The sequence below is a fragment of the Acinetobacter sp. ANC 4169 genome (assembly GCF_002135355.1).
In the GTDB taxonomy this organism is placed as follows: Bacteria; Pseudomonadota; Gammaproteobacteria; order Pseudomonadales; family Moraxellaceae; genus Acinetobacter.
The window spans coordinates 1-43289 of record NZ_NEGE01000021.1 but is presented as its reverse complement, the minus strand read 5'-3'; the positions used below and the strand labels follow the sequence as shown (position 1 = coordinate 43289).

The following is a 43289-nucleotide window of genomic DNA, read 5'->3' as shown; positions in this document are numbered from 1 at the left end:
TGACGGAAAGCTTCTTTCATACATTGAAAGGTCATGTGGTACACGGGAGTGTGTTTACTACCCGAAAAGAAGCCAATGCTGTCTTGTTTGAATATATTGAGATTTACTACAATCGAATTAGACGGCATTCTGCAAATGGCTGGTTAAGTCCAGAAGCTTTTGAACAGAATTATTTTAAGAATTTAGAGGGACCGATTGTCCACGATACTGTCTAGGATCACCTCACCCCGAACCTCTCCCATAGGGAGAGGGAGAAAAGCATCGAAGCACATTATTCCCCATCAACATCTCTACCCCACTTACCTTCCTCATATACTTTAACCGTTCTTTCTCCCCTTTTAGCTGCTTTTTCAGCGCTGAAGTATCAGCATCCACCTGCTTATATAAATCTGTAATTTTTACTTTGCCTGTCCATGTTTTTCTATTCCAGCTCAGCAATTGAATAATTTCGTCTATTTGATCATCCAACTTTTGGCTTTGCATATCTAAAGCCAGTTGATAAAACTTCATCTGCTCGGCACTTAAACTTTTTGATGAGCCGCCCCGATTCTGCTCAATCTGGATTTGCAATTTCAGCAGATAAAATAAATCCTGCGCTGCATAGGCCTCATTCGCCCGTTGCAACAACTCAGTCTTTTCTACTTTTTTAGCTTCATCCGGTTCACGATCGGGGTGAATAGTGGCAGCAATTTTTAAGTACACTGTTTTCAACGACTGCTCAGCCAGCTTTGACGCTTGCTCCAGTTTTTCCTGCTGGCGTTTAAGCTTGGCTTGCTCGCGAACTTGGCTGTACTGCTCGGTATCCCATTCTTCAAAATCGTCAGAGGCCATCTGATCCGAAGCATCGTCATCAGCAAAGAACAGCTTTATATCCTCTACGCTTTGCTTTTTATTTTTTCTGGCTTGAGTGTATTCAATATGCTGTTGATAGTAATTATAAATGTCCTCAACGATCTGGGCTTGTTGCCCTGATAAAGATTGAGAATCCTTTAAGTAAGCCGCAAGATACTGGATTTTGACATCCAGCTGCGTCGCTTCTGCCTTGGAAAATTCTGCCTCATGCAAATGCTTCCATAGCTGTTCCAGTTGCTGAAACAGTACCGTATGTAGCTCATGATAAACAGGCATCAAAGTCTGACGGGTATATTGCTGAATCTGTTCCTGCGCCTGCTGCCACTGCTTCAGTTCAAGCTGCTGCTGTTCAATTTTATCAATCAGCCGGTTCAGCTTTCTCTGCTGCGGCGAAAGCTCGGCATCGGGTTGAACCGTGGTTTTTAAATTGAAAGACATGGCTCTAGTCAAAGCAAAAAGAAAATTATACCTGATTTGCGCGAAGTGATCCTTACATCCTGAACTCGATCAGCAGAAGCAATGCCATAGCGGGCTTACCAAAGTGAACCGTGCTGACTTGTGTGAAACTGCTCATTTTCCATTCTAAAGCCGTTTTTTATTTGCATTAACTAAGTCACTAAAATAATTGCAGTTCTTTACCGAACTATAAACATACCTTCTGCTCTACTGGTGCATATTATAAAAGAATGATCAATGAAGCAGAGATAAGGAATCATACACATGGATTGGGCCAGTATTTTCATACACGACACCAACTGGGAATTTGCCGCTGAAATTGTGGTGCGCTGTGTGTGTATGTTTATCATGATTATTCTGTTTTTACGTCTGACCGGTAAACGTGGTGTACGGCAGCTTTCGGTGTTTGAACTGGCCATTATTTTGTCCCTCGGCTCGATTGCCGGTGACCCGATGTTTACCGAAGACTTGCCCTTAATTCAGGCACTGCTGATCATGAGCGTCATCATCATGATGTACCGCCTGACCACCTGGCTGATGATGAAATACCAACCCTTTGAAGATTTACTGGAAGGCAAGTCGCTATACATTGTAGAAGATGGTGTATTGGTACTGGAGAAAATCAAGCGCGGGAAAATGTCACACGACGAGTTCTTTGCCGAAATGCGCCAGCAAGGCATTGAGCATCTGGGCCAGGTGAGTGCCGGGCTGCTCGAAAGCGATGGTAAATTTAGTATCCTGCTGTTTCGCCCTGAAGACATCCGTTACGGTTTACCGCTGTTTCCCAAGCAATATCAGAAAGTTACCCAGATAGAATCCAACACTCATTATGCCTGCATGTACTGTGGCTATGTCGATCATCCTGACCAGCCCGAGCAGTCCTGCCCACGCTGTGGCTGTTGCCGCTGGGCCAAGGCTATCAAGGAACAGATGCTCAGATAATCCGGAACGATCTTAGGTTTTTTATCTTTTATTCAAATTTAGCGAGTAGAACTTTAGTCGAAGCCGTAAAACTCATATTCCAGCTGGCATGTTTCCTGCTGTAGTTAAGGCTTTGTGTTATGAGGCTTTGGCCAAAAAAAACATTTATTTCATAGTCATTTATTGGTAACAAAACGGTAAAAAAATTTGCTTGAGCAATCCTTCAAAACTCGCTTAAGATGAAAACTGATGTACTTATATAGACAAAATAAAACATCTTTTGCATAAAAAAATAAGTGGCTTTCTGTGGGCAACTTGGCACTTGATGATAATGATATAAAAAGGAGTTTTATATATGACCCATAAACGCAGTATTACTTCCTTACTTTGTGCAAGCGCGCTCATGCTTGGCTTGAGTGCTTGTAGTGACAATAAAGCTCCAGCTACAAGTGAAAAAGCCGCTGGTACAAATGATGCAACCGCTTCAGGTACACTCGACAAGATTAAAAAATCAGGCACGATTGTGCTGGGATACCGCGATTCCTCTATTCCATTCTCCTATATTGCCGACAACCCGAATCAGCCGGTGGGCTATGCACACGATTTACAGTTAAAAGTTGTAGATGCCGTGAAGCAGAAACTGAATATGCCGGATTTAAAAATTCGTTATAATCTGGTGACCAGTCAAAACCGCATTCCTCTGGTGTCAAACGGTACGGTTGATCTGGAATGTGGTTCTACCACCAACAACAAAGAACGCCAGCAACAAGTCGATTTCTCGGTCGGTTTCTTTGAAGTGGGTTCTCGCCTGCTTACCGCTAAAGATTCCGGCATCAAAGATTTTGCCGACTTAAAAGGTAAAAAACTGGTGACCACGGCGGGTACCACTTCGGAGCGTTATATCCGTCAGCATCAGCAAGAATGGGGTATTGGTGAAATTATTTCTAGTAAAGACCATGCGGAATCTTTCCTGATGCTACAAAATGGTCGTGCCGCTGCATTTATGATGGATGACATCCTGCTGGCCGGTGAAAAATCCAAGGCGGCTGATCCGAATAAATGGGTAATTGTTGGAACTGCACCAATTCATGAAGTTTATGGCTGTATGCTGCGTAAAGGCGATACTGGCTTTAAACAGGTGGTAGATGATGCCATTAAGGCCACCTATAGCTCTGGTGAAATCAACAAGATGTATGAGAAATGGTTCCAGCAACCGATTCCACCAAAAAATATCAATCTGAACTTCCAGATGTCCGATCAGTTGAAGGCTTTAATCAGCAACCCGCATGATCGTGACCAATAAGCATTAGAACAACAACTTTATCCATCAGGCGAAAAAAAGGATTTTTTGCCTGATGCTACTCAGGAGTTACTATGAATTATAGTTGGAACTGGGGAGTCTTATTTCAGCCCACCGGAGTGGGCGACACGACATATTGGAACTGGATTGTGACCGGTCTCGGCTGGCTGCTGGTCATTGCCGTGGTGGCTTGGAGCATTGCCCTGATTTTGGGCAGTATTCTGGGCATCATGCGCACCTTGCCCAGTCCAACCGCACGCGGTATAGGCACTGCTTATGTGACGCTATTTCGTAATGTCCCTCTGCTCATTCAATTGTTTATCTGGTTCTATGTAGTTCCCAACTTTTTACCCACCCCCATCAAATTATGGTGGATGAATGATCTGGGTGCCAATACCACAGCACTGATTTCAGCCAGTGTCGGCTTGGGGCTATTTACCGCCGCACGGGTCTGTGAACAGGTGCGTACCGGCATCGAAGCTTTACCTGTCGGCCAAGTCAATGCCGGTTATGCCATGGGCTTTAGTACCGCTCAGCTTTACCGTTATGTGATTTTGCCACAATCTTTCCGGATGATTTTGCCTCCACTCAGTTCCGAGTTGACCAACTGTGTTAAAAATACCTCTATCGCTTCATTGGTGGGCGTGGCAGAAATTATTTCCCAGATGAAAACCATCAGTGAATACACCCAGAACACCATCGAAATTTATACCTATGTGACCATCATCTTTATTGTGATTAACTTCTGTTTAATTCAGGCAATGAATATGCTGGAAAAACGCTTACGTGTTCCCGGTCTGATTGCAGGAGATAAATAATGGAATGGCTCACTGCATTTTTAAATGACTTACAACTCTCTGCTCCAGCCTTGTGGCATGGTCTGAGCATTACCCTAAAAGTAGTCATCAGCGCCACGATTGGGGGCATTTTGATTGGTACCCTGCTGGCCTTGATGCGCCTGTCTTCCTTTAAGGTGCTGAATTTATTTGCGCAAGGCTATGTCAATCTGTTCCGTTCAATTCCCTTGTTATTGGTGCTGATGTGGTTCTATTTTGCGGTGCCGTTTATCTATACCGCAGTCACGGGGAATTACCTGACCATTGATACGGCACTGGTGTCGAGTATCGTGGCCTTTATGCTGTTTGAAGCGGCTTACTTTTCGGAAATTGTCCGGGCTGGAATTCAGTCCATTCCCAAAGGGCAAACCGCAGCCGCATATGCCTTAGGTATGAGCTATGGCCAGTCGATGCGGCTGATTATTTTGCCGCAAGCGTTCCGTAAAATGACGCCGCTACTGTTACAGCAAACCATTATCCTGTTTCAGGATTCAACCATGGTTTATGCCATTGGTTTGCTGGACTTTTTCAGAACAAATTACGTACGTGGCGACCTGATGTCGTTATTGACCCAATATATTTTATTTGCAGGTTTGGTGTACTTTACCGTGAGTATGATCGCGACCTATGCCGTTAAAAAATTACAAAGGAAGTTAACTGTATGACTGATGGTAAAGTGATGATTGACCTCCAGAATGTCAGCAAATGGTACAAAGATTTTCAGGTACTGACTGACTGCACCACCCAGATTCATCAAGGTGAAGTGGTGGTGGTCTGTGGGCCTTCCGGTTCGGGCAAGTCTACCCTGATCAAAACTGTGAACGGTCTGGAACCTTTCCAGCAAGGCAATATTATTGTTGATGGAATTTCCATCAAGGATCCAAAAACTGACCTGACCAGACTGCGCAGCCGTGTGGGTATGGTGTTCCAGCATTTTGAGCTGTTCCCGCATTTGAGCATTACCGAAAACCTGACCATTGCCCAGATTAAAGTGCTGGGTCGATCTGAAGCAGAAGCCAAGAAAAAAGGCTTGGCCTATCTGGATCGTGTTGGACTGAGTGCCCATGCCAGCAAGTTTCCGGCACAACTTTCAGGAGGACAGCAGCAACGTGTAGCCATTGCCCGTGCCTTGAGCATGGACCCGATTGCGATGCTGTTTGATGAACCGACTTCGGCACTGGATCCGGAAATGATCAATGAAGTGCTGGATGTGATGGTGGAGCTGGCCAAAGAAGGCATGACCATGATGTGCGTAACCCATGAGATGGGCTTCGCCCGTCAGGTGGCTAATCGGGTCATTTTTATGGACCAAGGTAAAATTGTCGAACACTGTACCAAAGATGAATTTTTTAATACCCAGCGTGGTGAACGTGCACAGCAGTTCCTGAATAAGATTTTGCATTAATCCTGCAAGATTTAATTATGAAAGATTAATAAAAAGCAGATCGGATGATCTGCTTTTTTGTTGGGTTACTCTAGAACCAAACGTGCATTGGTGGCCTGTACCGGGCGGTTATTCGGATGCTCCATTAAACTCGAAAAGGCCTGTATCTGCTGTTTTGATGCCTGCTGAATGTCTTTCAGTACAATCCAGCGCACCCCTTCAGAACAAGGTGGCGTGGTTAATGAACCATTAAAACGGTAATAGTCTAAAGGCTCAGGTAAGAATGCGGCAGCAATGTCTTGGTGTTTTAACTGAACAGCACCACCGGCTTTTTTCGGCAATTCTTGCCATAATTTTTTTAGTTTTTTGTTTTCCTGTCCCTGTTCAAACATCACCGCGACTACTGCCAACTCCCCTTGTGCATTGGCATGCACCAAATGCATTTCCATGGCATAGCTTTTCCCCTGAATGGTATTTTCACTTGGGCTATGTAAATGGAACTGTTTTAACTGAAAGCTTTGTTGATCCAGTGCTAGCGAACTTCCTTCATGAAAATTAACCTGTACCGTACGATTATTATTGATGATGGTTTCAGCCTTGGAACTGTAATTGAATTTTAAGGCTGGCAGTTCAGCAGCTATGGTTTGATCAATATTAATTGGTGATTGGTTCAAGCCCTCGCAGGCCTGATATTCTGGTTTGATCTTGCTCCACTGTGCAGCTGACTGTGCTGCATACCCCCAATCAAAAACTGTACCTTCGGCTGCGAAAGTAGAATGAATTCCGAACAGTGCCAGGCAAGTAACCATACTCCGTTTCATAGGCTAATCCTTAAAATACAATATAAAATGAGCACTTATCTTGTCGGCTTGCTATTTTGAGATCAAAACCAAAACTACCAATTGTTTAGGCTATTTGTATCTAGAATTGAGTGATTATTCATCAAAATTGGATGTTCAATATTTCCGTTCTTTATCTTCATTCCAAATTCTTTATCTCTGGCTAAAATCTGAATCCGATTTTTTTATGCACTATAATTGATGATAAAATCATCTAAACTTGCTTTATCAGCAGGCATTTTTACTGAATATTGTTTAAATTATTTTTTAACATCTTCGCTTAAGAATATTGCCACTATTCAGTGCCATAAAAGCTCAATAAAAGCCACTTCTTTTAAAACCTTAAATTCCCCTAAATTATCATATATTTATTTATAATTTATATTTAAAATTATTGCACCATTATGGCGCACAAAATATACTTTCAATAACTCTTTGCTTTATATCGAGTCTTATGAGTTTTTGAGGCGGTTTAATCAAAATTTCCCCGTTCCGAACATCTTCACGAAAATAATCACATGGTTATACTGAATTTCTTTTTGTGATTTTAAGCACTAAAATGGAGCCATGAAATGCAAAATATTGATTTACTCTTTCTCCTTCTTGGTGCGATTTTAGTTCTAGCCATGCATGCAGGTTTTGCATTTTTGGAACTGGGGACAGTACGTCATAAAAACCAGGTCAATGCATTGAGTAAAATCCTGACAGATTTCTCCATTTCTGCCATCGCCTATTTTTTTGTGGGCTATTACATTGCATATGGGCAACATTTTTTTCACATCGGTGCCACGCTAGCCGCAGATCATGGCTATAACCTGATGCGCTGTTTCTTCCTGCTTACTTTTGCAGCTGCCATTCCTGCCATTATTTCTGGCGGTATTGCTGAACGTGCCAAAATGCGTTCACAAGCCATTGCTACCTTATTGCTGGTTGCCTTGGTCTACCCGTTTTTTGAAGGAATTGCCTGGAATGGCAATTTGGGATTACAAGCATGGTTAGGCAAAACATTTGGTGCCAGTTTCCATGACTTTGCCGGTTCTGTGGTTGTACATGCCATGGGCGGCTGGATTGCGCTGGTCGCGGTGATTTTACTTGGCGCACGTTATGGACGTTATAAAAAAGATGGTCGTGTAAGTGCACATCCGCCTTCTTCCATTCCTTTTCTTGCCCTCGGCTCCTGGATTTTAATTGTCGGCTGGTTTGGTTTTAACGTGATGAGTGCACAACGTCTGGATGTGATTTCCGGACTGGTGGCCATTAACTCACTCATGGCCATGGTTGGCGGTACCATTTCAGCCAATATCATGGGTAAAAATGACCCGGGCTTCTTGCACAACGGTCCTTTAGCCGGTCTGGTAGCGATCTGTGCAGGTTCGGATGTGGTTCACCCGGTAGGTGCACTGATTATTGGTGCCATTGCCGGTATCATTTTTGTCAAACTTTTCACCTATACCCAAAACAAACTTAAAGTAGATGATGTACTTGGTGTATGGCCTTTACACGGCGTGTGCGGCACTTTCGGTGGCTTGGCTGTGGGGATTTTTGGACAACAATGGTTAGGCGGTTTGGGTGGTGTTTCCATGATTTCCCAAATCATCGGCACCTTGCTTGCAATCTCTGTTGCACTTGCTGGCGGCTTTATAGTTTACGGTTCACTGAAAGCCATCATGGGTATTCGTTTATCACAAGAAGAAGAATTCCGTGGTGCCGATTTATCGATTCATAAAATTTCTGCCAATTCAGAAGAAACCATTTTTTAATACTTGACTGTTTAAACTGAATCAAGATTTTCAGCGCGACTCGAAAGGGTCGCTTTTTTATTTCTTAGATTTAACTGTTTAAAACAGTTTTCCCTTATTCAATAGACTTCTTTCATAAATCATTTTCAATGACTACAAATTGTTCGTAATGCAAAGTTAAAATTGATTTTAGTAGGTATTTGATTCATGAGTGTGGCATGAATGCCACAACGTTTCTCATCCCTTGCACTGCATTTTAAAGCAGTGCTTAAAACTGGCTCAGGATGTCGTGTATGAGAAACAAAAGGTTTTTCTTGCGGACTCAAAATATATTTTGAGATCCTCATTTTGACCTTTCAAAAGTAGAGACATTGCCTACACAAAGGTATCAAAATGAAATCACTTAAATGTGAGGCTGTGGGGATTTAGAAAATCTAATATTGAACATCATCAATATTATAAAAACTGCTTAATTTCCGCCAGACTTTGAATGCGTGCGATCTCCTGAGATACCTCCGAATCATGAAAACCTTGTAGCCATAAGGCATTCATTCCTGCACAAGTTGCGCCCTGTATATCGTTAACAGGATGATCACCAATAAAAAGGCAATGCTCTGGCGCAATGTCTAACTTTTGACTGGTATACAGAAAAATTTCCGGATTCGGTTTACTGATGCCGACCAGTTCCGAACTGACAATTTCATCAAAATAATGGCTAAAGCCCAAACCTTGTAAAATGGTTAAACGGGTAGCATGACCCCCATTAGAAACCACTGCCAGTTTATAGTCTTGCTGTTTTAATTCGCTGAGCAGTTGATTGGCACCTTGCATGGCCACTGCCGATAATCCAAATTGTTGAAACCAGAATTGGGTCAGCTCATCCAGCTCGGGCAAACTGTGCCATTTTAATTCTTGCAGTAAGGCATCAGCCACAGAAGCAGCAATACTGGGATGGGTCAATAATTCTTTTTTTGGATATCCTCCGTTATCGATGCGGCGGATAATGGCCTGAATTTGCGTGATTTGCTCAGCCTGTAATTGATGCTGATACCTTTGTGCCAGAGATTGACTATAAGCCAGAATACTTTGATCACGATGCGTTAAAGTATTGTCCAGATCGAATAAAACAGCACGAATAGTCATTTGAATACCTATACAAATCTTGCCGCTAATGTAGCACCGAAGCTTGATTGCATTATGCGCTTTCTTCGATATGCTTATCAGTATTGCATGCAAAATGGGGCATCGTTTCCTGCTCTATTTAAAAATTAACTCAGCTTCAAGCATTACTTAAGTCTCAGTTAAGTTTTTATTGCTGTAATCGGAGCACTTAAATTCATTCATCTTGACTATGCACGATAAGCAACGCTTCATGCTCTATCAGGGCTGCTTCCTCATTATCAGTTTCTGTGTACTTTTGGTGGGCTTCCCTATTGGTGGCTCTCTGGATCTGGCACTGATTCATCCCTGGGTGAGTGAATCGGGGAAATTCTTGCTCCGTGACAACTGGTATTTAGCCGAGCTGAATCACCGCTATGTTAAAGATTTGATTATTTTGGTCTATGTCATTTTCTGTATGCTCTGGCTCGCCTCATTCAAGCTTGAAAAATTCAAACCATTAGGTTGGAGCTATGGCTATTTCTTTTGGCTGGTTATCCTGTCGACCTCAATTATCGGGCTATTAAAATCACAATCGGCTCACGCCTGCCCATGGAATATTACTATTCCCACCCCTCAAGGTTTCTTATGGGATTTTTCTGCCACCAAGGGTCACTGTTTCCCGGGCGGTCATGCTGCTACCGGCTTTGCACTGATGACCGGATATTTTGTTTTTAGACAGTCCGATAAAAAACGTGCCTATTTTTATCTGGTGACTGGCCTGATTTTAGGTTTTGCCATGGGCTGGGCACAGATGATGCGCGGCGCACATTTCCTTAGCCATAACTTGTGGACTGCCTGGGTGATCTGGCTGGTGAATGTCGGCTTTTATCTGTTCAATTATAAAAAATTCAAACCGACTTCCGTGCAACATCCCTTTTAAACCGAAGGCCAAAGCCTGTTACAACGGCAATTGCACATTCACCTGTAAACCGCCCAGACTGGCACTCTTGGAAAAAGACAGGCTGCCACCCAAACGCTCAGTGGCTTTGTCTACAATAGACAAGCCCAAACCACTGCCAATTTCCAGATGATGGTGAATCCGGTAAAAGCGCTTAAGAATGTTTTCATACATCTCTGGCTCAATTCCCGGGCCACTATCCTCAACTTGTATCATGGCAAAGCCGGCCTGTTTAAACACAGATACATTAATGACCCCTTGATGGGGGGTGTATTTAATCGCGTTATCAATCAGGTTAAAAATAATAGAATGTACCGCCGATTGCTGACTGTGCAGCAATAGCTCTTCCTGGCGCTCCATCCCCAAATCAATTTCTTTTTGCATGGCTAAATGAATGAGTTGTTCTACGCAATTCACCGCAACCTGATTGAGCAAAAATTGCTGTTTGGTTTCAAGCTCCATGATCGAGGCATCCTGTTTAGCCAGATTGAGTAACTGGCTGACCAGATGCTGAATACGGATTAAGCCCTGACTTAAATTCTGTAAATCCTGATCTTCAGGAGACTGTTTTAACAAAATCTGGATCTGTAAATTCAAGGCCGTGATGGGTGTGCGCAGCTCATGTGCAGCATCGGCAATAAACTGACGCTGCTCCTGTTGTGACTGTGAAATACGGTCAAACAGATGATTCATTTCAACAATGGTTGGAACAATTTCTACCGGATAATCATTCATTTGAATAGCCGTTAACTCATCTGAATCACGGCGTGCCAATTCTGCCTTAAAGTCATCTAAGGGCTGCAAACTACGACTGATAATCCAGCTCAACCCCAAAATCACCACAGACATAAACAGCAGATAAGGCAGAAACATGCTGCCTGCCAGCTCTAAAGCCAAATGCTCTCTGGCAGATTGCTGCTGACTGACTTGAATCTGTCTGTCTTTTAAAGGCAAGACATAGGTATGCCAAATGCCCTGTGCGGTTTTATGGGTATAAAATCCGGCTTTTTTCACTGGCTGAACCAGCAGGTTTAAGGCATGGGTTTTATGATCCTGATTCGCATAAGACCAGACATCGACAAATAAATCTTCTTCCTGATAATGCCTGGACTGATCAATTTGGCTTTGAATCGGTTCAGGATCATGTAGCGCGACGCGTTCTGCCAGATTTTGCATCTGTGCATCTAAAATTTCATTTATTTCTTCCAGCGCAATCCGGTAAGCCGAAAACACCAGCAGACAACCAAAAGCAATACTGAAAATTGAAATATAGATAATCAGACGTTTTTTTAATGAATACTGTGGTTGCACCAATGATTAACCTTATAATTGCCCCAGTCGATAGCCCAACCCGCGAATGGTCCGAATAAAATCTTTGCCGAGTTTGGCGCGTAAATGGTGGACATAAACCTCAATGGTATTGCTGTTTATCTCACTGTCCAGATCATATAACTTATCTTCTAAATTGGCTTTAGAAAAAATCTTGTTCGGATGGCTAACCAAAGGAATTAAAATGGCCCATTCACGATTGGACAAGTCTATATACTGTCCCTGAAACTTGGCAATGTGCTGCTCAACATCCAGTACCAAATCACCATAAGCCAAGGTTTTTGAGCTATCTTGGCTTGTTTCTGCACCGCTACGGCGTAATAAAGCATGAATGCGTGCCAACAGCTCGTCAAACTCATAAGGCTTGATTAAATAATCATCTGCACCATGATTCAAGCCATCGACCCGGTTTTGCAACTGATCACGGGCAGAGATAATCAGTACCGGCAAAGTTGGCCATTGCTGGCGAATATTTTTCAACACCTGCATACCATCCATCATCGGTAAGCCAAGATCGAGTAAAACAATATCGAATTTTTCTTGTGTCAGCCTTTTTAAACCATCAATACCATTATTGACCCATTCCACATCCATTTGTTGATATTTCAACAAAGTCATGCTGGATTCAGCAATCATAAAATCATCTTCAATCATTAATATTTTAGTCATGCGTTAAACTCATAGTTTCTTTTTTGATTGGCATTGCTGCAACATATTATATTGCTCATCCATGGTCTGGCTTTGAACATCGAGCAGACCCAGCAGGCTTGGAAATAAATTATCCTGACTCAATTCTTGGCTTTTTTGCTGAGCTAAGCAAGCAATTTGCGCAGAATTTTGTTGACGCCACTCAGCTGAGAACCACATCAGCATAGGAATATGGGTCTGCTGTGTAGGTGCAATGGCATAAGGTGCGCCATGTAAATACATACCACTCTCACCTGTCGATTCACCATGATCGGACAAATACCAGAATCCGCTTTGATAACTGGCATTATCTTTTAATACTTGAATAATCGAGCTTAATACATGGTCGGTATACACAATGGAATTATCATAACTATTCAATAATTCTGTACTGCTACAGCCCTGAATGGCATTGGTATTACAGCTTGGTTTAAATGGCTGGTATGCAGCAGTTGAACGCTGAAAATAAGCCGGTCCATGACTGCCCATTTGATGCAATACAATTAAACGCGGTGTTTTGTCTGTTTCAGGAATCGCAGCAAGATAAGCTTTTAGGCTGTCTACCAAAATTTCATCATGACATTCCTCACCACCTGCACACCATTTCTCTTTAATGCTTTGTGGAATTTGATACTGTTCAACTCGGTTACAGGTGCCTTTACAGCCGGAATTATTATCAATCCAAGTCACCTTGTAGCCAGCTCGTTTAGCAATATCCAGCAATCCTTCACGATGGCTGGCAAGCTGGTCATCATAATCTTTACGCGGCATGCCCGAGAACATACAAGGCACTGAAACTGCTGTTGCCGTACCACATGAGCTGACATTGCTAAAATTGACAATATCCAGTTTAGATAGTTCCGGATTGGTATTTTTAGCATAGCCATTTAAAGAAAAACTTTCGGCACGAGCGGTTTCTCCCACCACCAGCACCATTAACTTAGGTTTATGCGACGTACTGACTGGCTGAGTTAAATGAGCATCTTCACCATAAACAACTAAAGGTAAATTTTGTTCCGGTGTTTTCTTTTTATAATATGAAGCGAATGATGAAATCATGTTTTGTGGTGAAATCATACTTTTTAAATCTCGATGCTCACGAAAGATCGCGGCAAAATCAATATAAAAAACAAATAACAGCCCACCAACTATAGCCAAGGAAAGCACAGAAGCCAGGGTTTTTTTCCAGAGTTGACGAACGATAGGTTCAGGTTTAATTTTTATCATTAAAGCCACAATAATGGGCAGTACGATCATCCCCAAGGTCCACAGCACTAAATTCAATGACCAAGTATCGCGTGCTTCAGAGACATTCGTTTGCATCAAATTTTGAATTTGATCTGGGGTAATTAACACGCCCAAAGAAGTCACGGCATAAGAAGCAAAACCACCGATAAATAACAGCGCAACCGTAATCGGCTTTACTGTCCATTTCCAATTAAACAGCTGAAAAATAAAGTTATAAGCTGCAACAAGCACCAATACAGTGGCTATTAAAAATAGATACGCCTTTGCACCTTGGTATGGTGTTAGGCTTTGTATTTTTTGAAAAAAAGTAAAATTTAAAATCGCACCCAGCCAAATCGCCAGCAATAAATTAAACTGGCTTAATGAAATCGGCTTTATCTTATTGCGTATTGGACTGATGATATTGGACATGGCTGTTGGCTAATCTTTTTACTGATGCCTTAATCTAAAATGCCAAACTTAAAACTCACTTAATAAAATAAAGTCATAAAAAAGGCGATGTAAACATCGCCTTTTGGGAAACAGTCAGATCTGACTCATTAGAATTTGTATTCTAAGCCTGTACCGACAACCGGTTGTTTAGTTTCCAAATCACCTTGTTCAAGGGTTAAATAACCTGCATAACCATAAGCTTTCACTTGTTTGTTAAATGCATAGTCTGCACCCACAAAAATTTGCTGTGCATCAAAATCTGATTTTGCTGATTTGAAGCTGGTGGTATTTTGGCTATATTGTGCTTTTACCGTCCAGGCTTTTGCAGCTGGAAGGTTATATTCCGCACCGACTAACCAGCCTTGTGAGTCATCGATATCTGCTGCTAATAGCTCATTGCCTGCTGCATCTTCAACTTCAGAAGTTTGATAAAGCGCTTTAAGTGCCAAACCACCATCCAAATTTACACGACCAATGGCACGAAGTGTATTTGCAGCAGCAAAAGCAGTTCCGGCAGCCCCAGCAGTTACTTCAGGTGTAGCTGCATTTAAAAAACCGCGGCCAGCAAAAGTACTTGGAATTGCTTTGTCATAAGCAATACCTGCCACAACCACTGGGCTGTCATATACTACAGATGCAGACCATGCATCACCTAAGCCACGACCGGCAGTTTTAGATGCGCCATTGCCTTTTGCAACGCCTGAAGCTTCACCAGAAGCCAATAAAGCATTGACTTTAATTGCACCTGTAGGCAAGGCAATTGCTGGAGATTCATAGATAACGGCATTCGAAACACGCGTTTCACCTGTCATGATACCTGTCACATCAGCTTTGTTTGCTACATAGTTATTGAATGTATCAACTGGGCTTGAAAGCTGTTTCAGTGGAGTGTCATGTGCACCCACTTTTAAAGTACCCAATTGCGCATCTTTTAAACCGACAAAACGGTTACGTTGCGACCAATCCGTACCTTCACCATCTGCGTTAAATGCCCATTCAATCGCATAGACTGCACTTAAACGATCGTTAAGTTTTTCTTCACCCTTTAAACCTAGAAATGAGCTGTTTGAACTGACTTCAACTACGTCACGATCAGAAACAGGCGATGCATTATCTTCTGGCAAGTAGTCGATACTTGCATCAATTTCCCCATAAAAAGTTGGCGCTGCAAAAGTTGATCCCGCTAACACACTTAAAGCAATCGCTGCTGCAATTTTGGTTTTCATTTATTAAGATTCCTAAATTATCTTGTAACAAATGTTACAACTGTATCTTGTATTACAAAATGATTAATTTTATATTTATATATATTTTTTAGTACTTTAGCTTGTCAGACAATTAAACGGCGGAGGATGGCCGTTTTGTTATATAGCTGATCCAGCGCAAGATAAAAACAATAGACAAAATCGCAATGATATTAATGGCCAGCAAATAATCGGCATAGCCCAGCATATCGGCAAAAATTCCGCTTAAGCTATACAATCCGCCACTTACGGTTGCCATCAGCGAAACCTGAAAAGTGAAATCTGTACCAGCCAGATGTTTACGGCTGTATTGCATCACCAAGGTCAGCATGACCACCAGCAACATGGCAGAAACCATGTCTTCAGCAGCATTAATTAAATAGATGATCCAGGCTTCAATATGCCGTTGAGCCTCATATTGAAAAGCCAGCCAGGTATATGCCGCCAGACTCAAAATCTTGAATATGGAAAAGACCAGCAGTGCTTGAGCACGGGAAAGAAACTTGAGGCTAAAACCGGCCAGCCCTGCTCCGGCTAATGCCGCCACGGCACCGAGCATGGTCACATAAATGCCAATTTGCGAAAAACTCAAACCTAAATCGACCATTAAGGGTTTCAGTAAAGGACCGGATAAGCCATCGGCAATCTTAAACGTGATCAGGACTGCCAGCCATGCAGCAAGATTCGGAGTTTGATAAAAATAAGCCAGATAATTTTTTACTTTCTGCCAGCTAAAGCTTTCTGCTTCAGTCATGGACGGCGTATGCTTCGGCCTATGCGGTTCTTTAAAAAACAGAATGGGCAGTGTATTAAGCAGTACCAGTGCCGCCAAAATTAAAAAAGTGCTTTGCCAATCCAGCCAGTCCAGTGCCCACAGAATGGCTCCCCCACCGACAATAAAACCCAGCCTTGAGCCAATGACCTGAAAAGTGTTGCCCCAATGCTGCTGTGCGTGATGCAGCAGATTAACGGCCAAACCATCGGTTGCAATATCTTGGGTGGCGCCCACCAGATTCATGCTGAGTAAAGCCACAAAAAAAGCCAGTAAATATTCAGGTTGGTTTAAAGCCTGTATAGGGAGAAAAGATAGACCAAGCAACACTGCGACACTGAGTAATTGAGTGGGTACAATCCAGCTACGGTAATGTCCAAATGCTGCATGACCGAAACGGTCGACCCAAGGGGCCCAGAAAATTTTAATCGACCAGGGCAACATCAATAATCCAAAACCGCCAATATGGGCCAGCGATACCCCCTGGGCACGTAAAATCACTGGCAAAGCATGGGTCATAAAGCCTACCGGCAAACCCTGGGCCCAATATAAAGAAAACAATAAAATATAGAGCTTAGGTAAAGTCGGCATACTGTTCCCTGAGTCTCATGCCTTTCAAATTATTCATATAAAGTTATTCATTTAAAATCATACTCTTAAAATTTTATCTTTAGAGTCGTATCGTGAAACTGCAGGCAGATTGATCATTCTGCTCAAGTCAGCTAAATAGATGTTTACTTTTTGCCAATGCATCTTATTTTACAAAAGCTTAGCATATTTTAAAGCCTATAAAATTTTGTCAGGAAGTTCAATCAACGGCCATGATCAAACATTTTCCTACATTGCCTGCTCAAGTTCCTGCCCGTAGCGGAAATTTAAGCCGAAATATTTTCAAAAAGATATTTCTAGCCCAAGGCTGGAGTTTTGATGGTGAATTTCCCAACCTGCCTAAAGCAGTGGCCATTATTTCTCCGCATACGTCCAATATAGATGCTTGGCATGGTTTTAGCGCATTGCTGGGGCTGGGTATCAAGATTACGGTATTTGGCAAACACACCTTATTTAACACACCGCTTAAACCCTTGCTGGAATGGATTGGGGTGATTCCGGTCAATCGCAGTATTCAACAAGGTACAACTCAGCAAATTATCGACTTTATTGATACGCAAGATCAGATCTGGGTCGGTATGGCACCGGAAGGAACACGCAAACAAGCTGAATCGTTTAGAAGTGGTTTTTACCGCATTGCAGTCGGTGCCCACATCCCGATTGTGATGTTTTCACTGGATTACAAAAACAAGGCCATTCACTGCCTGGGCGTGTTCTACCCGACTGGAAATTATGAACAAGATCTGGAACAGATTCTGAATCAATATACCGGCAAATTTTCTCCCAAAAATCCAGAATGGCTAGCCAAACCTTTACAAAATCGTATAAAAAATAGCTAGTCAAAATAGCAATAATCTGCTGTCATGTGCGCACTTTTGTCTATTTGGTATCCAATCGCAAATATGAAATTTGTGCAATATTCTTTAATGGGTCTACTTGCATTTAGCCTAGTTGGCTGCGATAAAGCGACTAAAACCCCTCCTCAAACCACTGTTGTTAAAGCCCGTGAGCCTGTGATTGCCATCGCTTTAGGCGGTGGCGGTGCCAAAGGATTTGCCCATATTGGGGTACTGAAAGTTTTGGAATCGCATGGCATTAAACCGAAAATTGTCACGGGCACCAGTGCCGGCAGCTTCGTGGGCAGTATCTATGCCAGTGGCAAAACGCCATATCAACTGCAACAAATTGCCCTAACACTGAAAGAATCGGACATCCGTGACCTCACCCTGAACAGCCAAGGCATTGTACAGGGGCAAAAATTGCAGAACTATGTCAATAAACACATTGCCAATAAACCGATTGAACAGTTTCCAATTCGCTTTGCGGCTGTCGCGACCCGTCTGGACACCGGGCTTAAAGCGGAATTTATTAAAGGCAATGCCGGTCAGGCCGTGCGTGCTTCATGCAGTATTCCCAATGTATTTGTGCCGGCCACTATTGGCGGAAAACAATATGTGGATGGTGGTCTGGTCAGCCCGATTCCAGTAAAAACAGCCAAAGCCATGGGCGCAGATATTGTGATTGCCGTGGACATTTCTGCGCGCCCCGAAGGCTCTAAACCGCTAAATATGTGGGGACTGCTGGATCAGACCATCAATATTATGGGACAGCAAAGCATCAATGAAGAACTGGGTCAGGCCAATGTGGTGATCCAGCCTAAAGTTGGGCATTTGGGCACCCTGGATTTAAAAGCCAGCAATCAGTCTATTCTGGAAGGTGAGAAAGCAGCCCAGCTGAAAATCATTGCCATCGATAAGGCGATTAGCGATTTTAAAAAGTCCGCCGCCGCTTTTAAACCTGCGCCAAAATCCAGAATTTAAAAATTATGCTTTTTTAATATTCAAAGACTTATTCATCTGCTAAATTGATATAGAGGCTGAAATGGTCTCTATTCATTTTTACAATACACGAGTAGATGTATGGAATTTGCTTTCGAACCTTGGCATTGGTTTGTATTGGGTGTGTTGCTCATTCTTTCTGAATTAGTCATCCCCGCTTTCGCTGCACTGTGGTTTGGCATCGCAGCCATCATGGTGGGCGTTTTATACTGGATGTTCCCGATGATGGGGCTTACCACCCAACTGGTCACCTGGATTATCTTGTCCATTCTGTGTACTTTGCTGTGGTTTAAATTTATTAAACCGCTTTCCATCGATAAAACCAAAGCAGGTTTATCGCGTGAAGCCACCATTGGTCAAGTCGGCATGGTCATTCAAATCCATATGCAACATGACTTGATTACCGTGCGTTTTCCGATGCCGGTTTTAGGTTCAGATGAATGGAACTGCCGTTCATTGTCACCGGTAAAAGTGGGTGATCGGGTACGCGTAATCGAAATTTCGGGTAATGATCTTGTGGTGAAACCCCACAATCCAAATAACGAAAATATATAAAGTGAGGAAATAACATGTCTGGTGGAACGATTATTGTTTTAGCGCTGCTGGTTTTTGCCGGCGTGACCATTTTTAAAGGGGTACGTATCGTCCCGCAGGGTTATAAATGGATCGTGCAACGTCTGGGTAAATACCATACTACACTGGGACCGGGACTCAGTTTTGTCATTCCTTATATTGATGAAGTGGCTTATAAAGTCACCACCAAAGATATTGTGCTGGATATTCCCTCTCAGGAAGTGATTACCCGTGACAATGCGGTACTGCTGATGAATGCCGTGGCCTATATCAATATCACCACGCCGGAAAAAGCCGTTTACGGTATTGAAAACTATACCTGGGCCATTCAAAATCTGGTGCAAACCTCACTGCGTTCTATTGTCGGTGAAATGGATCTGGATGATGCATTATCTTCACGTGATCACATTAAGGCTAAACTAAAAGCTGCCATTTCCGATGATATCTCTGACTGGGGCATTACCCTAAAGACCGTTGAAATTCAGGATATTCAACCGTCATCGACCATGCAGGCAGCCATGGAAGCTCAGGCGGCTGCCGAGCGTCAGCGCCGTGCAACAGTCACCAAGGCAGATGGTGAAAAACAGGCCGCCATTTTAGAAGCCGATGGCCGTCTGGAAGCTTCACGTCGTGATGCCGAAGCACAAGTGGTGTTGGCTGAATCCTCACAACGTGCCATCGAAATGGTCACTTCAGCTGTCGGGGATAAAGAAATTCCTGTGGCTTACTTGCTGGGTGAACAATATGTCAAAGCCATGCAAGACATGTCTAAATCGCCGAATGCCAAAACTGTGGTATTACCTGCGGATATTCTCAGCACCATTCGTGGGGTGATGGGTCGTAATCCATAAACACCTGTTCTTTATTAAAAAATAGACAGCACTGGCTGTCTATTTTTTTGCGTGCTGGAAAAATATCAGCAATTTTTTTTAATCTATGGTTAAATTTCGCGTTATTTTTTGAAATTATTTGTGCTTCTCTCCTAAAAGCCTGTGTTTCGATCTACTGTCCACCTTGTAACTGGATACCGTATGAGCTCCCTAAATCCGACCCTAATTACCTTTCTTTTTTATATTGTCGCCATGATCGCGATTGGCCTGATGGCTTATCGCGCAACCGCCAACTTCTCTGATTACATTTTGGGGGGTCGTCGTTTAGGTAGTTTCGTCACAGCGCTCTCTGCCGGTGCTTCAGATATGAGTGGCTGGTTGCTGATGGGACTTCCCGGTGCAATCTATCTTTCAGGCTTATCTGAAATGTGGATTGCCATTGGCCTGATTATTGGTGCCTGGCTCAACTGGCTACTGGTTGCCGGACGTTTACGCGTACACACCGAAGTTCAGCACAATGCCTTAACCTTGCCGGATTATTTTTCTAACCGTTTTAACGACCAAAAGAAAATCTTGCGTGTTACCTCTGCTTTCATCATTTTGATTTTCTTTGCTATTTACTGTGCTTCAGGCATGGTTGCAGGCGCGCGTCTGTTTGAAAACATGTTTGACATGTCTTATAGCACGGCGCTTTGGATCAGTGCGATTGCCACCATCAGCTATGTATTTATTGGTGGTTTTCTGGCCGTGAGCTGGACCGACACCATACAAGCGACTCTGATGATTTTCGCCCTGTTGCTTACTCCAATTGTGACTATTTTGAGTTTCTCGGATCTGTCGCAAATGACCCTGGCACTTGAAGCTGCACGTCCGCAAGCCATGAATGTCATTGGTGATTTAAGCTTTGTGGCGATTATGTCATTGCTGGCATGGGGCTTGGGCTACTTTGGACAACCGCATATTCTGGTTCGTTTCATGGCAGCAGATTCGGTCAAATCGATTCCCAATGCACGCCGTATTGGTATGGCATGGATGACTTTATGTCTAGGTGGTGCAGTTGCGGCAGGTTTCTTTGGTATTGCCTACTTCCAGCAGCATCCGGAACTTGCAGGTGCCGTCACAGCCAATCCAGAAACCGTATTTATGGAACTAACTAAAATTCTGTTTAATCCATGGGTTGCCGGTATTGTTCTGGCTGCGATTTTGGCGGCAGTGATGAGTACCTTAAGCTGTCAGTTATTGGTATGTTCAAGTACCTTAACTGAAGATTTCTACAAATCATTCTTGCGTAAGAATGCCACGCAAACCGAACTGGTTTGGATTGGTCGCTTAATGGTGTTAATGATTGCCCTGCTTGCAATCTGGATGGCCGGAAATCCTGAATCCAAAGTGCTTGGTTTGGTTGCTTATGCCTGGGCAGGTTTTGGTGCGGCCTTTGGTCCACTGATCATTCTTTCCTTGTTCTGGCGCCGTATGACCTTGAATGGTGCTCTGGCTGGTATGCTGGTGGGTGCAATTATGGTCGTACTCTGGAAAAATACGATCGGGGAAACGGGCCTTGGTTTTATTCCTGCCGGAGTCTATGAAATTATTCCGGGCTTCATTTGTTCAATGATTGCGATTGTAGTGGTCAGCTTAATGGGTAAAGCACCTACAGAAGAAGTCACTGCACGTTTCGATGAAGGTCAGCGTTTGTATAACAAATCTAAATAATCTTTAGAGCATAAAAAAGAGGACATATCGTCCTCTTTTTTTAATTCAATTTTTTAATTCATTGTTTAGATTCACATTAAATTAGCTTTTACGTGACAATAAAAATTGTGAAATCTGATTGAGTTCAGCAGCATCTTCGCCAAAGAAAGCTAAGGCTTGAAAGGCCTGATCATGCAGCTCTTGGGCATAGGCCTGAGCTTTGTCCAGCCCCATGAGTGCAGGATAAGTCGATTTATCTACTTGCTGATCTTTACCGGCAGTTTTCCCCAGCACTTCGGTATCGGAAATAATATCCAGAATGTCATCCTGCACCTGAAAAGCCAGTCCAATGGATTGCGCATATTCACGCAATTTAGGAATGGCAGGATCTGTGCCTTCAAACACGGTCACGGCTGCCATCATCACTGCCGCAGAAATCAGGGCACCGGTTTTATTGCGATGAATATTTTCCAAAGCCGTCTGATCGACATGCTTGCCTTCAGCCTGTAAATCCAGCACCTGACCACACACCATTTTTGAACTGGCGGTCGCCAGAATTTGCATCTGTTTTAAAATAATCGATGAATCAACTGCAGGTCCCCGATCAAACAGGCGGCTGCCCAAAATTTCAAAGGCCATTGACTGCAAGATATCCCCCGCCAGCAATGCCGTATCTTCCCCAAAAGCCACATGACAGGTGGGTTGGCCACGACGCAACAAATCATTATCCATACAGGGCAAATCATCATGCGCCAGTGAATAGCAGTGAATCATTTCAATCGCCACTGCCGCACGGCGAACTGCAGCAAAATTTGCATTCGGTTTTAAAGCAGCAGTTGCATAACACAGTGCCGGACGTACCCGTTTACCCCCAAGCATGACGGCATGATGCACTGCACCTTTCAGCGGCTCCGGAAGGGAAAATGCGTCTAATGCAGTCAATAAATCCTGCTGGATACGGTGTTGCGCTTGGGTTAATGCATTTACATGTACGTCTGTTAAAGATGACACATTCGCCTCGAATATTTTGCCTGGGTAAATAGATTGAAAAATCTAAAATCCGTCACTGATTAAATATACAAACGCTCTTGTCACCATGGACAGAGAACTTGCGACTCATGATACTGCTTTCTCGCAAGATTCTCTATCTGCTTTGTTAGTTCAGGCTATCTTCTGGAATTCGAACCCAGCCTTCCATCAATATCCGTGCACTGCGGCTCATCACCGCCTTTTTGACCACCCATTGACCATTCTCCTGAACGGCTTGCGCTCCCACACGCAAGGTTCCTGAAGGATGGCCAAAACGTACCGCTTCACGCGCGCCGCCGCCAGCCGCCAGATTGACCAAAGTTCCAGGAATTGCCGCGGCTGTACCAATGGCAACAGCAGCCGTACCCATCATGGCATGGTGCAGTTTACCCATCGACAAGGCACGAACCAGCAAATCAACATCTGTGGTTTGAATGTCCTTACCGCTTGAAGATGTGTAGGCCTTAGGTTTAGACACAAAGGCAATTTTTGGGGTATGTTGGCGCTTTTCCGCTTCGGTAATGTCTTCAATCAAGCCCATCTGTTTAGCACCATAAGCGCGGATGGTTTCAAAACGTGCCAGTGCCTGAGCATCGCCATTGATGGCATCCTGTAATTCAGTGCCCTCATAGCCAATCTCTTCAGCATTTAAGAAGATGGTTGGAATACCGGCATTAATAAAAGTGGCCTGGAAAGTGCCGATATTCGGAACCGCAAAGGTATCGACCACATTGCCTGTCGGGAACATTGCGCCGCCCTCTTCACCATCATCTGCTGGGTCGAGAAATTCAATTTGCACTTCTGCTGCCGGAAAAGTGACACCATCCAGTTCAAAGTCACCGGTTTCCTGCACTTGACCGTTGGTGACAGGTACATGGGCAATAATGGTTTTTTGAATATTGGCTTGCCAGATACGTACTGTACAAATACCATTTTCAGGAATACGCTCTGCACTGACTAGGCCATTGGAAATGGCAAAGGAACCGACCGCTGCGGTTAAGTTTCCGCAGTTTCCGCTCCAGTCCACAAAAGGCTGATCAATGGCCACCTGACCAAATAAATAATCCACATCATGATCCGGCTGGGAACTTTTTGCCAAAATCACGGTTTTACTGGTACTTGAACTTGCTCCTCCCATGCCATCAATTTGCTTGCCGTAGGGATCTGGACTACCAATCACACGCAGCAATAACTGATCACGCACTTTTCCAGCCTGCTGTGCTGCTTCCGGCAAGTCATCCAGTTTAAAGAACACCCCTTTACTGGTACCACCACGCATATAGGTTGCTGGAATTTTAATCTGGGGAGCAAAACTCATTTCTCTTTAGTCCTTTCATTTATGATTGTTGTACATCATCAGCAAAATGCTAAAAAGCATCATAGCGATTTTTTTATAAAATATATGCTTTCTTGACTTAAGTATAAAAAACGAACCCTAAACTTTTTTTTATCATTCCCATTATTTTATTTTATGCAATAAAAAATAAAATTAATTTATTGATTAAAAATAGAAATATATAGAATATCTTTTTTATGGATATTTTTTAACAACCTCCCTCCTAGCCCCGTACTAGGCTAATACATTTCAATCTATTACAATCTATTACAATCCTTTCCTTACACATTGTCGGGCTGAATACTTTGAATAAAGAGTCTTCTCAACTTCAGCGTGGCTTAAAGAACCGTCATATCCAACTGATCGCCATGGGCGGTGCAATTGGGACGGGCTTATTCTTAGGGTCCGCACAGGTCATCCAATCTGCTGGTCCTTCCATCATTTTGGGTTATGCCATTGGTGGTTTAATCGCCTTTTTAATCATGCGCCAACTGGGTGAGATGATTGTTCATGAACCTGTAGCAGGCTCATTTAGTCACTTTGCATATAAATACTGGGGTAAATTTCCAGGTTTCTTAACTGGCTGGAACTACTGGATTTTATATATTTTAGTAGCAATGACAGAGTTAACTGCTGTTGCAAAATATATTAACTACTGGTGGCCCCATATTCCTGCCTGGGCTTCTGCACTGTTCTTCTTTATTATTATTACGCTTGTGAACCTTGGCAACGTAAAATTCTATGGCGAATCTGAATTCTGGCTCTCTATTATTAAAGTAGCCGCAGTTGTTTCCATGATTGTTTTCGGTATTTTTTTACTATTTACCGCAGATGCAAATTCAACCGCATCTTTTAGTAATCTTTGGACTCATGGTGGATTCTTCCCGAATGGCTTTGAAGGGCTGTTCTTTATGCTTGCCTTCCTGATGTTCGCATTTGGCGGTATTGAACTGATTGGTATGGCTGCAGCAGAGGCAGAAAATCCTAAGAAAACAATTCCGAAAGCAATTAATCAGGTTGTTTTCCGTATTTTAATTTTCTATGTCGGTTCACTGACGATTCTTTTATCCTTAGTGCCATGGAATCAATTAGAATTAGGTGGATTAGATAAAAGTCCATTTGTGATGATTTTCAGTCAACTCGGTATTAACTGGGCTGCACATTTACTGAATTTCATTATCTTGACTGCTGCACTGTCTGTTTATAACAGCGGTATGTATGCCAATAGCCGTATGCTTTATAGTTTGGCACAGCAAGGCAATGCACCAAAAGTATTTACCAAAGTAAACAAACAAGGAGTACCTATTCCTGCTGTTTTACTTTCTGCATTACTTATTTTTGGTTGTGTTCTTTTAAACTACTTTGTTCCAGAAAAAGCTCTCAGCAATCTTATTTATATTGTTGTTGGCGCACTCGTTCTAAACTGGGCAATGATTACGCTCACCCATTTACAGTTTAGACGTGCAAAACGTGTTTTGAATTTCAAAACATTTTATCCAGCACTTTGGTCTCCAATTAGTAATTATATTGTTCTTATCTTCATTGGTCTTATTCTTTACATTATGTGGCAAGAAGGATTAATGGGCGCGGTAATTATGATTCCGATTTGGATTACCTTCATGCTCGTGCTCTTTGATCGATTGAATCCGAAAGATTTAAGCGATGTTAAAGCTGAAAGTGATGAAGATTAAATAAGTTATGTAAATAAAAAAGTTATTACTTCGGTAGTAACTTTTTTTTTATACCTATTTGCGCTAAATTAGCTGCGTTTTGTGCCCTTAGCTTAACTGGATAGAGCAGTTGCCTCCTAAGTGACCGACGCGGGTTCGACTCCCGCAGGGCGCACAATATTTTCCCTCTGAATGTTTAATGAAAATATTTAATAAAAAAGAATCCAAAATTCTATTAAGCTCGCTTTGAGCCTCATTTCCTATCCATTTTTATCTTTAAAATTTTCCTTAGCCGGCTAATGATACGGTTTTTAAAAATTCTAAAATAAAAATCCTTCACAAGAAATATTTTAAAAATTAGATCTCATGAATATCTATTTCTTCATTTCAAATACCATTTTCAAAATAGAGAACTCTATCACATAAAAATATTACACTTTTTACGATAAATGGTTATTTTTTAATCAAATAAATATTAACATTAAATCATTAAAAAATCATTTTAATTAATTATTTTTCAATAATTTAAAATAAAATATTAATCTAATTTTAGATTAAAAACTCTAATATGCCGACATTTTAAACACGATAGTTTTTTGTAGAGCATTTACTCTTTTTTTTATTGTGCTATTTTTGTGACATGGAGTAACAAATAATATTGAGTTATAAGACCAATATTACCAAAAAAAATCAGCGTATTCATAACATAAATCAGCCGTAATAAATTTGTACCTCAAGGAAAGACAAAGAATGAAATTAAAAACTCTTAGTACAGCCATGCTTCTTGCAACAGTACCAATGACAGGTGCATTCGCAGCTGCTTTGGACCGTTCAGGTCAATCTATTTCAGCATTCCTACAACCTGGTAATTATTTCGAAGCGGGTATTTCTGTTTTGGATCCAAATGTGTCAGGGAAAGTACAAAATAACTGGACACCTGGTGGTGCAGCAGCCCCGTTAGCGCCTGCCTATCGTGGAACATCAGTTGGAGAAATGGCAGATGATTACTATTTCCCAAGCGCAGCTTTAAAGCTTCAACTTACTGATCAATTTTCTTTAGGGATAATTTATGATCAACCTTTTGGTGCTGAAGCAACTTACTCTACCGATACTTATTTAAATCCAGCTGCTGGTGGAGTTTTCCATAATGGTACGGAAGCAACCAATGTTGAAGTAAAATCACAAAACATTTCTATGTTATTTGGTTTCCAGCCAACTGAAAACTGGAATATTTATGCAGGTCCAGTTTATCAAACTGTTAAAGGTAATATTCAGTTACGTGGCTTGGCTTATGGTAGTACCACTGCTTTAGGTCAATATAATGCGAATATGAAGGAAGACAATGCCGTAGGTTGGCTAGCAGGTTTGGCTTATCAAATTCCTGATATTGCACTCAAAGCGTCTTTAACATATCGCTCTGAAATCGATCATGAATCTGATACTCATGAGTATGGCGTAAGTAATATTCTTGGTCTCCCATTGCCAGGTTCACCAGCAGCTTTACCTAGCTATGATGTACAAACCAATACAAAAATTACTACGCCACAATCCGTAAACCTTGACTTTCAAACAGGCATCATGGCAGATACGGTAGCATTTGCTAACGTTCGTTGGGTGAACTGGAAAGAATTCTCGATTCGTCCTGAACAATTTGGAAAAGTTTCTGAAAAGTTAGGTGCTGCTGGTGCAACACCGAATAATCCGAATGGCTTTAATATTGTTTCTTATACTGATGATCAAATTTCTGCTACCGTAGGTGTGGGTCGTAAATTTGACGAAAAATGGGCAGGCAACGTATCAGTAGGTTATGACACGGGCGCAGGCAATCCTGTATCTACCCTTGGTCCTACTGAAGGATATTGGAATGTGGGTCTTGGTTTACAATTCAGTCCGGCGCCTAACTACTTCATCGCTGGCGGTGTGAAATATTTCTGGCTAGGCGATGCGAAAGCACAAGCAGCTTCTGATGCCGGTTCTAGCTCATATGTTGCAGACTTTGAAGACAATGATGCACTTGCATATGGTTTAAAAATCGGTTACCGCTTCTAATATTATTTAACTGAAAGATAAAAAGACCATTGTTCGTAATGGTCTTTTTACATAATACCTCTTGTTTTGCCCAAGACTTAAACCTATATGTTTTAAAATTGATCAAAAGAAATTACCGCTATTAGTCATTTTTTTTAAGCTTATTACTCTATTTTTTCACTTATAAATCATTAATATACAAAAGTATTGTTAGTACTTTTACTCTATTCAAGTTCATTTTTTGAATTATACAGTTCATTTTCCAATCCAAGCTGAGCATTTACTCTTATTTTATTTATGTTACTTTCGCGTAACTTTTTAAAAGATTAAGCAGCTCAGGGAAAAGAATCTATGAAGCTTACAGCCATTCATTCAGCCATTTTACTTAGTTTAGTTCCAGCCAGTGCTGCTTTTGCGGGTGGTTTAGATCGTTCTGGTCAATCAATTTCTGCATTTTTACAGCCTGGAAACTATGCTGAAGCTGGTTTTACAGTCATTGATCCGACGGTGGAAGGAAAAGATATTGCTGGAAACAAAGTCAGTGATATGGGTGATGACTACACCTCCCCTTCAGCTGCAATTAAGGTACAAGCAACAAATAAAGTTTCATTAGGTTTACTTTATGATCAGCCTTATGGCGCAGATGCAACATACGCGGTAGAAAATAGTGTATTTGCAGAAAAATCAGTTAACCAAGGTACTCATGTAGAAGTAAAGACCAATAATATCACTGCATTAGTGGGTTACCAACCAAATGAAAACTGGAATTTCTATGCCGGACCTGTATATCAAACAGTAAAAGGTCAAGTCTCTTTACGCGGTGCAGCATACGGTGGTCCAACCATGCTAGGTGGCTATGATGTTAACTTTAAAGAGGATGAAGCATTCGGCTGGATTGCAGGTGCAGCTTACTCTATTCCTGAAATTGCATTAAAAGCTGCGGTGACTTATCGTTCTGAAATCAAACATGAACTTGATACTTCAGAAACATTTGGTTTTGGCACAGTGATTCGTCCTCAGTCACATACTGAAGTGGTTACACCTCAATCTGTAAACCTTGATTTGCAATCAGGTATTGCAAAAGATACTCTAGCATTCGCTAATCTGCGTTGGGTGCATTGGGATCAATTTGCAGTCAAACCAACCAATTTGGCATTAGCTACTGCTGCTGCAAAAGGCAAAGCGCAAAACCTCATTGATTACTCTGATGACCAATGGTCAATTACCACAGGTGTATCACGTAAATTCAATGCCAAATGGGCAGGTTCAGCTTCTGTTGGTTATGATTCTGGCGCAGGTAACCCTGTAACTACACTTGGTCCTGTAGAAGGAAACTGGAGTGTAGGTTTAGGTGCACAATACAGCCCTGCTGAAAACTACTTTATTGCTGCTGGCGTAAAATACCTTTGGTTAGGTGATGCCAAAGCACAAACTGGTGGTAGTCCAGTTGGCGACTTTGAAGACAATACTGCACTCGCGTATGGTATGAAAATTGGCTACAAATTTTAATAAGTAAGCATTTTCTGTTTAAGGAGCTTCATAAACACGAAGCTCCTTTTTTATTAGAAAAATAAAATATAATTTCTAAAAATAATATTTATTTTGAACCCGGATTCAATTGAACGTTTTTTAAACATTCAAATCAATTTATTCGCATTGTTTTGGTGCGTTATTTTATTTTTTTATTTTCAATACCTTATATAAAAAAATAGAGTAAATAATCTATTTTCACCATAAAACAATGGTTTTAATTTTACCAAATGTTCCATATAGAGTATTTACTCTTTTTTTTATTATGATATTTTTCACACATAGATAGAGTTAAAAATAATTTACATATCTACTATTTTCATTAACGCATAGATGCGTTTTGTTACATTTAAGAGTCAAGGAAAGAAAAATGAACTTAAAAGCTCTTAGCAGTGCAATCATTTTAGCAAGCTTACCAACAAGTGCTGTTTTTGCCGCAGCTATGGACCGTTCGGGACAATCTATTTCAGCATTTTTACAGCCTGGAAACTATTTTGAAGTGGGTATTTCTGCATTGGATGCAGATGTATCTGGCAAAATGAATTCAGATTGGACTCCAATTGGAATTACCAAGAAGGAAAATACTTTACAAAATTCTGAACTAGGAGATATGGCTGAAAGTTACCACTTTTATAATGCAGCTCTAAAAGTTCAAATGACCGACAATCTTTCATTTGGTTTAATTTATGACCAGCCTTTTGGTGCTAAAGCTGCATATTCACTTGATGATCAGCGCCATACCAGTAAAGATGCTGTAAGTCTTGGAGCAAATAATGTAGGTGCTTTTACATACGGAAATGAAGCTACCAACGTTGATGTTCAAACTCAAAATCTTTCGTTCATTTTTGGTTTTCAGCCAACTGAGAACTGGAATATTTATGCAGGTCCAGTTTATCAAACTGTAAAAGGTGATGTACAACTCAGAGGTTCGGCATATGGCCCTCTTGGTGGTCCAGCATGCTCTATCGGTGCTTGCTATAAACCAAAGAATTCAGTAACAGGAGCTGACTATACTGGCTACAATGCTAAAATTGGTGAAAATTCATCTATCGGTTGGCTAGCTGGTATTGCTTATCAAATTCCTGAAATCGCACTTAAAGCAGCCCTTACATACCGTTCAGAAATTGATCATAAAGTTAATGTTTATGAAGAAATGCCATATGCTGCTGGATTCCCATTAACAGGGAAACTTCCTCCCCTTAGTTATTATGAGTCAGATAAAAAAACTAAAATTACTACCCCACAATCTGTAAATCTTGATTTACAGACAGGCATTATGGCCAATACAGTTGCATTTGCTCAACTACGTTGGGTTGAATGGTCTAAATTTGCAATTCGTCCACATCAGTTTGGACAACTTGCATCTGCATTAACTCAATCTCAAATCAACAATCCACGTGGCTTTGATTTAGTAGCTTATGATAAAGATCAAATTTCTGCTAACGTTGGTGTAGGCCGTAAAATTAATGATCAATGGGCTGGTACAGTCATGGTTGGTTGGGATTCTGGTGCAGGTAATCCAGTATCTACTCTTGGTCCAACTGAAGGATATTGGAGTGTAGGTTTAGGTGGTCAATTCTCTCCTACTCCACAGTCATTTGTTCAAGCAGGTGTTAAATACTTCTGGCTTGGTGATGCTAAATCACAAGTCGCTAGCTATTTTGGTACAGATTTGTCAGCAGCTAACTTTGAAGACAATGATGCGATTGGTTATAGCTTGAAAATCGGTTACCGCTTCTAATTTGCTCTAAAAATTAGGATCAAACAAAAAAGGGCGCATAAAGCGCCCTTTCTTATTCTATAAACTTAAAAATATTAAGCCGGAATATTACGCACTGAAGCATTACGAATTGCTTCTTTTAACGCGTCATAACCATGAATAGGTGGGAATTGCGGGAATTCCGCAATCACATTTTCAGGCGCATCAAACAGGAAGCCGTGGTCTGCTTCGCCTAGCATCGTAGTATCATTATATGAATCACCAGCAGCAATCACGCGGAAGTTCAAACCATGCAGAGCTTTAACTGCCTGACGCTTTTGATCTGGCTGGCGCAGTTTATAATCTGTGATCATGCCATTTTCATCAGTTTCCAATTTATGGCAGAAAATGGTTGGCCAATCCAGTTGCTTCATTAAAGGATGAGCAAACTCATAGAAAGTATCTGAAAGAATAATCAACTGGAAATGCGTACTCACCCATTTCACAAATTCTTTAGCACCCGGGAAAGGTCCCATATCTGCAATCACGTCCTGAATATCATTCAAGCCCAAACCGTGCTCTTTTAAAATATTCAGGCGCTGCGTCATTAACACATCGTAGTCTGGAATATCACGTGTAGTGGCTTCCAATGCTTTAATTCCAGTTTTTTTGGCAAAGTTAATCCAAATTTCTGGAACTAACACACCCTCAAGATCAAGACATACGATTTCCATGGGTTCTCCCAATGTCAGTGAAAAATTTTGCGCTATCATAGCTTAAAAATTGATATTTCAGGTGCTGTTTTTTAAATCTATTTTATTCATAAGTATTTATTTTTTAGTGCTAAGCAGATTATTTCAATTCTATTAAAATCGTTGTGAAATAAATTAATATAGGTTTTTAAGTATCCAAGCCTATAGCCAGGAACTGTCATGACTCACATCCCTACCATTGACCTTGTTGATGCGCTTGCATCTGAATATGCCGATAAGTCTCCCAGCGAGATTCTGGAACTTGCCTTAAGTCAGCAAGGTGAAATTGCCATTTCATTTTCAGGGGCTGAAGATGTCGTTTTGATTGATATGGCTTCTCATCTGGGTAAACCTTTTCGTGTCTTTAGCCTCGATACTGGTCGTTTACATGCAGAAACTTATCAATTTATCGATACTGTCCGTAAACACTACAATATTGAGATCGAAATTTGCTTCCCGGAAACAGAAGTGATGCAAAAACTGGTCACTGAAAAAGGTTTCTTTAGCTTCTATCAAGATGGCCATAAAGAATGTTGTGGCATCCGTAAAGTTCAGCCCCTACGTAAAAAACTGGCTACGCTGGATGGCTGGATTACCGGTCAGCGTAAAGACCAAAGCCCGGGCACTCGTACTGAAATTCCAGTAGTTCAAGCAGATGCCGGTTTTTCAGGTCCTGGAAAACAACTCATTAAATATAACCCGCTGGCAAACTGGTCGAGTTCCGACGTATGGAACTATATTCGTATGATGGAAATTCCATATAATCCTTTGCATGAACGTGGTTTTATTTCGATTGGCTGTGAACCTTGCACCCGCCCTGTATTGCCGAATCAGCATGAACGCGAAGGTCGCTGGTGGTGGGAAGAAGCTACCCATAAAGAATGTGGCTTACATGCAGGAAATTTAAAATAATAATTTTTTTAAAAAAACCACTGTGATTCAGTGGTTTTTTTTAACTTATGATTACACATAAAGCAGTTCTTTTCTTTTTGAAAAAAGATATACTAAAAAACGGTTTTTATAATTCTAACAAGCCTGTTCATATAAGAACAGCCAAAAATTGCAGTGAGGCATTCCGCGCTATGCGTCCATTACACCCAATTGATTTTATTTTTTTGTCGCTAGAAAAACGTCAACAACCGATGCATGTCGGTGGACTGTTTCTATTTCAAATTCCTGACAATGCACCTGACACATTTATTCAAGATCTCGTTGCTGATATTCGTAAATCCAAGTGTCTTCCTGTTGCGCCTTTTAATAATAAACTCAATGGCCTATTTTGGGACGAAGACCAGGAATTTGATTTAGACCATCATTTCCGTCACATCGCGCTTCCGCATCCAGGTCGAATCCGTGAATTACTCACTTATATTTCACAAGAGCATAGCGCACTGCTTGATCGTGCTAAACCACTTTGGACCTGTAATATTATTGAAGGTATTGAAGGCAACCGCTTTGCCATGTACTTTAAAATTCACCATGCGATGGTGGATGGTATTGCCGGCATGCGTTTAGTTGAAAAATCACTGTCGCATGATCCAAATACCAAAAGTATTGTGCCACTGTGGTGTGTTGAAGGTCCACGTGCTAAACGCATTAAAGCCCCACCACAGAGTCGCATAAAAAAAATTATGGGTGCCTTAAAAGAGCAATTTGAAGCAACCCCAAAAGTCATGTATGAATTATCTCAGACGATCTGTAAAGATATGGGACGTAATCCTGACTATGTTTCAAGTTTCCAGGCGCCAAGTAGTATTTTGAATCAACGCGTGAGTTCTTCTCGTCGTTTTGCTGCACAATCTTTTGAACTGGCTCGATTAAGTAAAATTGCTAAAGTACTCGGTGTGACCATTAATGATGTAGTACTGGCCATCTGTTCTGGCGCGCTGCGTGAATATTTGCTCAGTCAACACGCATTACCGAAAAAACCGCTGATTGCGATGGTACCTGCCTCCGTTCGTGATGATAATTCTGATGTCTCTAACCGTATCACCATGATTCTAGCCAACTTGGGTACGGATAAGGAAACACCATTAGAACGGCTACAAATTATTCGCCGTAGCGTGTTAAATGCCAAACAGCGTTTCAAACGCATGAATTCAAATCAAATTTTAAACTATAGCGCATTGGTTTATGGTGCTGCGGGCTTAAACATTGTGTCAGGCGTAATGCCAAAGCACCAAGCGTTCAATATCGTGATTTCAAATGTTCCAGGACCGCGTGAACCGCTCTACTGGAATGGTGCTAAATTAGATGCACTCTACCCTGCATCTATTGTTCTGGATGGACAGGCACTTAATATTACAATGACCAGCTATTTAGACAAACTGGAAGTGGGCTTAACCGGTTGTCGCAATGCCTTACCGAAGATGCAAAACTTGCTCACACACCTGGAAGATGAAATTCAGCGCTTTGAAGAGATTGTGGGTCAAGATATCCCGCCAAAGAAGTTAAGAGCGGTGAGTTAACCGCTATTTCAAAAAAGTGAAGAGTAAATTAATAAAGGGGCCTTTCAAAGGCCCCTTTATTTTTTAATTATACGAGATTAATTCTTAATTGCACGACATTGATTTAATAATTGATGGCAGACCGAACGAATCATGGCAGCCGTAATTTGAACTTCTTTGCCCTGCTCATCCACAATATAGCCGCTGTGTGCAGGTTTATTCTCTAAAGCGTTCAAACTTTTTTTTATAATTGCTTGGCTCATACTCATGTCATACCTCTTTTTTTGCTAAGCCAAAACTGGGAGATTTTGGCTTTGGCTACTGTGTATGACTAGTATTCAAAATTACACTTAAAAAGTAAAATTTCAGATGTAACAAGTGTTTAACGATATTCTGTTACAATTTCAACTCAGAATGATATCGTATTGCTCTTGCGTATATAGATTTTCCACCTGAAATTTGATGATACGCCCTATAAAGTGCTCTAAATCGGCCACTGCGGGTGCTTCCGCTGTTAACAATCGGTCAATCACGGAAGGATGTGCAACCACGGTAAAACCACTTTTACTTTCAAAAGCACGTGCATATCTTAAAATTTCACGAAAAATTTCGTAACATACCGTCTCTGCCGTTTTCACATAGCCGCGGCCCTGACAAGTAGGACACGATTCACATAATAAGTGTTCTAAAGATTCACGGGTACGTTTTCGGGTCATTTCCACCAGACCCAACTCCGAAACCTGGGTGATTTTAGTTTTGGCATGATCACGTTCCAGCATACGCTCAAACTGACTCATCACTTCTTCACGATGCTGGGCTTCCTGCATATCGATGAAGTCAATAATGATAATGCCGCCCAAATTACGTAAGCGCAGCTGACGGGCAATGACCTGAGTCGCTTCCATATTGGTTTTAAATACCGTGTCTTCCAAGGTTCGACCGCCGACATAGGAACCGGTATTGACATCAATGGTGGTCATGGCTTCAGTCTGGTCTATCATCAGATAGCCACCCGACTTCAACGCTACCCGTGTTTGCAGCGCCTTCTGTATATCTTCTTCAACATTGTATAAATCAAAAATTGGACGTTCACCCGGATAGTGTACTAACCGGTCTTGCATACTCGGTACAAACTCAAGCACAAAGTCTTGTAACTTGGTATGTATTTCACGTGAATCAACGGAAATTTTGGCGGTATCTTCATTGGCCAAGTCACGAATAACCCGCTGAGGCAGAGGCAATTCTTCAAAAATCAGTGACGGCACGGCAATGCTTTGTTGCTTGCGCTGAATAAATTCCCACAGCTTGGCCAAATAGGCCATATCTTGCGCAATTTCAGATTCAGGAATCCCCTCTGCCGCAGTACGGACAATCACGCTGCCTGGTAATTTATGTTCAGTTTGAATCCTTTCGATCATTGAACGTAGCCGATCACGTTCCTGTTCAGATTCAATGCGTTGCGACACGCCAATATGATGACCATAAGGCATTAAAACAAGGTAGCGTGAAGGAATGGAAAGGTCGGTACTAAGACGCGCGCCTTTGGTTCCCAGCATGTCTTTCATCACTTGAACAGTGAGAACTTGACCGGGCTGCAGCAGTTCAAAAACATTGGGAGTGGGTTGATTGCGTGGCCAGACCATATCATTGATATGTAGAAAAGCAGTGCGAGAAAGCCCGATATCGACAAAAGCAGCCTGCATGCCCGGCAGTACACGCACCACTTTGCCTTTATAAATATTGCCTACCAATCCACGCTTAACTGTACGCTCAACAAATAATTCATTGACCGTGCCGTTCTGGATTAAGGCCACACGACATTCCATAGGTGTGACGTTAATCAACAACTCGTCAGACATAATAAAACTCAAAACATTATAAAAATTCTTTTTGAGGTCAGTTAATTTAGTGCCTTAACTGCCTGTAATAACTGTACGGTTTCATGTAAAGGCAAGCCCACGACATTGCTATAACTGCCTTCTATACGGGGAATATAACGCGATGCGATGCCTTGAATGGCATAACCACCCGCTTTGCCTACTGGTTCCCCTGTGGCCCAATAATCTTCCATATCATTGAGACTTAATTTTTGAAACTCAACCTGCGTTCGTACCACTATACTTGATTTTTCTGTACTTGTACGTACGCAAACACCTGAAAATACATCATGTTTACGACCTGAAATACGTTGCCACATTTCAAAAGCATGTCGTTTAGATTCAGGTTTACCTAAAATTTGACCATCTACCCCTAAACTGGTGTCAGCGGCAATAACTATGGCCTCTGGAAATTGCGCTAATACGGCTTGAGCCTTGCTAAAGGCTAAACGCTCGACATAAGCGGCAACATTTTCCCCTGCAAGAATAGATTCATCGATATCCGGGCTAAAGATCTCGAAATCCAAACCCAACTGTTGCAGCAGTTCCCGACGACGCGGAGAACTCGAAGCCAGAATTAAACGCGCCATTTTTTCAGCATAAAATACATGACCGGGAAAACCAGCAGACTGGTCAATAAAGGCTGCCAGTGTCTGGCAATTGAAAATTGCAAGCCACCCATAATTTGCAAAATCCAGGTCAAAAATAGATGCGCCAGCACCGCCAGGAAACTAATCACCCAAAGATTACCAAAGGTCAAGATGCGTCGTTCACGTGTTAAAAACCTGACTATAAAGGTAATTAACACAAAACTTAGCGCATTCATGCCTAAAGGAGCATCTAGCAGCAGGTCGGTAAAAATCCCGGTGGCAAAAGCAAACCAGATTCCGCACCAGGTGGGCTGGCACATCACCCAAAATAGCACGAGCAGCAACATGAATAAGGGACGTGCACCCGATACGGTATACGACAACGGATAAACCATCAGCACGGAACAGAGAATGACCGAAACAATAATGGCAATTAAAGGATCACGTTTTTGTTCAGCACGTAATTTAGCGAGTCGCATGCGGCTGCTCCATCGCTAGTGAATCAGAAAACAGGACGACCACATGATGTCCACCTGCCAGTTGCGCGGCTGGAATCACTTCAATCTGGGCAAATTCACCTGAATTATGCCGATTCACTTTAGAGACTGTACCCACCAGATAACCCGCCGGGAAATGTGCCCCCAGACCTGAGCTATACACTTTTTCACCGACCTTGACATTGGCGCTGGTCGGAACATATTCCATCTTCAAATGACCTAAATCACCTGTTCCCGATACAATGGCACGCATTCCTGTATGTTCTAAACGCACAGAGAGGGAGTGCTCTTTATCGGACAACAACATAATACGGCTACTATGCGAATTGACATTAATGATCTGCCCCATAATCCCCTTATCATCCAGCACGGTCTGACCGACCTTAAGCTGACTGCTGGAACCACGGTTAATCACAATAATATGTCTTAAAGGATCTGCATCGGTACCGATCACTTCTGCAATTTCCATGCGTCCATCAATAATCAAAGGCGTATCTAGCAGCCCTCTTAGACGGGTATTTTCAGCAGAAAGTTCAGATAGTTTTTGCAGACGAACCTGAGCCTGTAACAGCTCGGCTTGCATCGCGGTATTTTCACGACGTAACTGGGCTTCAGACTTGGTTTGTTGATTGAGCCATTCTCGCGATAATACCGGATAACTTGCAGCTGCATAAATCGGATTATATGCCGCATACAAGACATCACGTGCGGGCTGAATCACATGGGGCATGCGCCAGTTAAAAAACAGCACAACCAGACATGTGATGACCGCAATGATAAATGAGCGAAAAGATGGCGGTTGTCGAGAAAACAGTTGTGTTTGCACCGCCTGGTCCTTAACTTAACCTACAAAGAGCATGTCGTGATTTGGATTGTCGAAGAATTCCAGAACTTTACCACCGCCACGAGTGACGCAAGTCAACGGATCTTCAGCCACAACCACAGGTAAACCCGTTTCTTGTGCAAGTAGCTTGTCAAGGTTGCGAAGCAATGCGCCACCACCGGTCAGCACAATGCCACGTTCTGCAATGTCGGAAGACAATTCAGGTGGAGTTTGTTCAAGTGCAGATTTCACCGCAGACACAATATTTTGTAGTGGATCAGAAATCGCCTGGGCAATTTCAACTGAAGTTACGGTAATGGCACGAGGCACACCTTCAGCCAGGTTACGACCACGAACTTCGATTTCGAGTATTGGAGCACCTTCATCCGGCAATGCCATACCCACTTCTTTTTTAATCACTTCAGCCGTGGTTTCACCAATCACACAGCCATGCGCTTTACGTACGTAGTTAATGATCTGTTCATCAAATACATCACCGCCAATACGTAGCGAGTCTGCATATACGCAACCCTGTAATGAAATGATTGCAATTTCAGTGGTACCACCACCAACGTCCACAACCATCGAACCACATGCCTGTTCAACCGGCATACCAGCACCAATTGCAGCAGCCATTGGCTCTTCAATTAAACGGACATCACGTGCGCCAGCATTGAATACGGCTTCACGAATGGCACGGCGCTCAACCAGCGTTGATTTGCACGGTACACACACCACAACACGCGGTGCAGGCGGGAACAGACGCTTTTCATGTACTTTACCAATAAATTGGTTCAACATGGTTTCGGTCACTTCGAAATCGGCAATCACACCATCTTTCATCGGGCGGATTGCAGAAATATTTGCAGGAGTACGACCAAGCATTTGTTTAGCATCAAGACCAACAGCGGCAACGATTTTTTGTGAACCACTGTGACGAATTGCCACAACCGTCGGTTCATTTAATATAATGCCTCGTCCTGGTGCATAAATAAGTGTATTTGCTGTACCTAAATCAATGGCTAGATCGGGCGAAAACAAGCCAATTAGTCTTTTTAGAATCACGGAGACGTTCTCGATTAAACTTTATGTGGACGCAAGGTGGCAACTTTAACTAAATGTGATGATTTGAACAAGTCAATCGCTTATTATAACGCACGATATTTTGAATTTTTTTAATACTGATTAGGTAATATTATGTCTACATCGGATGCTCAGCATTCTGCAGATCTAAATGCAAAAACAGTTTCAGCAATCGCACATCTTGCCCGATTGTCGCTAAATGATACGCAATCTGCTGAATATGCTCAAAGTCTAAATAAAATTTTAGGCATGATGGAAACCTTAAAAGGCATTAACACTGAAGGTGTTGAGCCGCTTAAAAGCCCATTTGACAATCCACAGCCCTTACGTGAAGACGTGGTTTCTGAAGAAAATCATCGTGAAGAATATCAAGCTGTTGCACCGGCAACCCAAGATGGCTTGTACCTTGTTCCGCGCGTGATTGAGTAATTTTTATTCAGTTAAATCATTTTATTAAATTAAACGTAAAGAAATATTTCTCATGACAGATTTACATCGCTTATCGATTCGTGAACTTTCCGAGGGTTTGGCTGAGGCTAAATTTTCGTCTCGCGAATTGACCGAACATTATTTAAAACGCATTGAAAAAATCGATGCTCAAGTACAATCTTATGTCACTGTCACGCCTGAGCAGGCTTTGGCTCAAGCCGATGCAGCTGATGCAGCCATTAAAGCTGGTCATGCAAGCGCTTTAACCGGTGTGCCAATTGCGCATAAAGATATTTTCTGTACCCAAGGCATTAAAACCACTGCCGGTTCTAAAATGCTGGATAACTTTATCTCTCCTTACGACGCCACCGTTGTAGCGAAAGCTAAAGCTGCGGGCCTTGTGACTTTAGGTAAAGTGAACATGGACGAATTCGCCATGGGTTCAACTTCCGAGTCATCTTACTTTGGCGCGACCAAAAACCCTTGGGCGCTGGATCACGTTCCTGGCGGTTCTTCAGGCGGTTCTGCTGCGGCTGTAGCGGCTGACTTGGCTCCGTTTGCCACCGGTACAGACACTGGCGGTTCAATTCGCCAGCCTGCGTCTTTCTGTGGTTTGACTGGTCTTAAACCGACATACGGTCGTGTATCTCGTTTCGGCATGATCGCTTATGCATCATCTTTAGACCAAGGTGGCCCGATGGCACGTTCTGCTGAAGACTGTGCTTACTTGATGAACGTGATGGCCGGTCATGATGCCAAAGACTCAACCTCTGTTCAAAAAGATGTTGATGACTACGTTGCAAACCTGAACGGTACTTCTGTTAAAGGTTTACGTATTGGTATTCCAAAACAGTACTTCAATGTTCAAGGTTTGGATGCAGACGTTAAAGCACGTGTTGAAGAATCACTGAAAAAATTAGAGGAAATGGGCGCTGTTTTGGTTGAGATTGACCTCAACATGACCGATGCTTATGTTCCAACGTACTACCTGATTGCCCCTGCCGAAGCATCTTCAAACTTACAGCGTTTTGACGGCGTACGTTATGGCTACCGCTGTGAAAACCCAGTGGACTTGATGGACTTGTACAAACGTTCACGTTCTGAAGGTTTTGGTGCTGAAGTACAACGTCGTATCTTGATTGGTACTTACGCACTTTCTGCCGGTTATTACGATGCCTACTATGTAAAAGCACAGAAAGTACGTCGTTTAATCCAGCAAGACTTCTTAAAAGCATTCGAAAATGTTGACGTGATTGCAGCTCCTTCTGCGCCGACCACTGCATATAGAATCGGTGCGAATCTTTCTCCTGTTGAGATGTACTTGGGTGACATCTACACCATCGCGGTGAACCTGGCAGGTCTTCCTGCGATTAACGCGCCTGTTGGTTTTGACAAAGACAATTTACCGGTTGGCTTACAACTGATTGGTAATTACTGGTCAGAATCTCAATTGTTGTCTGTGGTGCACCAGTACCAACAAGCAACGAATTGGCATACGAAACGCGCTGCAATTGCTGAGGAGAATGCATAATGGCTCAAGCTCAAAAGAAACCAAAATCTAACCTGATTGATGGTTGGGAAGTCGTTATTGGTATCGAGATTCACACTCAGCTTGCAACCAATACCAAAATTTTCTCAGGTTCATCGACTGTTTTTGGTAATGATCCAAACACACAAGCGAGCCTTGTTGATTTGGCAATGCCGGGCGTACTTCCTGTACTAAACAAAGAAGTGGTTGATCTTGCGATCCGCTTTGGTTTGGGCATCGATGCTTACATCGACCAGGCTTCTGTATTTGCACGTAAAAACTACTTTTACCCGGATTCTCCAAAAGGCTATCAGATTAGCCAGATGGACAACCCGATTGTGGGCTTGGGTCATATCGACATCCAGCTTGAAGATGGCACGGTTAAACGCATTGGCGTAACACGTGCGCATCTTGAGGAAGATGCAGGTAAATCGATTCACGACCAGTTCGAAGGTATGTCAGGTATCGACTTGAACCGTGCCGGTACGCCGCTGCTTGAAATCGTATCTGAACCGGATATGCGTTCGGTTGAAGAAGCGGTTGCCTATATTAAAGCGATTCATACGCTAGTACGCTGGTTAGGGATCTCTGACGGTAACATGGCTGAAGGTTCGTTCCGCTGTGACTGTAACGTGTCTTTACGTCGTCCGGGTCAACCCTTCGGTACGCGTTGTGAGTTGAAAAACTTGAACTCATTCCGTTTCATTGAACAAGCGATCAATGTTGAAATTGAACGTCAAATGGAAATCCTGGAATGGGACGGTACCATTGACCAAGAAACGCGTCTGTTCGACCCTGTGAAAATGGAAACCCGTTCAATGCGTTCTAAAGAAGAAGCGAACGATTACCGCTACTTCCCTGACCCGGACTTGTTGCCTGTGATCATTGCAGACGAACAAATTGAAGCAGCTCGTGCTGCCCTTCCTGAGTTACCTAAAGCGCGTCGTGAGCGTTTCGTGGCTGACTTTGGCGTGACTGAGTACGATGCTCACGTATTGACGCTTACACGCGAGTTGTCGGACTTCTATGAAGTTGTTGTGGCTGCTGCTGGCGGTGCTGCGCAAGGTAAGATTGCTGCGAACTGGGTGATGGGTGAATTCTCAGGCGCTTTAAACAAAGCAAGCTTGGATTTGGCTGACTCTCCTGTATCTGCTGAAAAACTTGGTGGCATGATCGCGCGTATTGTGGACAACACGATCAGCGGTAAAATCGCGAAACAGGTGTTCGGCTTTATGTGGGAAGAAGGCAAAACTGCAGACGAGATTATTGCTGAGAAAGGCTTGAAACAGGAAACTGATACAGGCGCGATTGAAGCGATTATTAAGGAAGTGCTTGCTGCCAACGAGAAGATGGTTGAAGAGTTTAAATCTGGTAAAGAGAAAGCTTTCAACGGTCTTGTTGGTCAAGTGATGAAAGCGTCTAAAGGTAAAGCCAACCCTGCTCAAGTGAATGAATTGATGAAGAAATTGATTGGTTGATCTAATTAATTTTGAAAAAAAACCCGCTGTGAAGCGGGTTTTTTATATAATAAAGAAAATTATAATGATGAATATTCATGGACTTAACAAGCACAATTGGAGCTATTGTAGCAATCGTTACAGCAATCTTAGCTTTAGGGATTAATCTACATGTCTTACATGAACACAGAAGAAAAAAGTTCAAAGCTGAACTAGAAAATTATGAAGAATATTTTCATAAGTATTATTTACCGGAAACGTGTAAGAATATTAATCTACTAATAAAAGATAAAGCCGCGCAAAACTTAACTAGATTGAAGTTTATTGATCACAGCTTACTCACGTACTTTATCAATTTGCATGAGAAAAGGTTACTAGTTTTAGATCAGATTTTAGATTTACTATTTTTTTCACATTCATTAATAAATATATCTGTAATTGAAGAAAAATATGAGTTCAAGTCAAAACTTTTATTTCCAAAAGTCAGCATGGCATTAAATTACTTCGGTTACGTATTTTTCTTACTTTATGCGATATATCTTTATATGCCCTTTTCATCTGAGATTTTTGAAGGGTGGATAAAAATATTTGTAACCATAGGAGCAATATTTGCTGGTTTTATTTCTTTGAATCGAGCAGTGATCCTAGCCAAAATAATGGACATGTAGTCCCTCTAAAGATAACGTAACGTTAACTTTGGAGATGTAAAAATGGCTAAACGCTTTAGTCCAGAATTTAAACAGCAAGCAATTGATTATGCACTTTCAAACTCACACGAGTCTGTAGCTGCAATCGCCCAGAAATTAGGTGTGGGTTATTCCACATTAGATAAATGGATTCGTGAAGCTAACCCAACAGGTTCAAGTAAACGTCA

41 protein-coding genes and 1 tRNA gene are annotated in these 43289 nt (G+C 42.1%); 25 read left to right on the top strand and 17 right to left on the bottom strand.

Annotated features, from left to right (window positions below):
• Window positions 1-215: IS3 family transposase (locus B9T26_RS14580; RefSeq protein ID WP_143223032.1), on the top strand; the 215-nt coding region annotated here is incomplete at its 5' end.
• 7 nt (window positions 216-222) lie between these two features.
• Here the strand turns inward: B9T26_RS14580 and B9T26_RS14575 are convergent.
• On the bottom strand, window positions 223-1290 hold the full coding sequence (locus tag B9T26_RS14575) for a molecular chaperone DnaJ (RefSeq protein WP_086200380.1): 1068 nt from the start codon (window positions 1288-1290) through the stop codon (window positions 223-225).
• A gap of 282 nt (window positions 1291-1572) precedes the next feature.
• On the opposite strand from B9T26_RS14575, the gene B9T26_RS14570 reads away from it, so the two are divergent.
• The 5 genes from B9T26_RS14570 (at window position 1573) to B9T26_RS14550 (ending at window position 5770) form a co-directional block, all read left to right on the top strand.
• Window positions 1573-2250 (top strand): YetF domain-containing protein, encoded by a 678-nt coding sequence (locus B9T26_RS14570; protein WP_086200379.1) that lies wholly within the window; start codon window positions 1573-1575, stop codon window positions 2248-2250.
• Between the two features lie 334 nt (window positions 2251-2584).
• Complete coding sequence (locus B9T26_RS14565; RefSeq protein WP_086200378.1) at window positions 2585-3532, top strand: transporter substrate-binding domain-containing protein; 948 nt, start codon at window positions 2585-2587, stop codon at window positions 3530-3532.
• A 71-nt stretch (window positions 3533-3603) separates the two neighbouring features.
• The gene (locus B9T26_RS14560; protein ID WP_086200377.1) at window positions 3604-4347 is read left to right on the top strand and encodes an amino acid ABC transporter permease; all 744 of its coding nucleotides are present in this window, start codon (window positions 3604-3606) and stop codon (window positions 4345-4347) included.
• The gene (locus B9T26_RS14555; protein WP_086200376.1) at window positions 4347-5030 is read left to right on the top strand and encodes an ABC transporter permease subunit; all 684 of its coding nucleotides are present in this window, start codon (window positions 4347-4349) and stop codon (window positions 5028-5030) included. Before B9T26_RS14560 ends, B9T26_RS14555 begins: the two co-directional genes overlap by 1 nt.
• A gap of 14 nt (window positions 5031-5044) precedes the next feature.
• A complete protein-coding gene (locus B9T26_RS14550; protein WP_171263018.1) occupies window positions 5045-5770 on the top strand; it encodes an amino acid ABC transporter ATP-binding protein in 726 nt (241 codons plus the stop codon).
• A gap of 65 nt (window positions 5771-5835) precedes the next feature.
• Here B9T26_RS14550 and B9T26_RS14545 read toward each other — a convergent pair whose 3' ends face one another.
• Window positions 5836-6570, bottom strand: coding sequence for a carbonic anhydrase (locus tag B9T26_RS14545; RefSeq protein ID WP_086200374.1), 735 nt, complete (start codon window positions 6568-6570; stop codon window positions 5836-5838).
• Between the two features lie 590 nt (window positions 6571-7160).
• On the opposite strand from B9T26_RS14545, the gene B9T26_RS14540 reads away from it, so the two are divergent.
• The gene (locus B9T26_RS14540; RefSeq protein WP_086200373.1) at window positions 7161-8348 is read left to right on the top strand and encodes an ammonium transporter; all 1188 of its coding nucleotides are present in this window, start codon (window positions 7161-7163) and stop codon (window positions 8346-8348) included.
• Window positions 8349-8783: 435 nt separating this feature from the next.
• On the opposite strand, the gene B9T26_RS14535 is transcribed toward B9T26_RS14540, so the two are convergent.
• Entirely contained in the window at window positions 8784-9470 is a 687-nt protein-coding gene (locus B9T26_RS14535) for an HAD family hydrolase (RefSeq protein WP_086200372.1), read from the bottom strand.
• A gap of 208 nt (window positions 9471-9678) precedes the next feature.
• Here B9T26_RS14535 and B9T26_RS14530 point away from each other — a divergent pair, with 208 nt between their 5' ends.
• Window positions 9679-10368 carry a phosphatase PAP2 family protein gene (locus tag B9T26_RS14530; RefSeq protein ID WP_086200371.1) on the top strand — a complete coding sequence of 230 codons (690 nt, stop codon included), beginning with the start codon at window positions 9679-9681 and terminating at the stop codon, window positions 10366-10368.
• An 18-nt stretch (window positions 10369-10386) separates the two neighbouring features.
• Here the strand turns inward: B9T26_RS14530 and B9T26_RS14525 are convergent, their stop codons facing one another.
• The 5 genes from B9T26_RS14525 to B9T26_RS14505 form a co-directional block, all read right to left on the bottom strand.
• On the bottom strand, window positions 10387-11697 hold the full coding sequence (locus B9T26_RS14525) for a sensor histidine kinase (RefSeq protein WP_086200370.1): 1311 nt from the start codon (window positions 11695-11697) through the stop codon (window positions 10387-10389).
• 12 nt (window positions 11698-11709) lie between these two features.
• Window positions 11710-12384, bottom strand: a complete 675-nt coding sequence (locus B9T26_RS14520) for a response regulator transcription factor (protein ID WP_086200369.1) — start codon at window positions 12382-12384, stop codon at window positions 11710-11712.
• 9 nt (window positions 12385-12393) lie between these two features.
• A complete protein-coding gene (locus B9T26_RS14515; protein ID WP_086200368.1) occupies window positions 12394-14061 on the bottom strand; it encodes a phosphoethanolamine transferase in 1668 nt (555 codons plus the stop codon).
• A 128-nt stretch (window positions 14062-14189) separates the two neighbouring features.
• Window positions 14190-15308, bottom strand: a complete 1119-nt coding sequence (locus B9T26_RS14510; protein WP_086200367.1) for a porin — start codon at window positions 15306-15308, stop codon at window positions 14190-14192.
• A 112-nt stretch (window positions 15309-15420) separates the two neighbouring features.
• A complete protein-coding gene (locus B9T26_RS14505) occupies window positions 15421-16689 on the bottom strand; it encodes an MFS transporter (RefSeq protein ID WP_086200366.1) in 1269 nt (422 codons plus the stop codon).
• Window positions 16690-16919: 230 nt separating this feature from the next.
• Between B9T26_RS14505 and B9T26_RS14500 the strand changes: the two genes are divergently transcribed.
• The 5 genes from B9T26_RS14500 to putP all read left to right on the top strand — a co-directional run bounded on the left by B9T26_RS14500 (window position 16920) and on the right by putP (window position 21661).
• Window positions 16920-17546, top strand: a complete 627-nt coding sequence (locus B9T26_RS14500) for a 1-acyl-sn-glycerol-3-phosphate acyltransferase (RefSeq protein ID WP_086200365.1) — start codon at window positions 16920-16922, stop codon at window positions 17544-17546.
• A gap of 63 nt (window positions 17547-17609) precedes the next feature.
• Window positions 17610-18527: a patatin-like phospholipase family protein gene (locus tag B9T26_RS14495; RefSeq protein ID WP_086200364.1), complete on the top strand. Its 918-nt coding sequence runs from the start codon at window positions 17610-17612 to the stop codon at window positions 18525-18527.
• Window positions 18528-18626: 99 nt separating this feature from the next.
• Window positions 18627-19100 carry an NfeD family protein gene (locus B9T26_RS14490; RefSeq protein ID WP_086200363.1) on the top strand — a complete coding sequence of 158 codons (474 nt, stop codon included), beginning with the start codon at window positions 18627-18629 and terminating at the stop codon, window positions 19098-19100.
• Between the two features lie 14 nt (window positions 19101-19114).
• Window positions 19115-19969 carry an SPFH domain-containing protein gene (locus B9T26_RS14485; RefSeq protein WP_086200362.1) on the top strand — a complete coding sequence of 285 codons (855 nt, stop codon included), beginning with the start codon at window positions 19115-19117 and terminating at the stop codon, window positions 19967-19969.
• A 180-nt stretch (window positions 19970-20149) separates the two neighbouring features.
• A complete protein-coding gene (gene putP, locus B9T26_RS14480) occupies window positions 20150-21661 on the top strand; it encodes a sodium/proline symporter PutP (protein ID WP_086200361.1) in 1512 nt (503 codons plus the stop codon).
• An 81-nt stretch (window positions 21662-21742) separates the two neighbouring features.
• Here putP and B9T26_RS14475 read toward each other — a convergent pair whose 3' ends face one another.
• Both B9T26_RS14475 and prpF read right to left on the bottom strand, forming a co-directional pair.
• A complete protein-coding gene (locus B9T26_RS14475) occupies window positions 21743-22651 on the bottom strand; it encodes a polyprenyl synthetase family protein (RefSeq protein WP_086200360.1) in 909 nt (302 codons plus the stop codon).
• Window positions 22652-22796: 145 nt separating this feature from the next.
• Window positions 22797-23987 (bottom strand): 2-methylaconitate cis-trans isomerase PrpF, encoded by a 1191-nt coding sequence (gene prpF, locus B9T26_RS14470; protein WP_086200359.1) that lies wholly within the window; start codon window positions 23985-23987, stop codon window positions 22797-22799.
• Window positions 23988-24310: 323 nt separating this feature from the next.
• On the opposite strand from prpF, the gene B9T26_RS14465 reads away from it, so the two are divergent.
• The 5 genes from B9T26_RS14465 to B9T26_RS14445 all read left to right on the top strand — a co-directional run bounded on the left by B9T26_RS14465 (window position 24311) and on the right by B9T26_RS14445 (window position 30974).
• Complete coding sequence (locus tag B9T26_RS14465) at window positions 24311-25696, top strand: amino acid permease (RefSeq protein WP_086200358.1); 1386 nt, start codon at window positions 24311-24313, stop codon at window positions 25694-25696.
• 81 nt (window positions 25697-25777) lie between these two features.
• Window positions 25778-25850: transfer RNA gene (locus B9T26_RS14460), tRNA-Arg, on the top strand.
• A gap of 575 nt (window positions 25851-26425) precedes the next feature.
• Window positions 26426-27724: an OmpP1/FadL family transporter gene (locus B9T26_RS14455; protein WP_086200357.1), complete on the top strand. Its 1299-nt coding sequence runs from the start codon at window positions 26426-26428 to the stop codon at window positions 27722-27724.
• Between the two features lie 330 nt (window positions 27725-28054).
• Window positions 28055-29212, top strand: a complete 1158-nt coding sequence (locus B9T26_RS14450; RefSeq protein ID WP_086200356.1) for an OmpP1/FadL family transporter — start codon at window positions 28055-28057, stop codon at window positions 29210-29212.
• A 391-nt stretch (window positions 29213-29603) separates the two neighbouring features.
• The gene (locus tag B9T26_RS14445; RefSeq protein WP_086200355.1) at window positions 29604-30974 is read left to right on the top strand and encodes a transporter; all 1371 of its coding nucleotides are present in this window, start codon (window positions 29604-29606) and stop codon (window positions 30972-30974) included.
• A gap of 74 nt (window positions 30975-31048) precedes the next feature.
• Here B9T26_RS14445 and thrH read toward each other — a convergent pair whose 3' ends face one another.
• Window positions 31049-31666 carry a bifunctional phosphoserine phosphatase/homoserine phosphotransferase ThrH gene (thrH, locus tag B9T26_RS14440; RefSeq protein ID WP_086200354.1) on the bottom strand — a complete coding sequence of 206 codons (618 nt, stop codon included), beginning with the start codon at window positions 31664-31666 and terminating at the stop codon, window positions 31049-31051.
• Between the two features lie 198 nt (window positions 31667-31864).
• Here thrH and B9T26_RS14435 point away from each other — a divergent pair, with 198 nt between their 5' ends.
• The gene (locus B9T26_RS14435) at window positions 31865-32596 is read left to right on the top strand and encodes a phosphoadenylyl-sulfate reductase (RefSeq protein WP_086200353.1); all 732 of its coding nucleotides are present in this window, start codon (window positions 31865-31867) and stop codon (window positions 32594-32596) included.
• A 170-nt stretch (window positions 32597-32766) separates the two neighbouring features.
• Window positions 32767-34152 carry a WS/DGAT/MGAT family O-acyltransferase gene (locus tag B9T26_RS14430; protein WP_086200352.1) on the top strand — a complete coding sequence of 462 codons (1386 nt, stop codon included), beginning with the start codon at window positions 32767-32769 and terminating at the stop codon, window positions 34150-34152.
• Window positions 34153-34229: 77 nt separating this feature from the next.
• On the opposite strand, the gene B9T26_RS15705 is transcribed toward B9T26_RS14430, so the two are convergent.
• The 6 genes from B9T26_RS15705 to B9T26_RS14400 form a co-directional block, all read right to left on the bottom strand.
• A complete protein-coding gene (locus B9T26_RS15705; RefSeq protein ID WP_086200351.1) occupies window positions 34230-34400 on the bottom strand; it encodes a PA1571 family protein in 171 nt (56 codons plus the stop codon).
• Window positions 34401-34535: 135 nt separating this feature from the next.
• Window positions 34536-35990 (bottom strand): ribonuclease G, encoded by a 1455-nt coding sequence (gene rng, locus B9T26_RS14420; RefSeq protein WP_086200350.1) that lies wholly within the window; start codon window positions 35988-35990, stop codon window positions 34536-34538.
• 41 nt (window positions 35991-36031) lie between these two features.
• A complete protein-coding gene (locus B9T26_RS14415; RefSeq protein WP_086200349.1) occupies window positions 36032-36598 on the bottom strand; it encodes a Maf-like protein in 567 nt (188 codons plus the stop codon).
• Complete coding sequence (mreD, locus tag B9T26_RS14410; protein WP_086200348.1) at window positions 36586-37077, bottom strand: rod shape-determining protein MreD; 492 nt, start codon at window positions 37075-37077, stop codon at window positions 36586-36588. Before mreD ends, B9T26_RS14415 begins: the two co-directional genes overlap by 13 nt.
• Window positions 37064-37921, bottom strand: a complete 858-nt coding sequence (gene mreC / locus B9T26_RS14405; RefSeq protein WP_086200347.1) for a rod shape-determining protein MreC — start codon at window positions 37919-37921, stop codon at window positions 37064-37066. The genes mreD and mreC overlap by 14 nt, the downstream gene beginning before the upstream one ends.
• Window positions 37922-37936: 15 nt before the next feature.
• Window positions 37937-38983, bottom strand: coding sequence for a rod shape-determining protein (locus B9T26_RS14400; protein ID WP_086174771.1), 1047 nt, complete (start codon window positions 38981-38983; stop codon window positions 37937-37939).
• Window positions 38984-39115: 132 nt separating this feature from the next.
• On the opposite strand from B9T26_RS14400, the gene gatC reads away from it, so the two are divergent.
• The 5 genes from gatC to B9T26_RS14375 all read left to right on the top strand — a co-directional run.
• Window positions 39116-39430, top strand: coding sequence for an Asp-tRNA(Asn)/Glu-tRNA(Gln) amidotransferase subunit GatC (gatC, locus tag B9T26_RS14395; protein WP_086200346.1), 315 nt, complete (start codon window positions 39116-39118; stop codon window positions 39428-39430).
• Between the two features lie 52 nt (window positions 39431-39482).
• Entirely contained in the window at window positions 39483-40961 is a 1479-nt protein-coding gene (gene gatA, locus B9T26_RS14390; protein ID WP_086200345.1) for an Asp-tRNA(Asn)/Glu-tRNA(Gln) amidotransferase subunit GatA, read from the top strand.
• Entirely contained in the window at window positions 40961-42436 is a 1476-nt protein-coding gene (gene gatB, locus B9T26_RS14385) for an Asp-tRNA(Asn)/Glu-tRNA(Gln) amidotransferase subunit GatB (protein ID WP_086200344.1), read from the top strand. Before gatA ends, gatB begins: the two co-directional genes overlap by 1 nt.
• Before the next feature lie 77 nt (window positions 42437-42513).
• Entirely contained in the window at window positions 42514-43083 is a 570-nt protein-coding gene (locus B9T26_RS14380; protein ID WP_086200343.1) for a hypothetical protein, read from the top strand.
• A 42-nt stretch (window positions 43084-43125) separates the two neighbouring features.
• The coding region (locus tag B9T26_RS14375) for a transposase (RefSeq protein ID WP_086200342.1) at window positions 43126-43289 on the top strand (164 nt) is incomplete at its 3' end.

Bases quoted from the DNA above. Each gene is read 5' to 3' on its own strand.
- B9T26_RS14575 (WP_086200380.1), bottom strand. From the start codon at position 1,290: ATGTCTTTCAATTTAAAAACCACGGTTCAACCCGATGCCGAGCTTTCG.
- B9T26_RS14570 (WP_086200379.1), top strand. From the start codon at position 1,573: ATGGATTGGGCCAGTATTTTCATACACGACACCAACTGGGAATTTGCC.
- B9T26_RS14565 (WP_086200378.1), top strand. From the start codon at position 2,585: ATGACCCATAAACGCAGTATTACTTCCTTACTTTGTGCAAGCGCGCTC.
- B9T26_RS14560 (WP_086200377.1), top strand. From the start codon at position 3,604: ATGAATTATAGTTGGAACTGGGGAGTCTTATTTCAGCCCACCGGAGTG.
- B9T26_RS14555 (WP_086200376.1), top strand. From the start codon at position 4,347: ATGGAATGGCTCACTGCATTTTTAAATGACTTACAACTCTCTGCTCCA.
- B9T26_RS14550 (WP_171263018.1), top strand. From the start codon at position 5,045: ATGATTGACCTCCAGAATGTCAGCAAATGGTACAAAGATTTTCAGGTA.
- B9T26_RS14545 (WP_086200374.1), bottom strand. From the start codon at position 6,570: ATGAAACGGAGTATGGTTACTTGCCTGGCACTGTTCGGAATTCATTCT.
- B9T26_RS14540 (WP_086200373.1), top strand. From the start codon at position 7,161: ATGCAAAATATTGATTTACTCTTTCTCCTTCTTGGTGCGATTTTAGTT.
- B9T26_RS14535 (WP_086200372.1), bottom strand. From the start codon at position 9,470: ATGACTATTCGTGCTGTTTTATTCGATCTGGACAATACTTTAACGCAT.
- B9T26_RS14530 (WP_086200371.1), top strand. From the start codon at position 9,679: ATGCACGATAAGCAACGCTTCATGCTCTATCAGGGCTGCTTCCTCATT.
- B9T26_RS14520 (WP_086200369.1), bottom strand. From the start codon at position 12,384: ATGACTAAAATATTAATGATTGAAGATGATTTTATGATTGCTGAATCC.
- B9T26_RS14515 (WP_086200368.1), bottom strand. From the start codon at position 14,061: ATGTCCAATATCATCAGTCCAATACGCAATAAGATAAAGCCGATTTCA.
- B9T26_RS14510 (WP_086200367.1), bottom strand. From the start codon at position 15,308: ATGAAAACCAAAATTGCAGCAGCGATTGCTTTAAGTGTGTTAGCGGGA.
- B9T26_RS14505 (WP_086200366.1), bottom strand. From the start codon at position 16,689: ATGCCGACTTTACCTAAGCTCTATATTTTATTGTTTTCTTTATATTGG.
- B9T26_RS14500 (WP_086200365.1), top strand. From the start codon at position 16,920: ATGATCAAACATTTTCCTACATTGCCTGCTCAAGTTCCTGCCCGTAGC.
- B9T26_RS14495 (WP_086200364.1), top strand. From the start codon at position 17,610: ATGAAATTTGTGCAATATTCTTTAATGGGTCTACTTGCATTTAGCCTA.
- B9T26_RS14490 (WP_086200363.1), top strand. From the start codon at position 18,627: ATGGAATTTGCTTTCGAACCTTGGCATTGGTTTGTATTGGGTGTGTTG.
- B9T26_RS14485 (WP_086200362.1), top strand. From the start codon at position 19,115: ATGTCTGGTGGAACGATTATTGTTTTAGCGCTGCTGGTTTTTGCCGGC.
- putP (WP_086200361.1), top strand. From the start codon at position 20,150: ATGAGCTCCCTAAATCCGACCCTAATTACCTTTCTTTTTTATATTGTC.
- prpF (WP_086200359.1), bottom strand. From the start codon at position 23,987: ATGAGTTTTGCTCCCCAGATTAAAATTCCAGCAACCTATATGCGTGGT.
- B9T26_RS14455 (WP_086200357.1), top strand. From the start codon at position 26,426: ATGAAATTAAAAACTCTTAGTACAGCCATGCTTCTTGCAACAGTACCA.
- B9T26_RS14450 (WP_086200356.1), top strand. From the start codon at position 28,055: ATGAAGCTTACAGCCATTCATTCAGCCATTTTACTTAGTTTAGTTCCA.
- B9T26_RS14445 (WP_086200355.1), top strand. From the start codon at position 29,604: ATGAACTTAAAAGCTCTTAGCAGTGCAATCATTTTAGCAAGCTTACCA.
- thrH (WP_086200354.1), bottom strand. From the start codon at position 31,666: ATGGAAATCGTATGTCTTGATCTTGAGGGTGTGTTAGTTCCAGAAATT.
- B9T26_RS14435 (WP_086200353.1), top strand. From the start codon at position 31,865: ATGACTCACATCCCTACCATTGACCTTGTTGATGCGCTTGCATCTGAA.
- B9T26_RS14430 (WP_086200352.1), top strand. From the start codon at position 32,767: ATGCGTCCATTACACCCAATTGATTTTATTTTTTTGTCGCTAGAAAAA.
- B9T26_RS15705 (WP_086200351.1), bottom strand. From the start codon at position 34,400: ATGAGTATGAGCCAAGCAATTATAAAAAAAAGTTTGAACGCTTTAGAG.
- rng (WP_086200350.1), bottom strand. From the start codon at position 35,990: ATGTCTGACGAGTTGTTGATTAACGTCACACCTATGGAATGTCGTGTG.
- B9T26_RS14415 (WP_086200349.1), bottom strand. From the start codon at position 36,598: ATGGCGCGTTTAATTCTGGCTTCGAGTTCTCCGCGTCGTCGGGAACTG.
- mreD (WP_086200348.1), bottom strand. From the start codon at position 37,077: ATGCGACTCGCTAAATTACGTGCTGAACAAAAACGTGATCCTTTAATT.
- gatC (WP_086200346.1), top strand. From the start codon at position 39,116: ATGTCTACATCGGATGCTCAGCATTCTGCAGATCTAAATGCAAAAACA.
- gatA (WP_086200345.1), top strand. From the start codon at position 39,483: ATGACAGATTTACATCGCTTATCGATTCGTGAACTTTCCGAGGGTTTG.
- gatB (WP_086200344.1), top strand. From the start codon at position 40,961: ATGGCTCAAGCTCAAAAGAAACCAAAATCTAACCTGATTGATGGTTGG.
- B9T26_RS14380 (WP_086200343.1), top strand. From the start codon at position 42,514: ATGGACTTAACAAGCACAATTGGAGCTATTGTAGCAATCGTTACAGCA.